The following is a 55,732-nucleotide window of genomic DNA, read 5'->3' on the forward strand; positions in this document are numbered from 1 at the left end:
GCCGTGCCGTAGGCGGGGCCTGCGGCGGGTTGGTCGGGGGACGAGGGCGGGGTGTTCTCCGGCGGGAGAGGTGTGCTCATCGCGCGAGTATCGCAGAGCGGCGACGGCCTGCCGCGACATCGAGACGTCCCGTCTCAACACGTCCCTCCCCCTCCCGCGGGATGCCGTTCGGGCACGCCGGACACAGCGTGTCGCGGACCGGAGCGGCACCTCGCGGAGGGAGGACGGTGCGCCTCAGCGCAGCGACTCGAGCACGGCCTCCAGCTCGTCGACGGCGAAGTCGATCTCGGCGGCGGTGACCACCAGCGGCGGCGCCAGGCGGATCGTCGAGCCGTGCGTGTCCTTGGCCAGCACTCCGCGGGCCATCAGGGCCTCGCAGACGGCGCGACCCGAGGCGAGCCGCGGGTCGATGTCGATGCCGGCCCAGAGTCCGGCGCCGCGGACGGCGACCACTCCGCGGCCGATCAACGCCTCGAGGCGGGCGTGCAGCTGGGCGCCGCGCTCGCGGGCGAGGGCCTGGTACTCGCCGCTCGCGAGCATCTCGACGACGGCGAGGCCGACGGCCGCGGCGAGCGGGTTGCCGCCGAAGGTGGAGCCGTGCTGGCCCGGCTGCAGGACGCCGAGCACATCGGCGTCCGCGACCACGGCCGAGACGGGGACGATGCCGCCGCCGAGCGCCTTGCCGAGCAGGTAGACGTCGGGGACGACTCCGACCAGGTCGCAGGCGAAGGTGGCGCCGGTGCGGCCGAGGCCGGACTGGATCTCATCGGCGATGAAGAGGACGTTGCGGCGCGCGGTGATCTCGCGGACGGCCGGGAGGTAGTCGGCCGGCGGCACGACGATGCCCGCCTCGCCCTGGATCGGCTCGATCAGCACCGCCACGGTGTCGTCGTCGATCGCGGCCTCGAGGGCTTCCGCGTCCCCGAACGGGACCATGCGGAATCCGGGCGTGAACGGGGCGAAGCCGTCGCGCGCCTCCGCGTCGTCGCTGAACGAGATGATCGTGGTCGTGCGGCCGTGGAAGTTGCCCGCCGCGACGATGATGTTCGCCCGGCCCGGAGCGACGCCCTTGACCCGGTAGCCCCAGGCGCGGGCGACCTTGATGCCCGACTCGACCGCCTCCGCGCCCGTGTTCATCGGCAGGACCATGTCCTTGCCGGCGAGCGCGGCGAGCGCCGTGACGAACGGGCCGAGGCGGTCGTTGTGGAACGCGCGGCTGGTCAGGGTGACGCGGCCGAGCTGCTCGCGGGCCGCCTCCAGCAGCACCGGGTGCGAGTGGCCGAAGTTCACGGCGGAGTAGGCGGCGAGGCAGTCGAGGTAGCGGACGCCCTCGACGTCGGTGATCCAGGCGCCCTCGCCGGTGGCCGCGACGACGGGCAGCGGGTGGTAGTTGTGGGCGGCGTGCTCCTCCTCCGCGGCGATGAGGGCGGCGGAGCGGGCGGTGTCGGTGTCGGTGATGCTCATGTCGTTCCTCCTGAGGGGACGATCGACTCTCCAGGAGTCGTCGCACTCGGCGTCGAGTGCGACGAATCGTGGACAGTGGAGGGTGGGTCGGCGCTGCTGATCGCCGACCACGGGGAGTGGGTCAGCGGCGCAGCTCGAGCGTGCAGCACTTCACGCCGCCGCCGCCGAGCAGCAGCTCCGACAGGTCGACGCCGATCGGGTTGTAGCCGCGCTCGCGCAGCTGGCGCTCGAAGCCCGTCGCGCGGGACGCGATGACGACGTTGAGGCCGTCGGAGAAGGAGTTGAGCCCGAGCACGGACGCGTCCTCCTCCGAGACGAGGATCGCGTCGGGGTAGAGCTCGCGGAGGGTGCGGTTGCCCTCCTCGCTGAACGCGCTCGGAAGGTAGGCGATGTTCGTGTCGTCGAGCACGGCGATCGCGGTGTCGAGGTGGTAGAACGACGGGTTCACGAGCTCGAGCGTGACGACCTCGCGGCCGAAGACGCGGGCGACCTCGGCGTGCGAGTCGGAGGCGGAGCGGAAGCCCGTGCCGGCGAGGATCCGCTCGCCGACGAGGAGGAAGTCGCCCTCGCCCTCGTTGACCTCCTCGGGGACGCGGACGTCGAAGCCGGCCGAGCGGAACCAGTCCATGTACGCCGGGCCCTCGGGCTGGCGCTCGGGGTAGGTGAAGGAGGCACCGTAGGCGATGCCGTCGATCACGAATCCGCCGTTGGCCGCGTAGACCATGTCCGGCAGTCCGGCCTCGGGCTCGATCAGCTCGATCGTGAAGCCGAGATCGGCGTAGGTGTCGTAGAGGGTCTGCCACTGCCGGACGGCGAGGGAGGTGTCGGTGGGGACCTGCGGGTCCATCCACGGATTGATGCGGTAGACGACGGTGAAGTGCTCGGGACGGCACATCAGGATCGTCTTCGCGACGGCGGTTCGGGCGGGCGCCTCGGCGAGCACGGCGGTATCGGTCATTCGAGTCCTCCTGCGAAAGGATGCGGATGAGCGGACCGGGTCCAGTGGCTCCGTGCCCCGCGCATGACGCAACGGGATGGAGCACGCTCGCGCCCAGTCTTGCACGCGCCGATCGTGCGGTTCTCACCGTGGGGCGCACGGAATGCGCGTGAACGGTGGGTGCGGCGCGGGAAAACACCACCGGTCTTCCGCGGGGCGCTGTGATGCCGCCGCGACTCTCGCCTTGAGGCGGCTTTCGGAGGGATGACGCGGCGCCTCTCGGAGGAAGAGCCTTATTCCTCTCTCTTGTCATCGCGCTGATGACATCTGTGGAATCCATCGAATTCCGCCCTGAATGGGGGACTTAGGGCAGCGATAAGCGGCATGGGACGATCCCTCCGGCCCGACAGTCGTCGGCCTTCTCGCTCCGACGAATCCGGATGCCCTCCTCCATGCGAACGAAGACCCTCAGCGTCTCCCTTTTCCTCGCCCTGCTCCTCTCCCTCTTCGTCGCGACCCCGGCCCAGGCCGCGGGCTCGCCGGCCGCGCCGACGAACGTCGTCGCCGTGCAGAACGGATGCACGGACGCCGTCACGGTCTCTTGGAGCGCCCCTCAGCAAGCAGTCGCGGGCTATCGCATCCACGTGTACGAGAAGTACTACTTCTACCCGGGGTATTACTTCTACCAGATGTTCACCACTGCCCTCACCGAGGTCAGCGGGGCCACCTCGGCGACGATCTCCGTCCCGCACTCCACCGATCCCCTGGGCGTCGAGGTCGTCAGCGTCACCGACTTCTCCGCGCCGTTCTCCGGCGGCTCCGAGGGCGCTCCGTTGGAGCCCTCGGACTTCCAGAGCCCTGTCGCAGCGGCAGACGTCCACCGTCAATCCGGAGCGCCCGGACCGTCGGACCTCACTGTCACTGTCGACCCCACGACCACTCTTGCCACCGCGAGCTGGGACGCGCCCTCGCTCGATGGACGGCAGTGCGGGTTCGACGAGTACCACGCGACCACCGACTTCGTATTTGGCCCGAGCGGTGACCCGGAGGGATACCCCGGATACGATGCGGTCTACGCCGCGGATTCCACCTCTCAGACCCTTTCTCTGGACCGACCCGGGTTTCACCAGTTCTGCATTTGGTCCGCATCCGCGAGCGACGGATTCAAGAATCGCCGCACTTACACCGACTCCTTGAAGACGTGCGCCGGTTTCAGCACCGACTTCTCCATGCCGTCGGCACCGGAACAGGTCCATGCCGAATCCTCGGGCAGCTCCATCACTGTGTCGTGGAGCGAGCCGTCCAACGACGGCGGCAGTCCCGTCACCGGCTACCGAGTGGCCCGCGACGGCACCGATGCCGCAGGTGGCGGCCCCTGGTCGACCGTCGTCTCCGCCGACCGCCGCTCGCAGACGTTCACGAACCTCCGCCCGAACACCTCGTACACCTTCACGGTGAGGGCGATCAACGAGATCGGTGCGGGCGAGACCGCGTCCGTCACCCGCACCGCCGACCCCTACGTCGCCCCGTCCGTCCCCACGCGCGTCGCCGGCACCACGAACGACAGCGTGCGATCCGCGACGATCTCCTGGGCGCCTCCGGAGTCGGCCGGCAACCCGGCGATCGCCGGCTACCGCGTCTCGCGCAACGGCGTCGACAACGCGGGCGCCGGTCCGTGGTCGACGACGGTCGCCGCCACCGCCCGCTCCTTCACGTTCACGCACCTGGCGGCGGGCGCCACCTACACGATGAGCGTCAGCGCGATCAACGCCGGAGGCGACAGCGGGGCGGCATCGACGGTCGTGCGCATCGGCGGCACCGCCCTCACCGCCGCGACCCCGACCGTCACCGGCACCGCCGCGGTCGGCTCGACGCTCACGGCGAGCGCCGGCACCTGGGGCCCCTCCCCCGTGGCCCTCGCGTACCAGTGGCGCGCGAACGGCACCGCGATCAGCGGGGCGACCGGCACCACGTACCGTCCGGTCGCGGCTGACGCGGGCAGGGTGATCACCGTCGCCGTCACGGGCTCGAAGTCGGGCTACGTCTCGACGACACGCGTCTCCTCCCGGACCGCTGCCGTGACCGGCGGCGCGATCACCGCCGCGACGCCGACCATCGGCGGCACCGCGAAGGTCGGCTCGACCCTCACCGCGAAGCCCGGCACCTGGGGCCCCTCCCCCGTCGCCCTCGCCTACCAGTGGAAGGCGAACGGCACCGCTCTGAGCGGGGCGACGTCTGCGACGTACACGCCGACCGGCGCCACTCTCGGCAAGACGATCACCGTGACGGTCACAGGGTCGAAGTCCGGATTCACCGCCGTGACGAAGACCTCCGCGAAGACGAGCGCCGTGGTGGCGGGCACCCTCTCCGCCGCGACCCCGGCGATCACCGGCACCGCGAAGGTCGGCTCCACCCTGACCGCCAAGCCGGGCACCTGGGGTCCCTCGCCGGTGGCCCTCACCTACCAGTGGAAGGCGAACGGCACCGCGATCTCCGGGGCGACCTCCGCCACCTACAAGCCGACCAGCGCCACGGTGGGGAAGAAGATCACGGTGACCGTCACCGGCAAGAAGGCCGACTACACGACGGCGACGCGCACCTCCGCCGCCACCGCAGCGGTCGTCAAGTAGGGGATCCGACCCGGGTCGCCGGGGGAGCCTGCTCGCGCGGACTCCTCCGGCGGCCCCGGGAATCCACCACCATCGTCCCCCGGACGGGGGCCCATCCCGACGACACCCGCCCTCGCCCTGAGGCGGGCGGCGGCTAGCATTCAGACACCGTGTCCGCCGCGGCCTCCCGCGGATCCTGCCGAAAGGCCCGCCGTGCCCGCACGCTCCCTCGCCGCGATCGGCGTCTCCGCTCTCCTGCTGGCCGGCCTCGCGGCCGGTCCGGCCGTCGCCGCCCCCGATCTCCCGGGCGCGAGCGCCGCGCAGGAGGCGGCCGCCGAGGTCGTCCTCTCCGGCACCATCGCGCTCCGCGACGTCGACGAGGAGCACCCCGCCCCCGCGAACCCGTACTTCTACGTCCAGGTCCAGAACGCCGAGGGGGACGTGGTCGCCGAGGTGAACACGGGCGCCGACTTCTCCCTCCCCGTTCCCGGCGGCGAGCCCCTCACTGTCCGCGCGAACCTGATCGGCAGCGACGACTGGTACCCGACCTGGTTCGGCGACACCCCGGTCGCCGAGGCCGCGAGGACGACCCGGGGGACCGACGAGTCCGTCGCCATCTCCCTCCTGCGCACCGCCGAGCTGTCCGGATCGATCACCGCCGACGCGGTCCCGGGCGTCTCCTCCCCCTCCTTCGACGTGCAGGCCTGGTGGGTCGACGGAGGGACGTACTCGCTGCTCGACACCGTCCCCGTCACCGGAGCCCCCGGCGCCGCCCGCGCGTGGGACACGAGCGACCTCGCCCTGCCCGCCGGCGACTACCTCCTGCGCCTCGTGGAGCCGGGGTACCCCGCCTACGACGACCAGTACTTCTCCCGCCTGGCCCGCCTCGACGAGCGCGCGGTCGTCTCCGTGCCGCCGGGCGGCCGCAGCGGCATCGACTTCTTCCCGTCGGCCTACTCCTCCGACGTCGCCCGCCTCGCCGGGACCGACCGGTACGCGACCGCCGTCGCGGTGACCGCCTCCGGATTCGCCGACGGCGCCCCCGTCGTCTACCTCGCCAGCGGAGCGAACTGGCCGGACGCGCTCAGCGCCGGCCCCGCCGCCGCGAAGCAGGGCGGCGCCCTCCTGCTCACCGACCCGAGCGTCCTGCCCGCCGTGGTGGCGGACGAGCTGCGCCGCCTCGCCCCGCAGCGGATCGTCGTGGTCGGCAGCGCCCTCTCCGTGAGCGACTCGGTGCTCCAGCAGGTGAGGGCCCTCGGGATCCCGACCGAGCGCATCGAGGGCGTCGACCGTTACGACACCTCGCGCCGGATCGTCGAGGACGCTTTCCCGGACGGCAGCTACGAGAACGTCTTCGTCGCGACCGGCACCAACTTCCCGGACGCCCTCTCGGTGGCGCCGATCGCCGGCCGCCGCGCCGAGCCCGTCCTCCTCGTCGACGGCGCCCGCTCGCGCCTCGACCAGCCGACCCGCGACACCCTCGCCGGACTCGACCCCTCCTCCGTGCAGCTGCTCGGCGGTGCGCCGTCGATCTCGACCGCCGTCGAGGCCGACCTGCGCGCCGCGAAGATCGCCGACACCGTGTCGCGCATCGCCGGGACGGACCGCCACGACACCAGCCGACGCCTCAACGACGTCTTCCCGCCCTCCGAGCTGGGCGACACCGTCTACCTCGCGACCGCCACCGGCTTCGCCGACGCGCTGGCCGTGGGCCCGGTCGCCGCGAAGCAGGGCGCCCCGCTCTACCTCAGCGAGCCGACCTGCCTGCCGCGCAGCACCCGTGTGAAGATGCAGGGCCACGACCTCGATCAGGTGCTGCTCCTCGGCAGCCCCCTGACCCTGTCGGCGCAGGTGCGCTCGCTGTCCGCCTGCTGAGACCCGAGACGCACCGCACCAGCCCTGGAGATCCATGAGCGCCACCGCCGACCGTCCCCTCCTCGTCGGCATCGAGACCGGGGGCACGAAGGTCGTCGCGGCGGTCGCCGACGCCGCTGATCCCGAGCAGATCCTCGCGACGACGACCCTGCCGACCCGCGGGCCCGCCGAGACTCTCGCCGATCTGGCCGGCTTCGTCAGCGGCCACGGAGTCGACGGCACCGTCGCCGCGGTCGGCGTCGCCTCCTTCGGCCCGCTCGACATCGACCCCGGCTCCCCGACCTACGGGCACCTCACCTCCACGCCGAAGCTCGGCTGGGAGGGCACCGACGTCCTCGGCCCGATCGGCGCGGCCGCACCGGGCGCCCGGCTCGCGCTGGTCACCGACGTCAACGGAGCCGCCCTGGGCGAGGCCCGCTGGGGCGCCGGAGCCGGAGTCGACGACTTCGTCTACCTGACGGTCGGCACCGGAGTCGGCGGCGGCGTGATCGCGGGCGGACGGCTCCTCGCCGGCAGCGGCTGGCCCGAGGTCGCGCACCTGCTGCCCCGCCGCCACCCCGAGGACGGCTTCGCCGGCACCTGCCCGTTCCACGGCGACTGCCTCGAGGGCCTGGTCGCCGGTCCCGCGATCTCGGCGCGCTGGGGCGTCGACGGCTCCCGCCTCGGCCCCGAGGAGGCGGCCGCCAACCTCCGCTTCAGCTCCTACTACCTCGCGCAGCTCGTCACGACGCTCGCCTACGTCGCGGGCGTGCGGCTCGCGGTCGTCGGCGGAGGCGTGTCGAAGACGCCGGGGCTCGTCCCCGCGGTCGAGGCCGAGGTCGAGCGGCTGATGGGCGCGCCCGGAGCGACGGGGACGGGCGGCGGGCGGATCCGCATCGTGCGCCCGGCCCTCGGCGACGAGTCCGGGGTGCGCGGGGCGATCTCGCTGGCGGAGTCCCTGCTCGCCTGAGCTCTACCCTCGTCCCATGAGCGACCGACCCGTCGACCCCTCCGCCCCCGACTCCGGTCGCGACGAGACGGTGGAGGAGCGATCCGACCGCAACTGGAACGAGATCCTGCAGGAGCTGCGGGTCGTGCAGACCGGCACGCAGATCCTGGGCGGCTTCCTGCTGACGCTGTGCTTCCAGCAGCGCTTCGCCGACCTCGCGCCGCCGGACGTGGCGCTCTACCTCGTGCTCGTCCTGCTCGCCGCGTGCGTCACGATCCTGGCGCTGGCGCCCGTCATCGCCCACCGGCTGCTGTTCCAGCGGCGGAGGAAGGCCGAGCTGGTGCGGTTCGGCAACCGGGTGGTCACGGTGTGCCTCGCGGCGGGATCGCTGCTGTTCGTCGGAGTCGTGGGCTTCGTGTTCGACGTCGTGCTGGGCGGGCCGGCGGGCCTCTGGGCGGGCGGAGGCGTGCTGCTGCTGCTCGCCGTGGTCTGGGCGACCGCGCCGATCCTCCTGCGGAGGCGCTGAGGGCGGCGGAGTCTGCCCGCCCCTCCCCCGCGAGGTCAACGGGGTACCCGGGTCCGCCGCGCTCTTCCTACCGTGGCCGCGAGGCGCGCACCGCGCCGACGCGAGAGGAGCACCATGACCGACCGGACCGAGCAGCCGCAGGAGAACCCGCAGAACCACGACCACGTCGACGACGCGGGCGTCGACAAGCCCTCGCAAGCCGAGGGCGACGACACCGAGGGATCGGCCGGCTGATCGCCGCCTCGATCCCCGTCCTCCCCGCGATCGACAGCAGCGCGGCCGTCCTCGCCGACGGCTACCTCTTCGGGACGCGGCGCTTCGACGACGTGGGCGCGGACGCGTTCCGCACCCGGATCCTCGGACGGCCCGTGATCATGGGGCGCGGCATCGAGGCGGCGCGCTTCTTCTACGAGGGCGGGCGCTTCGACCGCGAGGGCGCGCTGCCCGGCTCCGTGCTGCACCTCCTGCAGGACGAGGGCAGCGTGCAGACCCTCGAGGACGAGCCGCACCGGAGGCGGAAGCGGATGTTCCTGGATCTGGTGGAGACGCCCGAGCAGCGGTCGAGGCTGGTCTCGGCCTTCGCGCGGGAGTGGCAGGCGTCCGCCGCCCGGCTGACCGGCGAGCGGGTCCGCCTCCAGGACGTCGCCGCCGAGGTCCTGGGCCGCGCGGTCCTGTCGTGGGCCGGCATCGAGGCCGACGAGGAGGAGGTGCTGCGGCGCACGGACGAGCTCCGGGCGATGATCGACAACGCCGGGCGCTTCGGCCCGCCCAACTGGGCCGCGCGACTCCGCCGCCGCTCGACCGAGCGGTGGGCGCGCGGCCTGATCGAGGCGAGCCGGACGGCCGGACCCTCCCCGACTCCCCTGCACCGGATCGCGCACGAGAAGGAGGACGGCGGCCTCCTGCCCGTCGAGGTCGCCGCGGTGGAGCTGATCAACGTGCTGCGGCCCACGGTCGCGGTGGGGCGCTTCGTGGTCCTGGCGGCGCTCGCGCTGCACCGGCATCCGGAGTGGCGGGAGCGGCTCGCCGACCAGGAGGAGCGCGTCGCGTTCGCGAACGAGGTGCGGCGCTTCTACCCGTTCTTCCCGATGGTCGGAGGAAGGGCCCGCCGGGAGCTGGACTTCCGCGGCGAGACGCTTCCCGCGGGGCAGTGGATGCTGCTCGACCTCTACGCGACGGACCACGGCTCGCACTGGGAGGCGCCGGGCCGCTTCGATCCGGAGCGGTTCCGGTCGCCGGTCGACCGCAACGGCTTCATCGCCCAGGGCGGCGGGCACTACGGAGGCGACCACCGGTGCCCGGGCGAGCCGGCGACCGTCGACCTGCTGTCCGCGGCGCTGGAGCTCCTGGCCGCGGGGCACCCGTACGACGTCGAGGACGGGCAGGATCTGCGCGTGAGCCTGCAGAGCTTCCCGACCGGGCCGGAGGACGGCTTCGTGGTGAGGTTCCGCTAGGGGCGGGCGGCCTCGGCGGGGGCGGTCCTCCTCCACAGGCCGCGGTTCCGCGCGCTCTCCCCGGATCCGCTCGGGCACTCCCCGCCCGCCTCGCCCGACGAGCACGCTCGGGGGATGCAGAAGCCGAGTCAGTCCTCCGGAGCGTCGAGCTCCTCGAGCGCCCGCAGCGCCTCGCGGGCGCGCTCGAGCCGATCGGCCTCGGGCTCGTCCCACCATGCCGGTCCGCGCTCGCCCAGCCCGTGCTTGGCGAGCCCGACCCTCCTGCGCGCCAGCGCCTCCGCCTCCGCGTCCTCGTGCATCCTGGCCGAGCGCACTCCCGAGCGCCCGCGCCCGAGGTGCGAGGTGAGGACGGCGACCACGTCCTCCGGCAGCGAGGGGTCGGTGCGCCGCCATCGGCGGCCCTTCACCACGAGCCAGCGCTCGTCGTCCTCGTCGCTCACCCCGTCACCGCCGCCTCGGGTTGAGCCGGTCACCGGTGCTCGTGAGGTCCACCTGATCCGGCAGGAGGAGCGCCTCGATGCGCCCCGCGGCGGAGAGCCGCAGCAGGTCGTCGACGAGGGCGCGCGAGCCGCCGATCAGCGTCGAGTCGAAGTCGACCTCGCTCGCGAGGTACCAGGCCTGGTCCTCCGGCCAGAGCGCGAGCGGAGTCTGCACGACGAGCCCGGAGGCGTCGACGAAGCCCGCCGCGCGCGCCCACGCGGTGTCCTCGAGCACCCTGACGTCGAGCGAGAGCAGAGGCCCCTCCCGCCCCGGCAGCTCGACCGTCGCCGCGGCGGCGGTCTCGGGGTGCTCCCAGCCGGTCGGCCGGGTGTCGCTCATCCACTCGGGCAGCTCGTCCGAGGCGTCCGCGCGGGAGATCAGGATCCGCGACCCGCCGCTCAGCACGCCGAACCCCTCCCAGAACACGGCGAGGCAGTCGTCGGGGGTGCTCGTGTGCTCCGCGAGCACGGCGGCGACGGCCGCGAGCTCGTCGATCGGGAGCACTCCGAGGCGGGGCTCCGCGTACTCGTCGGGATGCTCGCCGGTGAGCGAGTACCACTGCGCGAGCGGATGCAGGAGCGTCCCCTCCCGCTCGGCGACCTCGCGCCAGCGCCGGGGCGGGTCGTCGGAGGGGTGCAGGATCCGCACGGCCGCCTCGAACAGCGGAGGGACGATCCCCTCGAAGCGCCCGAACGCGCCGAGAGCGCCCAGCATCGGCTCCGCCCGCCCAGCGTCCCGCTCGGCGCGCAGGGGCGCGTCCCGGGGTGTCGGCTCGACCATCGGCCCAGGCTAGCGCTGGACGGTCGCTCCGCTCAGGGCGGAGAGGGCCCGTTGCGGCCCCGTCTCGCGGGCGAGGGCCTCGGCGAGCGCCGTCAGCCGTTCCCGGGCGGGAGCGTCGAGTGCGAGCATCCGCCGCGCAGCCTCCGCGAGCTCTCCCCCGGAGGCCGCATTGGGGTCGAGCACGGCGGCGAACCCGGCGTCCTCGAGCGCGGCCGCCCCCGCGAACTGGTCCGTCGAGAACGGCAGGACGACGAGCGGCACGCCCGCCGTCATCGCCTCCGTGACGCTGTTGTTGCCGCCGTGGCTGACCGCGAGCGCGGCCCGGCGCAGGAGCGCGACCTGCGGCAGGAAGCCGCGGACCAGCCAGCCCTCGGGGATCTCGCCCAGGGCCGAGCGCTCGGTCGCGCCGGAGGCGAGAGCCACCCGGACGGGCCTGCCCCCGGCCTCGACGCCGGCCAGGGCCTCGACGACCCGGGCGAGCACGTCGTCGCGCACCGAGAGGAAGCTGCCGAAGCTCACGTAGACGACCGGATCCTCGGACGCGGCGAGCCACTCCTCGATCTCCGCGTCGTCGGGCTCCTCGCGGACGGCGGAGCCGAGGAACGCGTGCGGCGGCAGCTGAGCGGTGCGGGCCGAGTCGTGGAGCTCGCCCGGGTAGTTGAGCAGCAGGACGTCGCCGCTCTCGGCGAAGGCGTCGGCGCTGGGCGCCGCCCCGGGGTCGAGGGTGGTGAGGGCGGCGTTCCACTCCGCGGTGAAGGAGTCGCGCACACGCTCGCAGAGGGCGCGGAGCGCATCGAGGTCGTCCGGCTCCGGAGCGAAGGCGTCCGGCCAGACCGGGGGGAAGCCGTAGACCTCGCCGGGCACCGTGAGCGCGCTGGGGTGGCCGAGCACGACGTCGCCGTAGGGCACGCGGAGTGCCTTCAGCGCCACGCGCGCGGTGAAGGCGAGGTGGTCGACCACGATCGCGTCGGGCTGCGCCTCATCGAGGATCACGCGCAGGCGCGCGGCGACGCCGGACGGATCCCAGAGCAGGTCGGTGAGCCGTTCCCGCGCCTGGTAGGCGAGGGTCGGGACCATCCCGCGCCGGGTGGCGTCGAAGAAGCCGCGGAGGGACGCGCCCTCGTCGGGCGCCTGCTCCTCCGCGCGGATCGTGCCCGGGTTGGAGCCGCGCCCCAGCCGGAGCGCGGTGTGCTCGAATCCGAAGCCGTCGACGATGGAGCGCGTCGCGTCGCCGGTGGCCACGACGACGCGCTCGCCCGCCTCCTGCCACGCCGTGCCGAGGGTCGCCAGCGGCAGCAGGTGCGACGCGTAGTCGGGGCTGATGATCAGCAGGGTCACGAGGCCCCCAGCACGAGCGGCGAGCGGAGAGGACGCTCCTGGTCCGCGGTCGCGTGCGCGTAGACGCCCGAGAGGGCATGAGCCATGGCCTGCACCGTGTAGCGCTCGGCGACCATCGCACGCCCGCGGGCCGCGGCGTGCTCGCCGAGAGGCCCTCCTGCGAGATCCAGTGCGGCGGCGGCGCCGGCGGCGAGTGCCACGGGGTCGGCGGTGTCGACCAGGAAGCCGGTCTCCCCCTCATCGACGTACGTCGCGGGCCCGCCTGTCGCCGGAGCGACGACGACCAGTCCCGCGGAGAGCGCCTCGAGGAGGGCGATGCCGAACTCCTCCTTGACGCTCGCGCAGACGTACGCGCCTCCCGGAGCCGAGAGCCCCGGTCGGCCGTGCCGGATCGCGCCGAGCCAGCGGGCCACGGTCCCGTTCGGGCGGTGGCCGGCCAGGAGCAGCCCGTCGGACGCGAAGGCCTGGATGCGGTCGAGCTGCTCGCGCTCGTCGGGACTCGGGTCGGCGAGGTCCCCGCCGACCAGGAGCAGGTTGGCGCGCTCCCGGAGCGAGGGGTCGGACGCCCAGGCCTCGGCGAGCGCCGCCATCCCCTTCACCCGGTGCAGGCGGCCCACGCTGAGCAGCAGCGGGAGGCCGCGGCGGTGCTCGGGCAGCTCCTCCAGCAGGAGGTCGAGCGAGGCCAGGTCGCCGCCCTCGTCCAGCGCGACCGGCTCACCGGCGGCGGAGGCGCGTGCGGCCGCCTCGCCGCGCTCGACCAGGCCGACGTCGATCCCCTCCGGGACGATCGTGTGCCGCTCCGGGTGCGCGGTGATGTCGACGCCGATCAGCTCGCGGATGGTCGCCGCCAGCTCCTCCCGCGGGAACAGGACGGTGTGCGCGGCGTCGGCGGCCAGGCGCTGCACCAGGCGCACGCGGAACCAGAAGTGCTCGGCGGCGTCGCGCTCGCCGAAGTCCGCGCGGGTGAGGGCGCCGGAGGCGTCCAGGCCCGCGATCAGGGCGTGCGGGTCCGGAGCGAGGGTGAACACGACGGGGATCTCGAGCTCCCGGGCGACCGCGGCCGCCGCGAGGGATCCGACGTCCGCCATGCGCAGGTGCAGCACGTCGACCCGGCCGGCCGTGCGCAGGATCCGGCGGATGCCGCGCTCGGCGGCGATGCGTCGGCTCCACGCCTGGGGCATGGCCACGGGCGGCCCCACGAACGGGACCGGAGCGAAGCCGTGGCCGGAGTCGGGCAGCTCGCCGAGCGCGCGCTCGGCCTCGGCCGGGGTCCCGCGCGAGAGCGTGAGCACCCGGTCGATGCCCTCCTGCTCGACGAGCGAGTCGCCCAGGCGCACCAGCAGGGTCGCGATTCCGCCGTTGTCGCCGGCGCCCACGCGCGTCAGGGTGCCGTCGATGTCGGCGTGGACGAAGAGCTGGGCGACCGTCGGTCCGGCCTCCACGGCCGGTGCGGGGGCGAGGTCGCCCAGGGCGAGCCGGGCGAGGGGCCCGATCGGCGCCGCCTCCTCGGCCAGGCCGGTGAGCAGGAGCTCGGCGTCGTCGGAGCCGCGCTCGCCGAGCGCGTCCGTCGCGGCGGCCCGCGCCTCCAGCCCTTCCGCGCGATCGGCGGCCACGTGCAGGAGGGTGCGCTCGGCGATCGTGCCGGGCACGAGGCCCAGGGTCTCGACGAGCCGTGCCCGGGCCGCCGCTTCGCGCTCGCCGAGCAGCGCGCCCTCGAGCGCGACGGCGACGAGGTCGGGGGTCGAGGAGGCCCAGAGCAGGACGGTGCGCTGCGCGAGCATGCCGGAGAAGCCGCCGTCGCGGACCAGGCGCAGCAGCGGTCCGAGCGCAGCGGGGCGGGGCAGGCGCCCGCCGAAGGCCCAGGCGGCGTGCTCGCGGAGGTACGGGCGCTCGTCCTCGAGCAGCATCAGCAGCGCGAGGTCGGCCTCCTCGTCGAAGACCTGCGCGAGCGAGTGCACGGCCGCGATCGCGGTGAGCTGGTCCGAGGGGTCCAGAGCGGCGCGGGTGAGCAGGCGCACCGCGCGGCCGCCGCCGTCGCTCACCGCGGCGACCGTCAGCTCATCGGCCATCCGGACGGCCTCGAGCAGAGTGGGAGCGGCGCGCACGGCGTCGAGAGCGGTCTGCGTGGCCATGGTTCACCTGGTCTGTCGGAGTGGAGAGTGCGACGGAGCGCGACTCCCGACCGCTGGAGCGGCCCAGGAGGAGCGGGCCGGTACCGAGCATGCCGCGTGGGCGGCTGGGATTTCGCCACTTGCGTCGGATCTCCTCCCGCGGTACGGCCTCCTGTCAAGGGGGTGATGGCCGCAGTTCGTTTGCGCAACGCGCGAGGATCCTCAGCCGCGGGTCCACTCCAGGAGCCGCTCGACCGGCCAGGTGGTCACGATCCGCTCCTCCGGGACGCCGAGCCGCTCCGCCCGCTCGGCCCCGTAGTCGAGCAGGCCCAGCTGGCCCGGAGCGTGCGCGTCGCTGTCGATCGAGAACAGGCAGCCCTCCTCGAGCGCGACCGCGATCAGCTCGTCCGGCGGGTCCTCGCGCTCGGGGCGGGCGTTGATCTCGACCGCGGTGGAGTGGTCGGCGCACGCCCGGAACACGGCCCGGGCGTCGAAGGTCGACGGCGGGCGGGTGCCGCGCTCGCCCGACACCAGCCGCCCCGTGACATGGCCGAGGACGTCGGTCCGCGGATCCGAGGCCGCCGCGACCAGCCGGGCCGTCATCTCGCGGGAGGGCAGCCGCAGCTTCGAGTGGGCGCTCGCGACGACCACGTCGAGGCGGTCCAGCAGCTCGTCCGTCTGGTCGAGCGCGCCGTCCTCGAGGACGTCCACCTCGATCCCGCTGAGCAGCCGCAGGGGCCCGGTGTCGAGGCCCGCGAGATGGGCGAGCTGCTCCTCCAGCCGCTCCGCGCTGAGACCGTGGGCGACCCGGAGCCGCGGCGAGTGGTCGGTGAGCGCCAGGTACTCGTGGCCGAGCGCGCGGGCCGCGTCCGCCATCGCGAGGACGGGCGTCGCCCCGTCGGACCACTCGCTGTGGCTGTGGAGATCGCCGCGCAGCCGTCCCCGCAAGGCGCTCGCGGGCGGAGGAGCCGAGCCGCGCAGCTCCGCGAGGTAGTCGGGCACCCGGCCCGACCGCGCCTGCTCGATCACCGTGAAGGTCGTGTCGCCGATCCCGGAGGCCCGCCGCACGAGGGCGAGGTCGTCCCGCTCGGCGGACGCCATCTCCTCCAGCACCGCGGCCGCCCGGCGGAACGCCTTCGCCCGGTAGCGGGAGGCCCGCTCCCGCTCGAGCAGTGCTGCGATCTCCTCGAGTGCCGCTATCGGGTCCATGCGCCCGGTCTACCACGGCGCCCGCCGCGGCCTCACCCCCTCGACGGCGGCCTCGGCTTCGGCCCCCGGCCTCGCCGCGCCGCGGCCCCGCCCCCGGTCCCTGCCGCTCGACGCTGGGAACCGGCCGAGCCCCGTTGCCGACCGCAGCGATCGAGATATATCGTGACTCTCGTCCACTCGCGATGTATCGCGTTTCAGAAAGGCACCCCGGTGCAGGAGGAGGAGCTCATGTCCCTCGAGAAATGGCTCGTACAGGCGGGCGAGACGAAGGTCATCGACCTCGACGTCGTCCGCTCGGTCAAGGTCGCCCTCGTCGGCGGCCAGATCGACGTCATCGCCCACGACGAGCCGACCGCTCGCGTGGAGGTCCACAGCGTCGACGGCCGCCCGCTCAAGGTCTCGATGGACGGCGACCGCCTCGAGATCGACCACGTCCAGCTCCGCTGGGACACCATCGTCGACGTCGTGAAGGGCCTCGGCCGCCGCGGCGACCGCGCCGACATCAGCCTCCTCGTCCCCCGCGGCGTCGACCTGAAGTTCGACACCGTCTCGGCCGACGGCCTGGTCTCGGGCCTGCACAGCGACGCCCGCGTCTCGACGGTCGGCGGCGACATCGTCGTCGACGGCCTGCACGGCGACATCGAGGTGAACACCGTCCACGGCGAGCTCTCGGTCCGCAGCCACACCGGCCGCGTCACCGCGCGCACCGTCTCCGGCGACGTCACCGCGACCGGCGAGCTCACCCGCTTCACCGTCGACGGCGTCTCGGGCAGCGTTTTCGTCGACGCCGAGGGCACCCCCGACCGGATCCAGGCCAACACCGTCAGCGGCGACCTCACGATCCGCGTCGACGAGGGCCTCGGCGCCCGCTACCGCATCAACACCGTCTCGGGCACGCTCCAGCTCGACGGCTCCGTCGTCAAGGGCACCTTCGGCCGGGGCTTCACCTCGACCACGGGCTCGCTCGACTCGAAGTGGGTCGACGTCGCCGCCAACTCCGTCTCGGGAGACGTGGTCGTCGTCCGCCGGTCCGTCGCCGCGTCCTCCGCCTCGGTGGGCGAGGGCTGGGGCTCTCCCGGCACCGGCCCCGCCGACGACCGCCGCCCGATGGACGGGAGCTCGCTGTGAGCCCCGTCTTCGCGCACGGCCGCCTGCGCCTCTACCTGCTCAACCTCCTCGCCGAGTCGCCGCGCCACGGCTACGAGCTGATCCAGGCGCTCAGCGAGCGCTTCGGCGGCACCTACGCGCCCAGCGCCGGCACGGTCTACCCGCGCCTCGCGAAGCTCGAGGAGGAGGGACTCGTCACGAAGGAGGCCGACGGCCGCAAGACCGTCTACTCCATCACCGACGCCGGCCGCGCCGAGCTCGCGAACCGCGCGACCGACCTGGGCGACATCGAGGAGGAGCTCACCGACTCCGTCCGCCGGCTCGCCGACGAGGTCCGCCTCGGCGTCGCGGAGGCGATGAAGAGCCTCCGCGCCGACCTGGCCAGCGCCGCCCGCGACTCGCGGGAGCCCGGACGCCGACCGGAGCACTCCGCCGAGGAGCCGCGTCCGCAGGACACGTCCGACACCCCCTCCGAGCAGCCCGCGCCGGAGCCGGCCGCACCGGCCTCGCCCGACGCGCGCACCGCCTCGCGGATCGCCCTGCGCGACGCCGAGGTGCTGCTCACCGAGTTCCGCGACGAGCTGCGCGCGGAGCTGCGCACCGCCGCCTCCTCGGGATCCGTGACGACCGCGAGCGTCGACGCCCTGCGCGCCGCGCTCGACGAGGCCCGCGCCTCGGTCCGTTCCACCCTGGACTGAGCCCGGACACCGCACCGCCCGGAGGGCGGGGATCCCGCCCGGGGTCCCCGCCCTCCCGGCGCTACTGCCGTCCGACCGCCAGCGCTTCCTCCTCCACGTCGAGGAACGCCAGAGCGCTCACCACCGCCGGCTCCTGGTACCGCCCCTCGGAGCGCGCGCGGAGCACCGCCTCCCGCTCGGCCGCGATCATCACGCGCCGGAGCCGGTTGTAGGCCTGCGGGAGCGGCTCCACGCCCTCGCCCTCCGGAGGGTTCTCCAGGGCGTCGGCGAGGAACGTCGCGTTCCGCCGCAGCCGGTCGAGAACGCGGTCCTCCACTCCGTCCTGCGGCTCCGCGTCGAGCCGGGCGAGGCCGGCGGCCTGCGCCTCCGCGAGCAGCATCTGCTTCTCGACGTGCTCCTGCATCTCGTTCGGGGCCGGCAGCTTCAGGGCGCGGACGAGCCGCGGGAGCGCGAGCCCCTCGACGAGCGTCCCCGCCACCACGATGAAGGCGAGGAACTGCAGGAACGCGCGCTGCGGCGTCTCCGCGGGCAGGAGGAACGCGGCGGCGAGGGTGACCACGCCGCGGATGCCCGCGAACGACACCCCGATCGCGGTCGGCCAGGTCCACCCGCGCTGCTGCAGCCGGCGCGGACCGTGCCGGAACAGCAGCGTCGTCATGCACATCCAGGCCACGCGGCTCCCGACCAGCGCCGCGAGCACGGCCGCGCCGATGCCGACCGTCTGCCAGACCCCGATGCCCGAGTCGGCCGTCGCCTCCACCACCGACGACAGGCTCAGCCCGATGAAGAGGAACACCGCGTTCTCGAGCAGGAACTGGATCGTCCGCCAGTTGAGCGACTCCGCGATCCGCGCCTGCGCGGACTGGATGACCGGCGCCCGGTAGCCCAGGTAGAGCCCCGCGACCACGACCGCCAGCACCCCGGAGCCGTGCAGCAGCTGCGCCGGGATGAACGCGACGTAGGGCGTCACCAGCGAGAGGCTCGTGTCCAGGACGGACGACTGCACCTGCTTGCGCACGAACCCGAGCAGCACGGCGATGCCGATCCCGACCCCGCCGCCCACCGCCACGGCCAGCACGAAGTCGAGCGCGATGCGCCCGGGAGTGACCGTGCTGACGATCGCCAGGAGGGAGGCGTTCAGCGCCACCAGCGCGGTCGCGTCGTTGAGGAGGCTCTCGCCCTCGAGCACCGTGAGCATGCGCCGCGGCAGGCGGAGCCGCCCCGCGATCGCCGTGACCGCCACCGCGTCCGTGGGCGCCACGATCGCGCCGAACGCGAGGGCCGCGGCGACCGTGATCGCCGGGACGACCATCCAGGCCACCGCGCCGACCACCGCGACCGTGAAGACGACGAGCCCGACCGACAGCAGGAGGATGCTGTCGCCGCGGGCGCGGACGTCGAGGACGGAGGTGCGGATCGCCGCCGCGTAGAGCAGCGGCGGCAGGATCCCGAACAGCACCACGTCCGGCTCGACCACCACCTCCGGGATCCCGGGGACGAAGGAGGCGAGGGCTCCGACGGCGACGAGCGCCACGGGAGCGGACCAGTTCACCCGCCCCGACAGCCCGGTGACCAGGACGGTCACCACCACGAACGAGACGATCCAGACGATCGCGACGACGGGCTCCTCCATCGCGTCACTCCTCCCGGGCGTCCGCGCGCCACGGCCCCATTGTGGCCGCCCGGAGAGCAGCCCGGACAGCCGCCGGGAGGGTGCGGCTAGCGGCCGGCCTCGTGGATGTCGCGCGCCTTGGTGACCTTCGCCGGGTCCACCGGGTTCATGCCGAGGACGATCTTGCCGCGCGAGTGCCGCTTCTCGAGGTCGTCGAAGGCGTCCTGCACCTGGTCGAAGGGGTAGAAGCCCGAGACGAGCACCCGCAGCTTCTGCTCGCCGACGAGGCCGACCAGCTCGCCGAGGATCTCGGTGTCGCGCTGGGCGGTCTCGGCGTCGGGCCAGACGGCGCGCAGCTCGATCTCCTTGCGGTCGTCGCTGGAGTGGAAGCGGCCCGCCGCGATGCCGAGCTCGTCGGCGAGGGCGTCGTTCTCCCCGCCGAAGTTGTCGAGGAACACCGTGACCCCGCCGGGCGCCGCGGCCCGGATGCGGTCGGCGATCCCGTCGCCGTAGACCACCGGCTTCACGCCGATCTGGCGGAGGTAGTCGAAGTTGCGCTCGCCGCAGGTGCCGATCACCGTCGCGCCGCGGAGCTTCGCCAGCTGGATCTCGAGGCTGCCCACTCCTCCGGCCGCGGCGGAGACGAGGACGGTGTCGTCCGGCCCGACGTGCGTGGCCTCGAGCGCACGCCACGCGGTCACTCCGGCGAGGAACAGCGCGCCGCCGACCTCCCAGCTCACGGAGGCGGGCTTGGCGACGAGGTTGCGGCGCGGCACCACGACGTGGGTCGCGTGCGAGCCGACGAGCGCGTGGCCGACCACGTCGCTGCGGAGCTTGATGTCGGTGACGCCCTCGCCGAGGGCGACGACGACGCCCGAGAAGTCGGTGCCCTGGCGCATCGGGAAGGCCGCGGAGTGGTCGGAGTCGAACTGGCCCTGCCGGATGAACGCCTCCATGTGGTTCACCCCGGCGGAGAGCACCTCGACCAGCACCTCGCCCGCCCCGGGCTTCGGCCGCTCGACCTCGGCGATCTCGAGGACGTCCGCGTCGCCGAATCGGCTGTACTGGACGACGCGGGCGGCGGTGGGGCTCAGACGGGACATGCGCTCATCATCCGCCCCCGCCGCCCGAAGCCCCTGACCCCCGAACGGGGGCGTGCGACTCAGGAGGGGTCGCTCGGGCAGTACAGCTGGGTGCGCGGACCGGAGCGGTCGATGACGTGCTCGGACATCGGCCGGCCGCAGAGCGGGCACGCCTGCCCCGCCGGCGCCTCCTGCTCGGGCTGGTCGTACGGGCCGAGCGGCGGCGGGCCGATCCAGGGGAACAGCCGCGCGTTGAAGCGCTGGTAGAGGGAGCCGGTCTTCTTCCGCGTCATATCCTTAGTGTACTAACCATCAGGGCACGATGAGAGGATGACGCCGTGGAAACCGACCCGCTCGCCCTCCAGAACCAGGTCTGCTTCTCCCTCGCCGTCGCGGCGCGCACCGTCATCGGGCTGTACCGCCCCGTGCTCGAACCGCTCGGACTCACGCACCCGCAGTACCTCGTGATGCTCGCGCTCTGGGAGCGCAGCCCCCGCTCGCTCGCCGACCTCGGCTCCGCCCTCCGCCTCGAGCCGGCCACGCTCAGCCCGCTCGTGAAGCGCCTGGAGGCGAGCGGCCACGTCACGCGGGCCCGGAGCAGCGACGACGAGCGCCGCCTCGACGTCGCGCTGACCCCCTCCGGAGCGGCCCTCCGCGAGCAGGCCCTGCAGGTTCCTCCGCAGATCGTGGAGCGGCTCGACGTCCCCCTCGAGGAGCTCACCGCGCTCCGCGACAGCCTCACCGGCCTGATCGGAGCCGCGACCCGCGACGGCCGCTGACCCCCCGCTCGGGGCGCCGGCCGCGAGGACGCCGGCCGTCGCTCCCCGCCGCACCGGGAAACTCCCGGTCACAGCGCGAGATCAGCCTCCGCTCGGTCCGCTCCCGGCCGTCTTGACTGCCCCCTCGCACGGAGTAGTGTCATCGCTCGTGACACACGAGGGCCCCCCGTCCGCCGCGGACGGATCATCGGCCGACGCGACCGAGCTGCGCACCGCCAAGCACTTCTTCATCGGCGAGCCGCTCCCCAGCGACAAGCTCGAGGGACAGCTGCTGCAGAAGCGGCTCGCGCTCCCCATCTTCGCCAGCGACCCGCTCTCCTCCGTGGCCTACGCGCCGCAGGAGCTGCTGATGATCCTGCTGCTCGGCGGGCTCTCCTTCCTCACCTTCGCCCCCTGGGTGGCCGCGTGCGTGGTCGTCCTCCTCGTCGTGGTGGTGCTGAGCTACCGCCAGCTGATCCGGGCCTACCCGTCCGGCGGCGGCGACTACGAGGTCGCCCGCACCAACCTGGGCGAGACGGCGGGCCTCACGGTCGCCGCCGCCCTCCTCGTGGACTACGTGCTCACCGTGGCCGTGTCGGTCGCCTCCGGAGTCGACAACATCATCTCCGCGGTGCCCGAGCTGGCGCCGCTGCGGGTCGAGCTGGCCATCCTCTTCGTGGTGCTGCTGGCGGCCGTGAACCTCCGCGGCGTCTCGGAGTCGAGCCGCGCCTTCGCCGTCCCGACGTACCTCTTCGTCGCGAGCGTCTTCGTCATGGTCGTCGTCGGCCTGGTCCGCACCGCCTTCGGCGACACCCCGGTCGCGGAGTCGGCGGGCTTCACCGTGCAGGGCGAGCAGCTCACTCAGGCGGCCGTCGTCCTCCTGCTGCTGCGCTCCTTCGCGAGCGGCTGCGCGGCGCTCACGGGCGTCGAGGCCATCTCGAACGGTGTGCCCGCGTTCCGCGCCCCGAAGGTCAAGAACGCCCAGCGCACCCTCGTCGCGATGGGCACGATCGCGATCGTGCTCTTCGTCGGCCTGACCGCCCTCGCCCTGCTCTCGAACGTGCACTACGCCGAGAACGCCTGCCATCTGGTGGGCTTCGCCGACTGCGCCACGACCCCGCAGCGCTCGGTGATCGCGCAGGTCGCCGCCGCCACGTTCGGCAACAACACGATCCTGTTCTTCATCATCCAGGCCGCGACGGCCGCCGTCCTGCTCCTCGCGGCGAACACCGCGTTCAACGGCTTCCCGCTGCTGGGCTCCGTGCTGGCCCGCGACGGCTACGCGCCCAAGTCGCTGAACACCCGCGGCGACCGCCTCATCTACTCCAACGGAGTGATCATCCTGGCGCTCGTCGCCGCGATCATCCTGCTCGTCTACCAGGCCTCGCTCACGAGCCTCGTGCAGCTGTACATCATCGGCGTCTTCGTCTCGTTCACGCTCGGGCAGTCGGGCATGGTCAAGCACTGGGTGCGGATGATCCGCAACGGCGAGGGCTCGCGCACCGTCTACACGAGCCTGGCCATCAACCTGTTCGGCGCGACGCTGACGTTCGCGGTGCTCGTCGTCGTCACGATCACGAAGTTCACCCACGGCGCCTGGCTCGTCTACCTGGTGATGCCGATCCTCGGCGTCCTGATGGCCGGCGTCTACCGCTACTACCGCGACGTCGAGAAGGAGATCGAGGTCGACCCGACCACGACCTTCGGCGCCAACGGCGACCACGCGATCGTGCTGGTGGGCCGGATGAACAAGCCCACGCTGAAGGCGCTCGACTACGCCATCGCGGCGCGGCACGAGACGCTGGAGGCGGTGCACTCCTCCATCGACGACGCGCAGACCGCGCAGCTCAAGGCCGACTGGGCGCAGATGGACATCGAGGTGCCGCTGCGCTGCGTGGCCTCTCCCTACCGCGACATCTCGTACCCGCTGATCAAGTACATCAAGGCCCACCGCCTCGAGCACGGCTCCGAGATCACCACGGTCTACATGCCGCAGTACATCGTCGGGCACTGGTGGGAGGCGTTCCTCCACAACCACAAGTCGCGGCGGATCCGCCAGAAGCTCCTGCTGGTGCACGGAGTGACGGTGGCGCTGGTGCCGTGGCTGCTGGACTCGTCCGAGCTGATCTACGGACGCCGCTCGCGGCCGATCCCCGGCCAGACGCGCCGCGGCGAGCCGGTGCGCCCGGTGACCCGCCGCCCGATCCCGCCCGCGTCCTCGCTCCCCCAGGGTGCCGCCGGCGAGGGCGCCCCGCGCATCCCGCAGCGCCCGGCCGCGCAGAACCGGCCGCGCTCGAAGCGGCGCTGAGGCGGCGGGGGCCCGGAAACGGGTAGAGGGCCCGCGGCGTGTGCCGCGAGCCCCCGATTTCCCCTTAGTGCCTTCCCCCGAAGGCGGCCCGCCCCAACGGGCCGTGTCCGACGCTATCGGTGGGCTATGCACCGGCGCATCCTCCTCGCGACGGATGCCCGTGCTCCCTTGAGACGACAGGCTCGTCCTCCGTCGTCTCAGATGACGGCCCCGCGCACCCCTCGGCCGGTGAGCCACCAGACCGCCGCGACGGCGACCGCGGCCGCAGCGCCGCCGCCCACGAGCAGGATCGCCGCCCGCACCACGTGCGCCCGGTAGGCGGCGTCGAGCGGATCGATGCCCGCCCCCGCCAGCACGATCCCGGCGGGAACCACCGCGGCCGCGAGCACCACGGCCGCGGCCGCGATGCGCACCGGCTGCCGGCCGTCGGAGCGGAGCTTCCGGGGACGGCGGCCGACGTACCAGACCACCGCGCCGATCCCGAGCCCGAGCAGCCCGAGCACGCCGCTCGCGTACTGCGCCCATCGGAAGCCGGGGAAGGGCCCGAGCTCCTGCTGCAGCAGCGGGATCGCCGAGACGAAGAGGCCGCCCCTGTGGGTGAAGCCGTCCCACATCACGTGGCTGGCGGCTCCGATGGCGATGCCGGCGGCCGCGAAGACGAGCACGCGGATCCACTCGGCGGCCCCGCGGGGCGGCGAGCGCCGGGGACGCAGCCGCGAGCGGACCAGCGCGGGCGCGAGGTCGCGCCAGGCCGGAGCGACGACCGCGCTCCACAGCGCGAGGCCGAGCATTCCGAGCAGCAGGTCGACGGTGACGACGCCGAGGAGGGAGTGGGTGGACTCGCGGGCGACGGCGATCGGGAGGTACATGCCGATGTCCGGGACCATCGCGCCGATGGCCACGGCCGCGGCGGGGATCCGGCCGTTCGAGAACGCGAGCGCGACGACGGCGTGGCTCGGCGTGAAGGGCATGACACGCACGCTATCCCGGCAACGCGACCGGCGAGTGTCCGCGTCGCGAAGCGCGCGTCACCGATCGCGATCCGGCTCCTGGGCTCCGCTCCGGCTCGTCGGCCTCCCGGGGCCGGCGGTCAGCCCGAGGAACGTGATCCCCAGGACGAGGAACACCGGCCAGACCGGATTCCCGAGGACCGCGAAGACCGCTCCCGCCGCGAGGAACAGCGGACCCGTGACCGCGTTCCAGCGCCGGGACGCCTCCTCCGACGACATCCGACCCGAACCCTTCCCGTCCTGTGCGCGCGCCATCACTCCACGCTAGATCGCCTCCGCGGGGCCCGCCTCCCCCGTCCGGCGGAGCCGCGCGCTCGGGGAGCTCCGAGCGCGGCGACCGTAGAATCGTCCGGAAGTCCGGCCCTCCGGGCCCAGCGGCGACGGATCGGAGCGGGTGTGCGGAAGGCGTTCGCGATCCTCCGCCTGGCCCTCGCCGGGCTGGGCGCGGTCGGACTCGTCGGCGACTTCTTCTACACACTGGGCTTCCGCGCGTTCCAGATCGACAACTTCTTCGCCTACTTCACGACGCAGTCGAACATGGCCGGGGTCGTGGTGCTGGGCCTGTCCGGCCTGGTCGCCCTCGCGCGCGAGCGGGAGCCGCGCTGGCTCAGCACGGTGCGGGCGCTCGTGCTCACCTACATGGTCGTGTCGGGGATCGTCTTCGGGCTGATCGCGGTCGAGGCCAACAACCGCGGCGTGCGGGTCGACGTGCCCTGGTCGAGCGCGCTCCTGCACTTCGTGATCCCGACGCTCGCGATCCTCGACTGGATCCTCGGACCCGGCCGCCGCCCGGTCGCCTGGCGCGGGGCGCTGACCGTGCTCGGCTTCCCGATCGTCTGGGGCGTCATCACCCTGGTCCGCGGGGCCCTCATCGGCTGGTACCCGTACTTCTTCCTCGACCCCGGCCAGGTCGACGGACCCGTGATGTTCGTGCTCTACGACGTGATCGTGCTGAGCCTGATCTCCGGCATCGCCGCGTTCGTCCTCGCGCTCAGCCGGGTGCGGCCGCTCGGGGCGGCGCACGCGTCGGAGTGGCGGGGGCCGCTGGCGCGGCTCCGCGAGCTCGTCAGCCGGGGACGACGGCGAACGGCTCGAGCGCCGTCTGCGCGAGGGTGACCAGCTCGTCGTCGCTGAGGTCCTGCAGCGAGAGGGCCTGATCCGCTCCGACCAGCCCGACGAGCACCGCCTCGCCGGTCGACGGCTGGAGGTTGAGCCACTCGGTGATGCCCGCCTCGGAGCCGACGAGCGACCAGCGCGCGGGGGCGTCGGCCTCCCAGAACGCCTCGTCGAAGCGCAGCCACAGCGTCTCGACGACACCGGAGCCGAGGGCCGCGACGGCCGCGCGCTGCGCGAACGGGAGCGGCGGGTCGAAGGCGATCGCGTCCGTCTGGAGCACCCCGATCGGCACGGTGACCAGCACCCGGTCGGCTGTGAACGACTCGCCGGTGCCCAGGCGGATGCTGACGCCGGTCTCCGTGTAGCCGATGCCGCTCACCACGGCGCGCAGCGAGACCTCGACGTCGGCGAGCAAGGTGTCGACCAGGGGCGCGAGCCCGTCGGTCAGCAGCGCGTCGCCGGAGTCGTCGCTCAGCTCCTCCGCGGTCGTGGCGGCGGAGGCGTCGCCCAGTCCGTACCAGGAGGAGAGCTCCTCGGGAGCGGCGCCGGTGCGCAGCGCGGTCGTCCCGGCGAGGTGCGCCGCCACGCGGGCGGCGTCGGCGTCGCCGGAGCCCGGCTCGGCCTCGGCGGGATCGGGCGCTCCGGAGCCGGCGAACGACTCGGCGAGCGCCAGGTCCTCCGGCTGCTCCGCTCCCCACTCGAGAGCACGGGTCAGGGCGTCGGCACCCGTGGTGCCGGTGTCGAGAGCCGCGCCGTCGGCGTCGCTCGAGCGGACGTCGGCGAGGTCGACTGCGGTCGTGACCACGCCCGCGTCCGCGATGCTCTCGCGCAGGGCGGCTCCCGCGCCGGTGAGGGCCCAGGCTCCGGTCTCGACGGCGATCGGCCAGCCGTCCGGAGTCGCGGTGGCGATGCGGCCGCCGGTGCGCTCGCGCGCCTCGACCACGGTGACGTCGAAGCCCGCGTCGGACAGGCGCCGCGCGGCGACCGCTCCGGCGAGGCCGGCCCCGACGATCGCGATCCGCTCGCCCTCGTCGGCGACGGCGCTGATCTCGGCGGCCGCGCGGACCCCGGAGCTCCAGGCGCCCTGGAGCGTGCCGGGCGCCTCCGTGTCGGTGGCCTCGCCCGCGAGGAAGACGCGGTCGAGGACCGCGGTGCCCAGGTCGGTGCGGTGCTGCGGCGTCGCGCCGACGGGCAGGTAGGAGACGGAGCCGAGCGCGTACGGATCCTCGGCCCAGGCGGAGCGCACGAAGGCAGCCGGCGCGGGGACGGCGGTGGTGCTCGGCGTGGGCACGGGGGCCTTCGTGACGGAGCGGGTCGGCGTCGGACGCGACGGCGTGCAGCCCGCGAGGGCCAGGAGCCCGACTCCCGTGGCGGCTCCCGAGAGGAAGAGGCGGCGTCCGATCGTCATCCCGGACATCCTACGTTCTCGGCGTTCGGCCGGGGCGGCGCGGGCGGCGCGGCTGACGCCACCGGGCACGCGGCCCGCTCGGAGGTGCGGGGTGACGGCGGGACGGCGAGCGGATAGCGTCGGGGCAGCGCGGACCGGTCCGCGGTGACGGGGGACGCGGCATGGACACGACACGGACGCGGACCGCGACGACGACGGCCGGGGCCCCTCCCCGCAGTCACCTCCACGCGGTGCTGCTCGGCGCGCTGGGCATGATCGTGGTCCCGCTGCTCATCGTCCTCGCGACCACGGCCTGGTCCTCCCCCGGTCCCGAGGAGTACGTCCGCATGGCGCTCGGCTCGGTGGTCGCGGCGTGCGTCTCGGTGGTCGGCGCCTGGTGGCTCGCCTTCGAGCGGCGCAGCGCCGGGGCACCCGGTCGCACCTGGTTCTGGGGCGTCGCGTGCCTCTTCACGGTCAGCGCGGTCTCGACCGTCGGAGCCGCCGCCGACCGCCTCACCGGCCTGATCACGGGCTGAGCAGGTGGACGTCCAGGCGCGGTCACCGCGCTCGCCTCACTCCTCGGCGACCGCCCCGATGGTCGCGAGTCCCTCCTCGAGCGAGCGGCAGCAGCATCGGTGCCGGTGATCGCCCCGACGAGACGACCGAGCGGCTCCGGCTGTTCCGTCCCGCCGAGAGCGATCTGGACGAGCTGTGGCGGCTGTACTCCGACGAGCGGATCGCGGCGGGCGACCCCCTCCTCCGACACGGCTCCGTCGAGCAGACCCGGGCGGTGCTCGCCCGCCGGACGGCGCAGTGGGCACGGGACGACCTCAGCAGCTGGGTCGTCCGGCTGCGGAGTCCCGAAGGCGGCGCGGACGGCGCGATCGGGATCGGCGGATGCACCCTCCTCGCCGACACGGCCTGGAACGTCGCGTTCACCGTCCATCCGGACCACTGGGGCAGGGGGTACGCCCAGGAGGTCGCCTCCGCAGGCATCGCTCGGGCGCGGCGGCTCCGGCCGGAGCTCCCCGTGACCGCGGTCGTCGCGGAACGGAACGAGCGATCGCACCGCACGGTCGCTCGACTCGGTCTCGAACGGAGGTGGGCGGGCCCCGATGCGCACAGCCCCGACCCCGCGGCTCGCATCGTGCTCTACTCCGACCGCCTCCTCTCCGAGGACGAGATCGGCCGCCTCACGAGCTGAGGGCGCCGCGTGGTGCGGGTCGCCGCCGGCAGCAGCGGAGCCGAGACGCCTGCACGAGACCGCGACGTCACGTTCCGGTGCGCCTCCCGGCCCCATCTTTCTTCCCGGCGGGCGGCGCTGCGCACGAGTGGGTGGGTGGGCGGCGCGGCACTCGCGCCGACCCCTCTCGCGATCGCGCTCAGCGGTCGGCTGGCGAAACCGGGCGGGAAGGGCGCGTAGGCCCTCACCCCGCGGTGCATCCGCGGCCCGTCACCGCGAGGCGCATTAGCGTCGTCGGATGGCGAGCATCACGTACCCCGCACCCCTCCGCGTCGGAAGCAGGGTGGAGGTGCCCGCGCCCTCGATGGGAGTCCCCGCGCACCTGCACGACCGGCTGCAGGACGCCGCGCGCCGACTCGGCTCGGCGGGATACGACGTCCGGGTCCGGCCGCACGCCCTCCTCGGCGGACTCGCTCCGGCGTCCGCCGCGGATCGGGCGGCCGACCTGCACGACGCCTTCCGGAGCGGGGACGCGGTCCTTCCTCCATGGGGCGGCGAGCTCGCCGTCGAGCTGCTGGAGAGGCTCGACTGGCACGCCCTCGCGGAGGCCCGGCCCTGGTTCGTCGGCTGGTCGGACGTCTCGACGCTGCTCCTGCCCCTGACGACGACGACCGGGCTCGCGACGATCCACGGCGCCAACCTGATGGACGAGCCGTGGGAGCTGCCGGTCGGGTTCCACCGCTGGACGGAGGTCGCCGGTCTCGAGCCCGGAGCCGCGTTCACGCAGCACGCCGCGCCGCGACGCCGGAGCCGTCCGTGGGGTGCGTGGGCGGACGAGCCGCTCGACCGCGATCGGGCCTACGAGGAGCCGACCCGCTGGCGCTCGCTCGACGGGGCAGCGGACGCGGCGATGTCCGGCCGCTTGATCGGCGGATGCCTCGAGACGGTGTCCCTGCTCGCGGGCACGCCCTACGGCGACGTTCCGGGCTTCGCTCGCCGGCACGCGCCGGAGGGCACCGTCGTCTACCTGGAGGCGGCCGGGTCCGACTCCGTCTCGGTGCTCCGGATGCTCACCTCCCTCCGCCTCGCGGGCTGGTTCGAGCAGGCGACCGGCGTCCTGATCGGCCGGACCGCGGGCGCGTCCCTGCCCGAGCTGAGCCAGGAGGACGCGGTGCGGCGCGCTCTCGGCGATCTCGGCGTGCCGGTGATCCTCGACGTCGACACCGGGCACCAGCCGCCGCAGATGCCCCTGGTCAACGGCGCGCTCGCCGAGATCGCGCTGAGCGGGCCGACGGCCTCGATCACGCAGCGGCTCGTGCCCTGACGGGTCGTCGAAGTACCGCGCCGCCACCCAGATACACAACGCTACTTGCACAATGTTTCTTGTGCTTTAGGCTGAGCGCATGGTCGACCGATCGAATCTGCACGACGCAGCTCACATGCGCGTCCTTGCTCACCCCACCCGCCTACGCCTGCTCGGGCTGCTCCGAGAGCTCGGCCCACGAACCGCCGCGCAGCTCTCGGAGCACATCGACGAGGCGCCGGGGACGCTGAGCTACCACCTGACGAAGCTGGCGGGAGCCGGGCTGATCGAGGAGGCGCCGGAGTCGGGCCGGGATCGGCGGGAGCGCTGGTGGAGGGCGAAGCACCTCGAGACCGTGTGGGACGAGAGCGAGGTCGCACGCGACCCGGAGAAGCTCGGAGCCCTCCGCGAGATGGCGGCGGCGATCTCCCGCGTCTACGCGCAGCAGTACGACGAGTACCTCGCGTCGACGCCGACGCTGCCGGAGGAGTGGGTGAGCGCCGGCACGAGCAGCGACCGCCGCTGGCGCCTGAGCGCGGATCAGCTGTGGGAGCTGCGCGACGAGCTCGCGCAGCTCGACCGGAAGTGGGCGCGGATCAGCGACGACCACCGGACCGACGACGGGTCGGAAGAGGTGTTCTTCCTCGTCCAGGCCTACCGCCGGCCGCGATGAGCGCGGCGGAGCGCTCCTCGCGGCCCCTCGCCGCACTCCTCGTCGGGCACGTCCTCTCCAGAACCGGCAACGTCGTCACCCTGTTCGCCGTGCCGTTCCTGGTGCTGAGCGCGGGCGGAGGACCGGTGGAGGTAGGGACAGCGGCCGCCGCGGCGACCGCACCCGTCCTCCTCGGCGGGCCGCTCGGCGGCGCACTCGTCGATCGTGTCGGCCTCGTGCGGTCGTCCGTGCTCTCCGACGCGGTGAGCGGCACGAGTCTCGCGCTCATCCCGCTCCTGACCGCGCTCGACGCGCTGCCGTTCCCGGTCCTCCTGACGATCGTCTTCGTCAGCGGCCTCCTCGACGTCCCCGGGGAGACCGCCCGACGCGTCCTCCTCCCCCGCCTCTCCCAGACGGCGGGCATCCCGCTGGAGCGCTCGGTCGGCTTCCTCGACGCCACCACCCGCCTCTCCACCATGCTCGGCGCGCCGCTCGCGGGGGTGATGGTCAGCACTCTCGGCGCCGATGCGGCCCTCCTCGCGACCGCAGTGTCCTTCGCCGCGTCCGCGATCCTCACGGCGGCACTCGTCCGGGCACCGTCGACCACCCCCGAGGGGCCGGAGGAGAGCTCGACGGGCTACTGGTCGGACCTCCGGGAGGGTCTGCGCTTCATCCGCCGGGATCCCCTCCTGCGCTGCATCATCGCCCTCGTCCTCGTCACCAACACCCTCGACGCCGCCCGGTCGAGCACGCTCCTCCCCCTCTACGCCGAGCGGCACCTCGAGGGCGCGTCGTCCCTCGGCCTCGTCTCCGGCGTGTTCGGCGCGGCCGCCCTGACCGGAACGCTCGCCTTCGGCCTCGTCGCGCACCGCCTGCCGCGCCGGATCCCCTTCGCCGCCTGCTTCCTCGTCGCCGCCACCTACGGAGCCGCGCCAGCTCTCGGTCTCGGTGTCGTGGGGCTGGCCGCCTCGGCCGCCGTCTGCGGGCTCGCCGCCGGAGCCCTGAACCCGATCCTCGGCGCGGTCTTCCTCGATCGCATCCCGACCGCCCTCCAGGCGCGCGTGCTCGGACTCGTGTCCGCCGGGACCTGGGCAGGGATGCCGCTCGGCGGAGTCCTCGGAGGGCTCGCCGCCGACACGCTCGGCCTCCGCCTCACCTTCGCCGTCACCGCCGTGGTCTACGTGGTCGCCGCCGGCACTCCGCTGCTCGGCGGAGCCTGGCGCCGGATGGAACGGTCGGCCTCCTGACCCCGGCCGCGGAGCCGAGAACGACCGGCGTGAGGAATGCGGCGCCCCGGCCCTCCTCCGCCCGCCGAGCGCAAGGCCGAGCGGCGGGGAGGCGCCGAGTGGTAGACCTGGGGGCATGAGCAACGACATCCGCGCACTCGCCGAGGGCGAGAGCTACCTCGCCTTCTTCCAGGGCGGGCCGTTCGACGGCCAGACCGAGAACCGCGTCAGCACCGAGGGGGGCTACGAGAAGGAGGTCGACGTCTACGCCGCCGTCGACGGCCAGGAGACGCACCTCGTCTACAACGCCGTCTCCGCCAAGGAGGTCGGCGAGGCGGTCCACGTGACCTACTCGATCGACACTCCCGACTCCGACCCGATCGAGGACCCGGAGGACCGCGGCGGCGGATTCCAGTAGTCCGCACCACCCTTCGGATGCCGCTCCGGCGTCGCGCTCAGCGCGGCCGGGGCGGCATCGGCATCTGAGGACGCGCCACTCCGGGGACGACGCCTCCCGCCGCTCCTAGGATGATGGTTCCTCACTGTCTCGGCCGATTCAGGTCCGCGTTCCTCGGGAGCCGCCGTGTCCGATCCGCTGATCCGCCCGATGCCCCTCCGCGGCGACTCCGCCCGGCACTGGCTGCGGGCCCGCCACGCCGAGGCCGGGCCCGACCCCGCTTTCGCCGTCACCGGTCAGGAGGCGGCCGCCGAGGGCGTGCTCCTCCGGCGGATCTGGCACACGGCCGGCACGATCGACTTCCGCCCGAGCCCCCGCGCCGACCCGGGGTCGGTGGTGCTCCTGCTCCCGCTCGAGGGCGCGTTCACCGTCGCCAGTCGGGAGGAGCGCGAGTTCGTCGGCCGCGGCACCCTCGCGGTGCTGCCCGCCCGATCGGGAGCGACGATCAGCACGAGCGCTCCCAGCTCCCGGCTCGTCCTGGTCGTGCGGCCCTCGGGCGACGCGGATCCGCCCGCCGGCCTCACCGTGGTCTCCTCCCCCGCGGCACCGGTGCTGGTCGCCGCCGCGAACGCGGTGCTCGACGCCGGGCTGCCCATGAGCCCCGGGCTGCACACCGCGCTGCGGGGCCTCGCCGCGGCCGTCGTCGCGGAGTGACGGGAGCTGTCAACCCTCCCCGCCCCGGCCATCCGCTCGCAGGGACGTCCTCGAACATCGAGTGACGCCGATCGTCGGCGCCGGAAGGAGCACTCCCCATGGCCGAGATCACCGCCCACCACGGACTCTTCAAGGACACGGACCTGCACGTCGACGACACCGGCGGATCGGGCCGCCCCGTGGTCCTCATCCACGGCTGGCCCCTCTCGGGCGAGTCGTGGAAGGAGCAGGTCCCCGCGTTCGCCGAGGCCGGCTACCGCGTCGTCACCTACGACCGCCGCGGCTTCGGGCGCAGCGACAAGCCGCTCACCGGCTACAGCTACGACACGCTCACCGAGGACCTGCACACCCTCCTCACCGAGCTCGACCTGCAGGACGTCACCCTGGTCGGCTTCTCGATGGGCGGCGGCGAGGTCGCCCGCTACTTCACGAAGTACGGCGCCGAGCGCCTGCACAGCGTCGTCTTCGCCTCGGCCGTCCCGCCGTACCTGATGAAGACGGACGACAACCCGGACGGCCCGCTCGAGAAGGCGCAGGCCGCGCAGATGACCGCGGGCCTCACGAAGAGCGAGGACGACTTCTACGACCAGTTCACCACCGACTTCTTCTCGGTCGACGGCGTGCTGAAGGTGACGGAGGAGCAGCGCCAGGAGGCGATCGCCCTGGCGAAGCAGTCGGCCAAGCACGCGGCCCTCGCCTGCATGACGGCGTTCGCGACCACCGACTTCCGCGAGGACCTGCCCAACGTGTCGGTGCCCGCGCTCGTCATCCACGGCGACGGCGACGGCACGGTTCCGTTCGAGGGCTCCGGCGCCCGCACCCACGCGGCGATCCCCGGCTCCGAGCTGCACGTCGTCCACGGCGCCCCGCACGGAGTGACCGTGAGCCACCCGGAGGAGTGGAACCGCGTCGTCCTGGAGTTCCTCGCGAAGTAGCGGCGGCACTCCCGCATGCTGGTCGAGCAGCCCCGCAGGGGCGTATCGAGGCCCGTCGCACGGACACGGATCTCGATACGCGCCCTGTGCGCTGCTCGATCAGCAGGAACCGGTCACCCACGCGCGATGCTCGCTCAGCAGGAGCCGGAGCCCCCGCGTCAGCCCTTCTCCGCGCCCTCGGTCGTGTTCATGATCCGCCGCTGGAAGACGAAGAACAGCACGGCCACCGGGATCGACATCAGCACCGCGGCCGCGAGCTGCAGCGGGTACTGGTTGCCGGTGCCCAGCTGCCCCGACACGAGCGACGCGACTCCGGTCGTCAGCGTGTTCAGCTCCGGCGACTGCCGAGACACCACGAAGTGCGAGAACTCGTTCCACGAGCCCTGGAACGACAGGATGAACAGCGTCACGATCGCCGGACGCGCCATCGGCACCACGATCGAGCGGAAGGTCCGGAACACTCCGGCCCCGTCGATCCGCGCGGCCTCCTCGATGGAGAGCGGGATCGAGTCGAAGAACTGCTTCATGATGAAGATCCCCGCCGCGTCCACGATCAGCGGGACGATCATCCCCGCGTAGCTGTCGTAGAGGCCGAGCTGCTTGAGGATCAGGAACCGCGGGATCAGCAGCACCACCGCGGGCACGCTCATCACTCCGATGAACAGCGCGAACAGCAGGCCCCGTCCGCGGAAGCGCAGCCGCGACAGCGCGTAGCCGGCCAGCGAGTCGAAGAAGACCCGGCCGACGGTGACGAACACGGTGACGATCACCGAGTTGAGCGTCCACAGCGGCAGCGGGACGTCGGTGAACAGCCGCTCGTAGGAGGCGAACGACCAGGTCGCGGGCAGCAGCGACAGCGGGTTCGCGGTGGCGTCGGCGTCCGACTTGAACGACGACGCGACCGAGATCAGGAACGGGTAGATGTACACCAGCGCCAGCGCGATCAGCAGCAGGTAGCCGCCGATCAGCGACGCGCGGCCGCGGGCGCCGAGGCGGATGCGGCGGTGCGGCACCGGTGCGGCGGGCTCGGGGCTCTCGGGGGCGCGGGTGCCGGGCTCGGTCAGCGTGCTCATCGGATGCCTCCCGTGGTGAGGGTCGTCGCGGCGTCGGCGCGGGCGGCGCGGCGGGGGCGCCGGCGCGGCTCCCCCTTCTCGCGGAGGAGCGCCCTCTGCAGGAGCGTCAGCACGACGATGATGAAGAAGAGGATGAAGGCGATCGCGGCGCCCTGACCCCAGCGGAGATCCGTGAACGAGGACTCGTAGGCGAGGTACGCCGGGGTGAGCAGCGTCTTGCCCGGCGCCCCTCCTCCGGTGAGGTAGATCTGGTCGAACACCTGCCAGGTGCCGATCAGTCCGAGGGTCAGCACGGTGAAGAGCGTGGGCTTGAGCATCGGCAGGGTGACCGAGAAGAACTTCCGGAGCGGGCCGGCGCCGTCCATGAGCGCCGCCTCGTCGATCTCGGCGCCGATGTTCTGCAGCGCCGCGAGGAACAGCAGCATGAACGTGCCCGAGGTGGTGAAGATCGCCATCGTGATCAGCACGCACATCGCGACGGACGGGCCGGACAGCCAGTCCCACCAGGTGAGTCCGAGCGGGGCGCCCGCGGCCAGCGGCCCGGAGCCGTCGACGCCGACGGCGCCCAGGAGCGAGTGCAGGACACCGGTCGGGTCGGCCATCCAGGTCGGCCCGTCGGCGCCGAACCAGCCGAGCACCGCGTTGACGACGCCCGAGGCGGAGAAGAGGAACAGGAAGATCACGGTGATCGCGATCGAGGAGGTGACGGAGGGGAAGTAGAAGGCGGTGCGGAAGAAGCCCCGGCCCCGCAGGATCCGCCGGTTCACCTGCACGGCGAGGAAGAGCGCGAGCGCGGTCTGCAGCGGCACCACGAGCAGCACGTAGTAGACGTTGTTGCGGATCGCGGTGCCGAAGTCCTTCTGCGCCAGGCCGGAGTCGGTGAGCACCGCGCGGTAGTTGTCGGCTCCGACGAACTGCGCGGTCGGCCCGAGGGGCGAGCCGAGCCCGTTCCAGTTGCTCACGCTGACCCAGAGGGCGAGGCCGATCGGGACGACGAGGAACACGCCGATCACGACGATCGCCGGGAGGGTGAAGAGCCAGCCGTAGCGGGCCTCGTGCCCGCGGATGCCGGAGCGGCGGCTCCGGGGGGCGGCGGTGGTGCTCATCGATGCGTCTCCTTCGACTCACGTGCGCGGGGTGGGGCGTGCCGGTCGGGCACGGGGAGGCGGCGGTCGGGTCCGCCGCCTCCCGGCCGGGCTACTTCGCGTTCGCGGTGTCGAGCGCGTCCTGCAGGTTGGTCTGCAGGTCGCCGAGGATCGACTCCGGGTCGCCGGTCGCGAGGCCCTCGAGCGCCGAGTTGAAGTCGGTGATGACGGTCGCCGCGCCGGCGAAGGCCACCGGGCTCACCGCGTAGTCGTTGCCGGAGACGAAGGCGGCGTTCTCGGGGTACTTCGTCGCGTACTCGGCGGCTCCGGTCTCGGTGGAGGGGATGACTCCGAAGGCGTCCGAGAAGGCGAGCTGCTGCTCGTCCGAGGTCAGGGCCGACACGAGCGACTCCGTCTTCTCGGCCGTGGCGCTGCCGACGGGGATGCCCCAGCAGTTGCTGAAGGTGAAGGTCGACTTCCCGCCGGGGCCGGCGGGGAGCTCGGCGACGCGGTAGTTCACGTCGGGGTAGTCGGCCGCGAGCGCTCCGTTGATCCACGGGCCCTCGATGACCATCGCCGCCGCGCCCTTGCCGAACGCCTCGCCGGACCAGCCGGAGTCGAGCGCGGCCGGGAACTTCAGCACGCCGTCGGTGAGCAGCGTCTTCACCTCGGTCAGGCCCGCGACGTTCTCGGGGGTGTCCGCGGTGACGGTGGTGCCGTCCTCCGAGAGGAGCGATCCGCCGGCCTGGTTCATGAAGGTGCCGATGCGCGCGTACTCGGCGCCGAAGGAGAGCCCGGTAACTCCGTTCGCGGTCAGCTTCGTCGCCGCCGACTCGAGCGAGGCCCAGTCGGTGGGGACGTCCGCGTCGGTGAGGCCGGCCGCCGCCCAGAGGTCCGTGTTGATCACGAGGCCGAGCGTGGAGAAGTCCTTGGGCTCGCAGTAGAACCGGTCGTCGTAGCTGAACGCGTCGCGCAGCGCCGGGTAGAAGGCGTCGGCGTTCCCGGCGTCCTGGGCGTACGGCTCCAGGTAGCGGTTGCTCGCGTAGGTCTGGAACTGGTCCCAGCTCATGTAGAAGAGGTCGGGCGGGTTGCCGCCGGAGAAGCCCTGGCCGAGCTGCTGCGTCAGGTCGCTGGCGGCGACCACGTCGACCGTCGTGCTGTTCTGCTCGCCCCAGGCGTTCACGGCGTCGGTGACGGCGGTCGTCTCGGCGTCGCCGGACGAGCCGATCATCACGGTGAGGGCGGAGTCGCCGCCCGCGTCACCGGAGTCGGAGCCGCTCGAGCAGGCGGCGAGCGGGAGCAGCAGGCCTCCGGCGAGGATCGCGGCACCCCAGCGTGCCGCGCGGTGGGTGGGGGTCATGGTCTGGCCTTTCGTGGGGAGGGGCGCCGGTCGGAGTGACGGCGCCTCAGTCGGCGGGGTGGTGGAGGGGGGTGCGGAGCACGAGGTGGGGCTCGATCAGGCGGTGGGCCTCGCCCGGCGCGAGCGAGCGGTGGACGACGTCGTCGCCGCGCTCGCCCAGCAGGAGCTCGAGCGCGCCCGCGGCCACCGCGTCGAGGTCCTGCTCGATGCTCGGCAGGCCGACGGCCGCGGCGACGGGGGTGTTGTCGAAGCCGACGATCGGGAGGGAGGGCCGGCCGACGGCCACGGCGGCCATCGAGGCGCCGAGCGCGAGCGAGTCGGAGACGCAGACCAGCCCGTCGAGCTCCGGGGTCGATCGGAGGAACTCGATGGCCGCGATCCGGGCCTGCTGGACGTCGTCCTCGGAGGAGGCGGCGAGCAGTGGCGCGTCGGGGAACCGCTCGCGGTGCACCCGCTCCCAGCCGCTGCGGCGGTCGTCGCCGGTCGCGGATCCGCTCGGCCAGCCGAGGAAGCCGATGCGGGAGCAGCCGCTGTCGGCGAGGTGCGCCGTGGCCTGGGCGAGCCCGGCGGCGCCGTCGACGTCGACCCAGAGGTGCTGCGGGTCGTTGCGGTCGTCGACGCCCCAGGGGCGGCCGAAGGTGACGAAGGGCACGGCCTGCTCGATCAGCCAGGCGGTCCGGGGGTCGCCGTAGAAGGTGGAGGTGAGCACGAAGGCGTCGACGTCGGCTCCGTCGCGGAGGCGCCCGATCCGCTCGATCTCCTCCTCCGGGCTCTTCGCCGTGTAGAGGAGGATGCGCATGCCGCGCGCATCGGCCTGCTCGGTGACGGCGTGGAGGAAGCGGTCGAGCAGGCTGCCGGAGATGCCGTCGAGCACGCGGTCCATCCGGACACCGATGGTGCCGGACTTGCGGGTGCGGAGGCGGCGGGCGGAGGCGTGCGGCCGGTAGTTGAGGTCGCCGATCGCCTTCTCGACGCGCTCGCGGGTGCTGTCGCGGACGATGTGCGGGCTGTTGAGCACGTTCGACACGGTCTGGCGCGAGACGCCGGCGGCACGGGCGACGTCCTCGACGGTCGGCAGTGCCATGCGTCCTCCTCGACGTGCTCTTGATCGTTCCAACCTGGCGGGATCCACCGGTTTGATCGATCAAATCCTTCGGTAAGGTTACCTCCGACGACGCCGCTGTCAACCGTCCGCCACGCTCCGGCACTCCCGGAGCCGGCGGAGGACGATCGGCGGCACGCCCCCAGCACCGACGATCCAGTGAGGAGTCGACCGTGACGACCGAGCGCGACGACCGACAGACCCCGCCCCGCCAGCCCCTCCTCCACGACTCCCTCGTCCTGCTCCGCGCACCCGTGCAGCTGTGGTCGGACGAGGCGGGCGAGGTCGGCTCCCGCCCCGTGCACGGGCTCTACCTCGGCGACGTGCGCGTGCTCGCGGGCGCCTCGCTCCGCGTGGGCGGCGCGGCGCTCGAGGCGATCGCGACCGGCCGCGACGGCGCCTCCTCCGCCCGCTTCACCGCGCTCGCCCGCCATCTCGACGACGCCGCCGCGGACCCTCGGATCCGCATGGTCCGCTCGCGGGAGGTCTCCGCCGGCGGCGTCCGCGAGAGCATCCGCCTCGAGTCGGCGCTCCCCGACGAGGTCGCGACCACCGTCGAGCTGACCCTCGACCCCGACTTCTCGCTCGTGCACGTGGTGAAGGCGGGGCTCCGCGACGAGCCCTCCTTCGCGACCGCTCCGGTGGACGGCGGCCTCGACTGGACCCACGGCCCGGTCCGCGCCGAGCTGCGCGCGCCCGGCGCCTCGATCTCGGGCACGGTGCTCACCTGGAGCGTCGTGGTCCCGGCCCGCGGGAGCGTCGAGGTCGTGTGGAGCGTCGCCGCGGAGGACGCCTCCGCCGTGGTCGCCGCCGCGTCCGGACCGGCCGAATGGGCGGGGACCGCGCTCGAGACCGGCGACTCCCGCCTCGCCTCCTGGTGCCGCGCCGCGCTCGACGACCTCGACGCCCTGCGCATGGTCACCGTGGAGCGCCCCGGCGAGCCGTTCCTCGCCGCGGGAGCGCCGTGGTTCTTCACCCTCTTCGGCCGCGACTCGATCTGGGCGGCGCGGATGCTCCTCCCCCTCGGGACGGGGATCGCCGCCTCCACCCTCCGCGTCCTGGCCGGCCTGCAGGGCACCCGCCACGTCGCAGACACCGCCGAGCAGCCGGGCAGGATCATGCACGAGCTGCGCGCCACGACCCTCGAGATCCCCGGCGAGGGCGTCTCGCTGCCCCCGCTCTACTTCGGCACGGTCGACGCCACCGCGCTCTGGGTCTGCCTCCTCCACGACGCCTGGCGCTGGGGGCTCCCGGACGACGAGGTCGAGGAGCTGCTGCCCGCTCTGGAGGCGGCGCTGCGCTGGCTCCGCGACGACGGCGACTCGGACGGCGACGGGTTCCTCGAGTACGTCGACACCACGGGGCACGGCCTCGCCAACCAGGGCTGGAAGGACTCGGGCGACTCGATCCAGTGGCGCGACGGCACGCTCGCGGAGGGTCCGATCGCGCTCTGCGAGGTGCAGGCCTACGCCCACGAGGCCATGGTCGGCGGAGCGGCGCTGCTCGAGCACCTCGGCCGTGACGGCTCGGAGTGGCGCGAGGCGGCGTCGACGCTGAAGGCGCGCTTCGCGGAGGCGTTCTGGATCGACGACGCCGACGGCGGCTACCCGGCGATCGCGCTCGACGCGGCCGGGCGCCCGGTCGACACGATCACCAGCAACCTCGGCCACCTCCTCGGCACCGGCATCCTCTCCCCCGAGCACGCCGCCCGGGTCGCCGAGCTGCTGGTCTCCCCCGGGCTCGACTCGGGCTTCGGCCTGCGCACCCTGGACAGCGGCTCGGGCGGCTACTGGCCGCTGTCGTACCACGGCGGCTCCGTCTGGGCCCACGACACCGCGATCGCCGTCACCGGGCTCGCCCGGGAGGGCTTCGGGGCGGAGGCGACGACCCTCTCGCGCGGACTGATCGCCGCGGCCGAGGGCTTCGGCTACCGGATGCCCGAGCTGCACTCGGGCGACCCCGCCGCCGAGGTGCACGCGCCGGTGCCGTACCCGGCGGCCTGCCGACCGCAGGCCTGGTCGGCGGCCGCCTCCGTCGCCGTGCTGTCGGCGGCGCTGGGGCTCGCTCCCGGAGGCGACACCCTGGTCGTCGCGCCGCTCTCGCCCGCGCTCGCCGGGCCGATCCGCGTGGACGGGATCCGCTACCGCGGCTCCGTGGTGCCGGTGGACTGGGACGGCAGGATCTGAGGCGCCGCGCCGCTCAGGGCGGACCGGCTCAGATCAGGCCGGCTCAGGGCAGGCGCGTTCAGGGCAGGCGCGCCACGACCGCGCGCGCGATGCGCCGGCCCGAGCGGTTCGCCCCGATGGTCGAGGCCGTCGGGCCGTAGCCGGCGAAGAAGACGCGCGGATCCATCAGCGAGGCTCCGTCGGCGACCGCGATGCCGCCCTCGCGCTCGCGCAGCCCGAGCGGAGCGAGGTGGCGCAGCTCCGGCCGGAAGCCCGTCGCCCAGATGATCGCGTCGGCGCGCGTGAAGGAGCCGTCGGGCCAGCGCACGCCCTCCTCCTCGATCGACGAGAACATCCCCCGCTCGTGCAGGAGCCCGCGCTCGATCCCGGCGACCACCCGGCGGGTGCGCTGCACGCCCGTGCCGCCGACGATGCTCGGGAGGGGCAGCCCGGCGCGGGCGGCGCGGTCCTGCTCGGCCACCGCCTCCACCGCCGACTCCATCGCCAGCTGCTCGCCGTCGTGGTAGACGACCGGTCGCCGCGTCGCCCACGTCAGCGAGCGCGCCACCCGCTCGAGCTCCAGCAGGAAGCCGATCGCCGAGGTGCCGCCGCCGACCACGAGCACCTGCTTCCCGGCGAAGTCCTCGGCGCGGACGTACTCGGTCGGGTCGATCTGCACGCCGCGGAAGCGGTCGCGCCCGGGGTAGTGCGGGACGAAGGGCGATCCCCAGGTGCCGGTCGCGTTGACGAGCAGGCTCGCGCGCTCGACCGCGCGGTCGGACTCGACGACGAGCGGCGACCCCGTGTCGTGCGGCGTCGCACTCGTGACGCGCCGCACCGACTCCGGACGGCGGATCTCGAGACCGAGCTCCTCCTCGTAGCGCCCGTAGTACTCGCGGACCACGTCCCGTGCCGGTCGCCGGTGATCGGCCGTGCGGAACGAGAGCCCCATCCGCTCCATGCCCGGGAGATCGTGCACGCGGTGCGCGGAGCCGAGCCGCAGGGCCTCCCAGCGGAACTGCCAGGCCCCGCCGGGCTCCGGACCGCGGTCGAGGACGATCAGGTCGCGCCCGGGGACGAGGCCGAGACGGCGCAGGTAGTAGGCCACGGACAGACCCGCCTGACCCGCGCCGATCACCACGACGGGACGCGGTGGGGCGACGCTGTCCACGGTGCTCCTGACGCGGTCGAGGATGGGCGGCCGTCCGGCAGATCGAGGCCCGGGGTGGCGTGTCCCCCGTCTGCTAAACTACCGCGTAGATTTCAACTTTCCCTGTCTGCTCTTTTCCCCAGCCGGCTCACTGCCCGTCTGGCCTGTCATCGTGAGGGGGTCACCCATGGGGCGCGGCCGTCAGAAGGCGAAGAACACCAAGATCGCCCGTGAGCTGAAGTCGTTCAGCCCGGCGGTCGATTACAGCGCGCTCGAGCGCGAGCTCAGCCACCCGGACGAGCCGGACTACTCGAAGTGGATCGACGCCGAGGACGACGGCGACGACACGGACCTCGTCGAGGAGCCGCACCAGAAGCGTGCGTGACTCCTCCCGTGAATCGGGGCCGCTCCCTCGGGGCGGCCCCGATTCGCGTGCGGACGGGGATCCGGCGGGTGAGGGACCCGAGGTCGAGGAGCCGCTCCGCGCAGCCCCCGCCGACGTCGCCGTCCGGCAGCTGTCGACGCGGGTCGCCTACGAGACCCCGTGGATCCGCGTCCGCGAGGACGAGGTGCTCTGGCCGGGCGGGACGCGCGGCGTCTACTCGGTCGTCGAGCGCGACGACTACGCCCTCGTGCTTCCGCGGGAGCGCGGCGGGTTCTGGCTGGTCGAGCAGTACCGGTACCCGATCGGCCGCCGCGCGTGGGAGTTCCCCGCCGGCGGCTGGCCGCACGGCTCGGCCGGCGGCGACCCCGAGGCTCTCGCCCGTGCCGAGCTGCGCGAGGAGACGGGCCTCCGGGCCGAGCGCCTGACGCACCTGGGCAGGCTCGCGGAGGCGTACGGCTTCGTCGCGCAGTCCGTGGACGTCTTCCTCGCCGAGGGTCTCGAGCACGGCGAGCACGAGCGCGAGGACACCGAGCAGGACATGCGGCAGCAGTGGTTCCCCGATGCGGAGATCGCGGAGATGGTCCGCTCCGGGGCGATCGTCGAGACGGCCGCGGTGGCCGCGCTCGCCCTCTTCCACCTGGAGCGCGGGTCGCTCGGCTGAGCACGTTCTCCCGCTTTCCGCCACTGAGTGCAGAATGTCGGTGCCCCCTGGGACACTGACCGGATGAGCACTTCCCCGCCCGCACGGCTGCCCGTGTGGCAGTCGGAGCGTCGCGGGAACGACCTCGACGAGGCGCGCGACTTCTACGCCGGCTCGTACAACGGCTCCGGCTTCCGGGCCGAGCGCTCGGTCGTGCCGTTCGCGTTCCGCTACACGACGACCGGGCCCGGGCCCGTGAGCCTCCACTCCGCCTCCTTCCTCGGCCGGGTGCGCGGCACGGTGGCCCCGAGCGACGTCTACGTCGCCCTCTGGCTGACCGCGGGGCGCGCCTCCCTCGACCTGGGACGCGACGAGCACCGCCTCGTCGTCGGCCGCCCGGCCATGTTCCCGAGCGGCCGGCCCTTCGGCTTCGAGGCCCTCGAGTACCGCGACGCGCTCGTGCACTTCGAGGCCGCCCACCTCGAGGCGATCGCCGCCGAGCTGCACGGCACCGAGCCCGGCCCGCTGCGGTTCGCCCCCGTGGCGCGCGACACGACCGCCTGGTGGGCCGCGATCCGGCTCCTGCGCGACACCCTCGCCTCCCCGCACACGCCCACCGTGCTGCAGCGCGACGGCGTCGCCCGCATCGCCGCGCTCGCCGCCCTGCAGACCTTCGCCCACCGCATCGCCCCGCTGCCGGCCGTGCCGCCCTCGGTCAGCGCTCGGCGCCTCCGACGGGCCGTGGAGTTCGTGCAGGCCAACGCCGATCTGCCCCTCGGAGTGGCCGACATCGCCGACGCGGCCGGGCTCACGGTCCGCGGCGTGCAGCTGGCGTTCCAGCGCGCCTTCGGCGAGACCCCGCGGCACTACCTGCGCGACGTCCGCCTCGAGCGCGCGCACGAGGAGCTCTCGGCCGGATCGATCGGCTCGCTGGTGGTCGGCGACGTCGCCGCACGCTGGGGGTTCATCAGCGGCGGCCGCTTCGCCCAGCACTACGCGACGCGGTTCGGCGAGCTCCCGAGCGAGACCCTCCGGCGCTAGTCCCGCCGATCCCCGACGGCGGTTCCGCCGAGGGGCGTTCGGGCGTACTGTCCGAGGACCGCCCGCTGCCCCGCGGGCCGCGTCGATGGAGCCGCGAATGTTCGAACCCGGAGGATCCGCGCGGCCTGTCGCGCGGGTCGGCTACGTCACCGCCGCCCTGCTGGTCGGCGCCATCCTGGTGGGTGGCGCAGTCGGCGCCGCCGTCGCCCTGGTCCTCTACCTGCCCGGCGTCCTCGCCGCCGACGGCCCGCCCGGGCTGGTGAGCTTCGGCCTGCTCATGGGAGCGGCCTCCGGCGCGGGCATCGGAGTCGTCGGAGGCGCGGGAGCGGTCGCCGGCATGGTCGCGGTGCGCGTCGCGAGCCGCCGCGACGGCCCGTTCGTGCTCGGCACCAGCGCGGGCGCCGGTCTCGGCGTGCTTGCCGCCTCCGCGAACCTGCTCGTCAGCCGCGACGCCCCGACCTGGGCGACCGCCCTGCTCGCCACCGCGGCCGCCTGCGCCCTCTGCGCGGCGGGCTCGTGGCTGCTCACCCGGCACGAGCACTCCTGGGAGCGCGCGCACGCCGCACCGCACTGATCCGCGGCGCCTCCGGGGATCAGCCCGCGTAGGATCCGACCAGGCGGACCGCTCCGCCGTCGACGCCCTTCGCGCCCTGCTCGAAGCCCTCGAACCCGCGCGCGGCCGTCGAGACGCGGCCCGCGACCCACGACGGGACGCCCGAGCGCTCGAGGCGTGCGATCACGCCGTCGGCCGCCTCCGCCGCGACCACGGCGAACATGCCGATGCCGAGGTTCCAGGTGCCCTCGGTGCTCTCGAGCGTCGCGCCGGACATCCCGGCGAGCGCGCGGAACACGTCGGACGGGCTCCAGCTCGCCCGCTCGACCTCGACCCAGGAGCCGCGCGGCAGCACCCGGGCGAGGTTCGCCGCGATCCCGCCGCCGGTGACGTGGCTGATGGAGTGGACGGCCGGGCCGAGCTCGGCGTCGTCGAGCAGATCGAGGAGGGGCCGGGTGTAGAGGCGGGTCGGCTCCAGCAGCACCTCGCCGACTACTCCGCCCAGCTCCTCGGAGCGGTCGGTGAAGCCGATGCCGCGCTCGGCGAGGATGTGGCGCACGAGCGAGTAGCCGTTCGAGTGCAGTCCGGAGGAGGCCATCGCCACCACGACGTCGCCGTCGCGCACGCGGTCGGCGCCGCGCACCTGGTCGGCCTCGATCGCGCCGACCGCCGCGCCCGCCACGTCGTAGTCGTCGGGTCCGAGCAGGCCCGGGTGCTCGGCCGTCTCGCCGCCGACGAGCGCGGTGCCCGTCTCGGAGCAGGCGCGCGCGATGCCGGCGACGATGTCGGCGATGCGGGCCGGGACCACCTTGCCGCACGCGATGTAGTCGGTCATGAAGAACGGGCGGGCGCCGACCACGACGATGTCGTCGACGACCATGCCGACGAGGTCCTGCCCGATGGTGTCGTGCTTGTCGATCGCCTGGGCGAGCGCGACCTTGGTGCCGACGCCGTCGGTCGAGGTCGCAAGGAGGGGGGCTCGGAAGTCGCGGAGGAAGGAGACGTCGTACAGGCCCGCGAAGCCGCCGACCCCGCCGAGGACCCGGCTGTCGTGCGTCGCCGACACCGCCGACTTCATCAGCTCGACGGCGAGGTCCCCCGCCGCCGTGTCGACTCCTGCGCGGGCGTAGCTGCTCGTCTCATCACTCACGCGACGACCCTACCGACTGCCCTCTCCCGCCGCGGCGCGGATCCGGGTCCGCCGCACCGGCGGCTCCCGCTCCGCGCCCGCGGTCACGCGTCCCAGGCCACGTAGTGCAGCTCGGCGCGGTCGCGGCTGCGGTGGAGGTCGAGGTAGGACCGGGCGATGACCTCGGCCGCCGCGTTCGGGTGCCCGCCGTCGATGAGTGCGGTGATCGCCACATGGGCGGCGTAGACGCCCCGGGGCTCGAGCGCGGAGTGGAGGTTGAGGACCCAGTTCCGCAGGCCCGCGGCGGCGATGTTGATGTTCGCCAGCGCCGCGTGCGGGGAGACGGAGCCGCCGCCGGTGGTGACGAGGATCGTCCCGCTGCCGGCGGCGATCATGTCCGGAACCACCTCGCCGACGGCGCGGAGCGCGCCGCCGAGGTAGAAGTCGATCTGCGGCTGCAGGTTCCCGGGCGTGACGTCCAGGACGCCGACCGGGGTGAGAGCGGAGTCGGCGGGGGAGAACTCGAGGACATCGATCGGACCGAGGTCGGCACGGATCGCCCGCAGCGCGGCGGTCAGGGTCTCGGGCTGCGCGATGTCGGCGGCGAACCCCGTCGCCTCGATGCCCTCCTCGGCGAGGCGGGCGGCCAGGCCGTCCAGCTTCTCCTGGTTCCGCGAGACGAGGGCGACGGTGAAGCCGGCCCGGCCGAAGACGCGGGCGATCTCGAGGCCGAGGCCGGGGCCCGCGCCGATGACGGTGAGAAGGGGCATGGGAGGTCCTGTCGTCGTGCGCCCCGGGGCGCGATGAGCGGGGCTGCTAAGTTGAGGTCAGCCTCAACACTCATTGGAGCATAAGTTGAGTGGCACCTCAAGATCATCGGGAGGATCACGTGGACGAGCAGAAGGCCCTGCGCCGGGACGCGCAGCGGAACGTCGAGAAGCTGCACGCCGCCGCCCTCGAGGTCTTCGGCTCCCGCGGCCTGGCCGCCCCCCTCGAGGACATCGCCCGTCACGCCGGCGTGAGCATCGGCACCCTCTACAACCGCGTCGGCTCCCGTGAGGAGCTCATCGACGCCGTCGTCCCGGCCGTCGCCGGCGAGAAGCTGAAGGGCCTGACCGAGCGCGCTCTCGCCGAGCGGTCCTCCCGCGGACGCCTGGAGCGCTTCGTCTCCGGGATGATCGACCTCCAGCTGGAGGACCCCGCCCTCAACGACGCGATGCTGCGCCGCTTCCCCGACGCGGTCGCCCTCATCGAGGCCTGCGACCGCTCGATCGAACTCGGCCGGGATCTCGTCGAGGCCGCCCACCGCGACGGATCCCTCTCCCCCGACTTCACCCACGACGACCTGATGGCCCTGCTCTGGATGGCGGGCACGACCAGCCGCGAGTCCGCGGCTCCACAGGGCTGGCGCCGTGTCCTGGACCGCAGCCTCGCCGGAGCCTGGACGGCTCCGAGCAGCTGAGCGGCCGCGCGGCTCCCCGACCGACCGCCCGGCCGATCCGCCGGTCGACGCCGCCCTGAGCACCCCCGCGACCACGGATCCGCCCACGGCGAACCATTAGGGGATGAGTCCCCCGCGTGCCAGGATGGACCGTCAAACCCCCCTGCTATCCCCTTGGGAGCCCCTCCGGCATGTGCGGAATCGTTGGGATCGTGTCCTCCGGACCGGTCAACCAGTCCATCTACGACAGCCTCTCCCTCCTGCAGCACCGCGGCCAGGACTCGACCGGCATCGCGACCGCCGACGGCAGCACCCTGCACATCAAGAAGGCCGCGGGACAGGTCCGCGAGGCGTTCCGCACCCGCGACATGCGCTCGCTGCTCGGATCCATGGGCCTCGGCCACGTGCGCTACGCGACGAAGGGCAACGCCGAGCGCGAGGAGGAGGCCCAGCCGTTCTACGTGAACGCGCCGTACGGCATCATCCTCGTCCACAACGGCAACCTCACGAACACGCGCGAGCTCACCGAGGAGCTCTTCCGCATCGACCGCCGCCACCTCAACACCACCTCCGACACGGAGCTGCTGGTCAACGTGCTGGCGAACGAGCTGCAGGCCTCGATGTCGGGCCGCGACCTCGACGCCGACGAGGTGTTCGACGCCGTCGCCCGCGTGCACGAGCGCGTCGAGGGCTCCTACGCCACCATCGCGCTGATCGCCGGCGTCGGGCTGCTGGCGTTCCGCGACCCCTTCGGCATCCGCCCGCTCATCGTCGGCCGCCGCAGCAACACCGGCGCGCCGGACGACTGGGTCGTCGCCTCCGAGTCGCTCGTGCTCGAGGCGCAGGGCTTCGAGATCGTCCGCGACGTCGCCCCCGGCGAGGCGGTCTTCATCACCCCCGACGGCCGGATGGCCAGCCGCCAGTGCGCGAAGGATCCGCGACTCATCCCGTGCTCGTTCGAGTACGTCTACCTCGCCCGCCCCGACTCCGTGATGTCGGGCATCTCGGTCTACGAGGCGCGCCTGCGCCTGGGCGACCGCCTCGCCGACACCATCGCGCAGTACACCCCGGGCGGAGCGATCGACGTCGTCATGCCGATCCCCGACTCCTCCCGCCCCGCCGCGATGCAGGTCGCGCAGAAGCTCGGGATCGAGTACCGCGAGGGCTTCTACAAGAACCGCTACGTCGGCCGGACGTTCATCATGCCCGGGCAGGCGGTCCGCAAGAAGTCGGTGCGGCAGAAGCTCAACGCGATGTCGAGCGAGTTCAAGGGCAAGAACGTCCTGATCGTCGACGACTCGATCGTCCGCGGCACCACCTCCAAGGAGATCGTCGACATGGCCCGCGCGGCCGGCGCGAACACGGTCACCTTCGCGTCCGCAGCGCCCCCCGTGCGCTACCCGCACGTGTACGGGATCAACATGCCCTCGCGCCAGGAGCTCGTCGCCCACAACCGCCGCATCCCCGAGATCTCGGAGGCGATCGGCGCCGACCAGCTGATCTACCAGGAGGTCGCCGACATGAAGGCGGCGATCCTCGAGGGCTCGGACGTCACCGACCTCGAGACCAGCTGCTTCACCGGAGAGTACGTCACGGGCACCGTCACCCCGGAGTACCTCGACTGGGTGGAGCGCACGCAGCTGAGCTGAGCTCTGCACAGCGCCGGGCGCGGCGCAACGGGTGCCGCGGATCCGTGCGCCGCTCCATGATCGGAGGGTGCGCGGCCCCGCGCGCATGCACCCGAGGAGTCCCCCGTGATCTACCGAATCCTTCCGTTCCTGCTCACCTTCGTGGCCAAGAAGATCTCGAAGTCGCAGAAGGCCAAGCGCGCCGCCGCCAAGCGCCCGACGTCCACCCCGAGCAGCAGCCGCCGCTCCTCATCGCGCCGGGGACGCTGACGCCGCGGTCCCGTCCGCGAGCGCGAGCCGCGGGCGGGACCCTCAGCGCAGGGCGGAGTGCAGCGGCCGCAGGGCGGCCCGCCTCCGCCGGCTAGACCCGGTCGGAGCCCGTCTGCGGGTCGTCCTCGTCGGACGTCGTCCGCACGTCGGGCAGAGCCTCCTCGGCCACGGGCTCCTCGGCCGCGTCCTCGCGCTCGACGATCCGCTCGGCGGTGGTCCGGACGATCTTCCGGCCGACGACCCGGTCGAGCAGCACCACGACGAGCCCCGCGAGAGCGCCGAACAGCGTCACGAAGAGCAGCAGGCTGAAGCCGAAGACCTGCCCGCGGGAGAAGCCCTGCGTCTCGGGCAGCGCGAAGGTCAGCACGAAGGCCGCGATCGCTCCGAGCCCGACGCCGAGGGTCAGGATGCGCCAGACGCGCGGGGAGCGGCGGACGTCGACCTCTTCGCGGGTGACCTCGGGGCGGGCGGGATCGCTCATGCCTCCATTCTCCCCCGCGCGGGCGAGGGCACGGCACCGTGATCGCTCAGAGCGCGTGCACGAGCCGGCCCGCCTGCGCGCGCAGCTCGCGGACGACGGTGCGGACCGAGAGCCGCTCCGCCCGGTCCGGCCGCATCAGCGCGACGATGTGCCGCACGGAGTTCACCCCGCGGAGCGGCTTCACCACCACTCCCGCGCCGCCCGCCGTGTAGCGCGGGAGCACCGCGATGCCCAGGCCCGCCGCGACGAACGCCTCCGTCACGCGGGTCGACGCGAAGCGCTGCTCCACCCTCACCGCCTCGCCGGACGCGGTCTCGATGTCCTGCATCACGCGCTCGAACGGGAACCCGTCCGGGACGCCGATCCAGGTCTCGCCGACCAGATCCGCCGCCGAGACCGTCGCCCGGTCCGCGAGGCGGTGCCCGGCCGGCAGGCCGATGTCGAGGGGCTCGACCATCAGCTCCGCCATCGCGAGGCCGCGACCGGCCCAGGCGCTTCTGCCGGTGGGCGAGTGGGCGAGCACGATGTCGAAGTCGGCGGTCAGGTCGGCGAACTCGTCGGTGCCGGGGTCCGCGTCCTCGCACTGCACGACGAGTCCCTCGACGCTGCGGAGCGCGACCAGCGCGTTCGGGAGGAGCATCTGGCCCGCAGTGGGGAAGGTCGCGATGGTGACCTCGCCGATCGGGTTGTTCTTGAACGTCTGCCAGACGGCGTCGGCCCGCTCGAGCGCGATCGCGATCTCGGTGGCGCTCCGGGCGAGCTCGCGTCCCGCCGCCGTGAGCACCACGCCGCGGCCGGAGCGCTCGATCAGCGGCACGCCGGCCTCGCGCTCGAGCACCTTGAGCTGCTGCGAGACCGCGGAGGGCGTGCGGTGCGTCGCCTCCGCCACGGCCGTGATCGAGCGGCGCATCGAGAGCTCGCGGAGCAGTTCCAGCCGTCGCACGTCCATGTAGAGAAACTACACGTCAGGGCAAGAACAGTTCGATTGTCCTACGGAACACGCGGCCGGACACTGGACGTTGTACACAGCATCCCGGCGGATCGATCAGAAGCCGCCGCAACGAAAGGCAGAACACTCATGAGCATCGCAATCCTCGTCGTCCTCAGTGGCCTCGCCGCATGGGGCACGGTGTCGACGGTGCTCGTCGCCAGCCGCGACGGCTACCGTCAGGTCCCCGCGCAGCACTGAGCCCCGCCGCTCCGCGACAGCACCTCATCGCGTTCCGACGCCGTCTCCCGACCGGGAGGCGGCGTTCTCGCGTCTCCGGGGGCTGGTGCCGCTCCTCGGGGAGCGCCTCCCCGCCGCGGCTCCCGGGGGTCGACCATCGGCTCGCCCCGCACACGACGACGGGCCCCCGACCGGAGTCGAGGGCCCGTCGTGCGCGCGGTGCGGCTACTTCGCGGCGGTGCGGCGGCGCAGGCGCGCGACCGTCATGCCCAGACCGAGCAGCAGAGCGGCGATCCCGGCGGCGAACGCGGGGGTCGCGTCCACTCCGGTCTCGGCGAGGTGGTGCGAGCCGGCGACCGGAGCAGTGGTCGGCGTCGGCGCGGGGCCCGTGGTGGGCGGCGTGGTCGGCGCGGGCGTCGGCTCCGTGGTCGGTCCGGGAGTCGGGGTGCCCGCTCCGGCACCGGCCGCGACGGCGAAGCCGACGCTGATCTCGGTGCCGGTGGTGTCGAGCGCGAACGTCGCGGTGTGCGCGCCGCCCGCCAGACTCTCGTCGATCGGGACCGAGAACGAGGCGCGACCGGTCGAGTCGTCGGTAACGGCCCGGGTCGGATCGATCGTCGCGGTGCCGACGACGGTGCCGTCGACGCTCGCGGTCACGGTGGTGTCGGCCGCGGCTCCGGTGCTGAACAGGAGCGAGGAGAGGTCGACGGTCATGGTGTCGCCGACCGCGTACTCGCCCGAGTCCGGGACGTTGTCGGTCAGGCCGATCGTGCGCTGCACGGGGTCGGGGCTGACGGTGCCGAGGTCCTGGATGTAGCCGACGAAGGCGTCCAGGTCGATGCGGCCGGAGTCGGCCGTGCCGGTGCCCTCGGTGAAGGTGCTGAAGCCGTCGCCGCCGCTCGCGAGGAAGCTGCTGGTCACGACGGTGAAGGTCGCGGCCGGGTCGATCGGCTCGTTCTGGAAGAACACCTGCGAGATGCGCGAGCCCTCGGGCGCCGTCGCGTCGAAGACGTAGGTGAGGTCCTTCGAGGTGGAGAGGTTCAGCTGCGGGTGGCTGGAGCTGCCCACCCACTGCTCCTCGAGCAGGTCGGAGATCTGCTCGCCGGTCAGCTGCAGGGTCACCAGGGTGTTCGCGAAGGGCTGGGCGTCGGAGGCCTCGGCGTAGGTGACCACGCCGTCCGCGTCGCCGGGCTGGTCCGGAGTCGCGGTGTAGGACAGGTCGTCGCGCAGGCCGCCCGCGTTCGAGAAGGCGATCTGCGTGCCGAGCTCACGGGTGGCCCACAGCTGGGCGTCCGAGACGAGGTTGCCGAGGGTCGACTCCGAGCCGCGGTTGGTCGTGGTGCCGTCCGGGCGGTAGGCGCGCGAGATGTCCTCGGTGATGGTGCCGACCTTCACGCTGCCCTCGCGGACGGCGACGGCCTGGGCGTCGGCGACGATGGTCTCGACCTCGGGGTCGGGCTCGAAGGCGCCGACGACGATCGTCTTGGCCGGGTCGTCGGAGGTCGGGTCGTCGACGACCTTCGTCAGCGGCACGACCTCGCTGGTGAGCGAGGTGAGCTGCTTGGTCGCCGGGTCGACGGTCAGGGACATGCGGCCGATGTTCTCGGCGTAGCTGCCGGTCTGCGACACGACGGTCGGGAAGGCCCGGCCCGCGTCGATGCCCGCGTCGTACTCCTGGTGGCTGTGGCCCGAGACGATCGCGTCGACGTTCGGGGCGACCGCGTTGACGATCGCGCCGAACTTGGGGTCCGCCTCCGGAGTGTTCAGCTCGGCCGCGTCGGCGTCGGCTCCCTCGTGCAGGAGCAGGACGACCACGTCGGCCTCGTCGTTGGCGGCGTCGCCGTCCTGGAGCTGCGCGGCGACCTCGTTGACGTTCTCGGCGATCGGCTCGACGGAGAGCGTCGAGATCGTGGCGGGGCTGACGAGCTTGCCGAGGTCCTCGGTGATCGCGCCGATGAAGGCGACGGAGACGCCGTCCTGCTCGGTGATCACGTACGGGGAGTAGGCGCGCTCGCCGGTCACGGTGTCGTAGAGGTTCGCGTTCACGTAGGGGAACGCCGAGGCGTCCACGACGCGGCCGTCGACGTCGGCGCGGCCCTGGTCGAACTCGTGGTTGCCCAGCGTGCTGACGTCGAGGCCCATCGCGTTGAGCGAGTCGAGCGTGGGGATGTCGCCCTGCACCTTCGACACGAAGGTCGAGGCGCCGATGTTGTCGCCGGCCGAGACGAACAGCGTGTTCGGGTTGGCGGCGCGGTAGGAGTCGACGGCACCGGCGAGCACGGCGGCTCCGGCGACGGCGCGGTCGGCGGCGAGCCGCCCGTGGAAGTCGTTGATCGAGAGGATGTCGATGGCGACATCGCCCTCGGCCGCCGCGGCGGGCGTGGCGCCGAGGAGGGCCGCTCCGGCGACGGCGCCGACGGCGGTCGCGGAGAGGAGTCGGGTGAGGCCGCGTCGGCCCGGGGAAGTACTGCGCATCGTGAAGGGGACTCCAAGCATCGAGCGGTGGATCCGGAGAGGATTCGTGCCGCGTGAGGGGGTTATTCCCAGACAACCCGACGGCGGACCGCAGGTCAAACGTTCGGACGACGGCTCGCCGCCGCGTTTACGAGAAGTTAATTCGCCGACGCTCAGCCGACGCGCAGGATGGGGAGGAACGGCGTGAGGTCCGCGCGCACTCCGGAGGCGTGGATCCGCCCGCTCGCGAGGCCCTCGCTCCACGGCAGGGAGCCGGTCGCGAGCGGCAGCCAGGTCGCCGCGTCCATCTCGATCACGTTCGGCGGCGTCCCGCGGGTGTGGCCCGGGCCCTCGACGCACTGGGCCGCGCCGAACGGCGGAACGCGCACCTCGACGCTGCGCCCGGGGACGTTCGTCTCGATGATCTGCAGGAGGAACCGCACCGCCGTCGCCGTCGTGTTCCGGTCCGCTCCTCCGGCGAGCGCCGCCCGCACCGCGGACTGCCCGCTCGCCTCGTCGATCCTGCCCTTGGCCATCCACCCATCCTGCCGCCGCCGCTCGCTCCCGGAGGCCTCCCGCGGGGCTCCGCCCGGCGTGTCGGCGTCCGCAGCGCCGCCCTGCGGAGGAGGACGTCACAGGGACCAGCCCCGGCGCGGGGCGCCCTATCCTGTCAGGGTGAAGATCCTCGTCCTCGGTTCGGGTGCCCGTGAGCACGCCATCATCACGGCTCTCCTCGCGGAGGAGGAGCACCACGAGATCATCGCGGCGCCCGGCAACGCCGGCATCGCGCGCGACGTCGAGGTCATCCACTTCGACACGAACAGCCCCCGGCTGGTCAGCGACTTCGCGGTGGAGCAGGGCATCGAGCTCGTCGTCATCGGCCCCGAGGCGCCCCTGGTCGCCGGAGTCGCCGACGCGCTCCGCAAGCGCCGCATCCCCACCTTCGGCCCCGACCGGGCCGCCGCCGCACTCGAGGGCTCGAAGACCTTCGCGAAGCGCGTGATGGACATGGCCCGCGTGCCCACCGGCCGCGCGACCCGCGTCTCCACCCTGGTCGACGCCACCCGCGCCATCGACGAGTACGGACTCCCCTCGGTCGTCAAGGCCGACGGCCTCGCCGCGGGCAAGGGAGTCCTGGTGACGGAGTCGCGCAGCGCGGCTATCGCGCACGCCGAGTTCTGGCTGCAGTCCGGCGACGTCCTCATCGAGGAGTTCCTCGCCGGCCAGGAGGTCTCCCTCTTCCTCCTCTCCGACGGCCACGACGTCGTCCCCCTCTCCCCCGCGCAGGACTTCAAGCGCCTGGGCGACGGCGACGAGGGGCCGAACACCGGCGGCATGGGCGCCTACTCCCCGCTCCCCTGGCTCGCCGACCGCTGGGAGAGCGAGCGCGCCTTCGTCGACGAGGTGATCGACACGGTCGCCATCCCGACCATCCGCCAGCTCGAGCGCGAGCGCACCCCCTTCGTCGGACTGCTCTACTGCGGCCTCATCGTGACCGACGCGGGCCTGCGCGTGATCGAGTTCAACGCCCGCTTCGGAGACCCCGAGACCCAGGTCGTCCTCCCCCGCCTCGCCTCCCCGCTGTCCGCGCTGCTGCACGCGGCGGCCACCGGCGCGCTCGCCTCCGTCCCGTGGCCCGCGTTCAAGGACGAGGTCGCCGTCACCGTCGTCCTCGCGAGCGAGGGCTACCCCGAGAACGCCGTCACCGGACGGACCATCACCGGACTCGACGCGGCGGCGGACGTCCCCGGCGTCACCATCGCCCACGCGGCGACCCAGCTGGTCGACGGGAGCTTCGTCGCCACCGGCGGCCGCGTGCTCAACGTCGTCGCACGCGGCGCCGACTTCGCCGAGGCGCGGGAGCGGGCGTACCGCGCGCTCGACCTGATCCACCTCGACGGCGGGCTGTATCGGAGCGACATCGCGGCGAAGGTCGCGAAGTAGCGCGACCTTCGCCGTGATGTCGGCCACGCCGCTCCCCGCGCGGCGTGGCGCAGTCGGCTCAGAGGGCGGCCGGGTCTCGGAGAGCGGGGAGCGATCGGCGCATCCGAAACGCTCGGCACGCGTCTCGGTCGACGCCTCGAGGGTGGCCGGGGTGGGGTGGATCCGCACTCGGACTCGGACCTCCGCGACACGGGCTCGCGGCGGAGGTCGGTCGCCTCGCGGGGGGCGGGTCAGGCCAGGGTGCGGAGGGCCTCGGCGAGGTGGGGGTGCGCGAAGGTGAAGCCGGCGTCCTCGAGGCGGGCGGGCACGACCCAGCGGGACTTGAGCAGGAGCTCGGACTCGGTGCGGAGCAGGAGCGTCGCGGGCTCGAGGACGAAGCGCGGAGCCGGCACGCCGATCCGGCGGCCGACGGCGGCGCGGAGCAGCCGGGAGAGCTCGGTGTTGTCGCTCGGATTCGGCGACGCGAGGTTCACCGGCCCGTCGAGGGTCGACTCCTCGAGGAAGCGGATCGACCGGTGGACGTCCTCCACGTGGATCCAGCTGAAGTGCTGACGGCCGCGGGTGCGCCGGTGCTCGTGGTGCACGCCGGCCTCCCGGCGGGCGCGCGTCGAGGGCCACGGCCCGTCGAACTGCGGACCGCCGAGGCCGAGCCGCGCCAGCCGCAGCAGGATCGCCGTCGCCGGACCGTCTCCGAGCACGATGGACATCCGCAGCGCCACGCGCCGCACGCCCGGCGTCTCCCCGGCGAAGAACTCCGACTCCCACGCCCGCGCCACATCGACCGAGAAGCCCTCGCCGAGCACGCCCTCGTCCTCGGTGTTCGCCCGCTCCTCCTCGTGCCGGTAGATCGTGGCCGTGCTCGCGTTCATCCAGACCGGCGGAGGAGTCGCGGCCGCCGCGACCGCCCGGTGCAGCTCCGCGGTGGTCGCCACGCGCGAGCGGAGGATCTCGGCGCGGTTCGCCGCGGTGTACCGGCAGTCGACGCTCTTGCCGGCCAGGTTCACCAGGAGGCGCGCACCGTCGAGGACCCGGGTGATGCCGGCGGTGTCGCCCCAGCGCGCGTCCGGCCCGGAGCGGCCGATCCTCCGCACCGTCCAGCCGTCGGCCGTGAAGCGGCGGGTGAGGTCCGTCCCGAGGAATCCGCTCGCACCGGCGAGGACGACGACGGGGTCAGCGGTGCTGCTCATCGCCCCATCGTGCCGCACGGCGCCGGAGTCACGGGGAGGACTCGTCGCAGGCGCGCTGCCGGGACGCGGAGTGGGTGGAGGCGGGCCTCGATCAGCCGCCGAGCGACCCCGCACCGCGGAGGAGACGCGCCGCGGCGAGCGCCCCGGCCAGCCGCTCGGCGAACCCCGGCGGCACCTCGGCGGGCAGCGCGTCGACGGGCCACCAGGCCACGTCGTCGCTCTCGTCGCTGACGCTCACCGGAGCGTCCGGATCGGCGATCGCACCGTAGCCCACGTC

General features: G+C 73.4%; 53 protein-coding genes (1 of these 53 cut by a window edge). 27 read left to right on the top strand and 26 right to left on the bottom strand.

Annotated features, from left to right (window positions below):
- Positions 1-234 precede the first annotated feature (234 nt).
- Positions 235-1,464 carry an ornithine--oxo-acid transaminase gene (gene rocD, locus C5C10_RS08040; protein WP_181073418.1) on the bottom strand — a complete coding sequence of 410 codons (1,230 nt, stop codon included), beginning with the start codon at positions 1,462-1,464 and terminating at the stop codon, positions 235-237.
- 121 nt (positions 1,465-1,585) lie between these two features.
- On the bottom strand, positions 1,586-2,422 hold the full coding sequence (gene ddaH, locus C5C10_RS08045) for a dimethylargininase (RefSeq protein ID WP_104256072.1): 837 nt from the start codon (positions 2,420-2,422) through the stop codon (positions 1,586-1,588).
- Positions 2,423-2,853: 431 nt separating this feature from the next.
- Between ddaH and C5C10_RS08050 the strand changes: the two genes are divergently transcribed.
- The 5 genes from C5C10_RS08050 (at position 2,854) to C5C10_RS08070 (ending at position 9,793) form a co-directional block, all read left to right on the top strand.
- On the top strand, positions 2,854-5,031 hold the full coding sequence (locus tag C5C10_RS08050) for a fibronectin type III domain-containing protein (protein ID WP_181073419.1): 2,178 nt from the start codon (positions 2,854-2,856) through the stop codon (positions 5,029-5,031).
- A gap of 192 nt (positions 5,032-5,223) precedes the next feature.
- On the top strand, positions 5,224-6,885 hold the full coding sequence (locus C5C10_RS08055; RefSeq protein ID WP_104328981.1) for a cell wall-binding repeat-containing protein: 1,662 nt from the start codon (positions 5,224-5,226) through the stop codon (positions 6,883-6,885).
- A gap of 34 nt (positions 6,886-6,919) precedes the next feature.
- Positions 6,920-7,834 carry an ROK family protein gene (locus C5C10_RS08060; protein ID WP_104328982.1) on the top strand — a complete coding sequence of 305 codons (915 nt, stop codon included), beginning with the start codon at positions 6,920-6,922 and terminating at the stop codon, positions 7,832-7,834.
- A gap of 16 nt (positions 7,835-7,850) precedes the next feature.
- Complete coding sequence (locus C5C10_RS08065; protein ID WP_104226834.1) at positions 7,851-8,339, top strand: DUF6328 family protein; 489 nt, start codon at positions 7,851-7,853, stop codon at positions 8,337-8,339.
- 326 nt (positions 8,340-8,665) lie between these two features.
- Entirely contained in the window at positions 8,666-9,793 is a 1,128-nt protein-coding gene (locus C5C10_RS08070; protein ID WP_104328983.1) for a cytochrome P450, read from the top strand.
- Between the two features lie 128 nt (positions 9,794-9,921).
- Here C5C10_RS08070 and C5C10_RS08075 read toward each other — a convergent pair whose 3' ends face one another.
- The 5 genes from C5C10_RS08075 to C5C10_RS08095 form a co-directional block, all read right to left on the bottom strand.
- Positions 9,922-10,233 carry a biopolymer transporter Tol gene (locus C5C10_RS08075; RefSeq protein ID WP_104273215.1) on the bottom strand — a complete coding sequence of 104 codons (312 nt, stop codon included), beginning with the start codon at positions 10,231-10,233 and terminating at the stop codon, positions 9,922-9,924.
- A 4-nt stretch (positions 10,234-10,237) separates the two neighbouring features.
- The gene (locus C5C10_RS08080; RefSeq protein ID WP_146082125.1) at positions 10,238-11,053 is read right to left on the bottom strand and encodes a hypothetical protein; all 816 of its coding nucleotides are present in this window, start codon (positions 11,051-11,053) and stop codon (positions 10,238-10,240) included.
- Between the two features lie 9 nt (positions 11,054-11,062).
- On the bottom strand, positions 11,063-12,391 hold the full coding sequence (locus C5C10_RS08085; protein ID WP_104328985.1) for a glycosyltransferase: 1,329 nt from the start codon (positions 12,389-12,391) through the stop codon (positions 11,063-11,065).
- Entirely contained in the window at positions 12,388-14,523 is a 2,136-nt protein-coding gene (locus C5C10_RS08090; RefSeq protein ID WP_104328986.1) for a glycosyltransferase, read from the bottom strand. Before C5C10_RS08090 ends, C5C10_RS08085 begins: the two co-directional genes overlap by 4 nt.
- A gap of 201 nt (positions 14,524-14,724) precedes the next feature.
- Entirely contained in the window at positions 14,725-15,711 is a 987-nt protein-coding gene (locus tag C5C10_RS08095) for a PHP domain-containing protein (protein ID WP_104328987.1), read from the bottom strand.
- Positions 15,712-15,939: 228 nt separating this feature from the next.
- On the opposite strand from C5C10_RS08095, the gene C5C10_RS08100 reads away from it, so the two are divergent.
- The gene (locus C5C10_RS08100; protein WP_244230533.1) at positions 15,940-16,839 is read left to right on the top strand and encodes a hypothetical protein; all 900 of its coding nucleotides are present in this window, start codon (positions 15,940-15,942) and stop codon (positions 16,837-16,839) included.
- Positions 16,836-17,516 carry a PadR family transcriptional regulator gene (locus C5C10_RS08105; protein ID WP_104328988.1) on the top strand — a complete coding sequence of 227 codons (681 nt, stop codon included), beginning with the start codon at positions 16,836-16,838 and terminating at the stop codon, positions 17,514-17,516. Before C5C10_RS08100 ends, C5C10_RS08105 begins: the two co-directional genes overlap by 4 nt.
- 61 nt (positions 17,517-17,577) lie before the next feature.
- On the opposite strand, the gene C5C10_RS08110 is transcribed toward C5C10_RS08105, so the two are convergent.
- The 3 genes from C5C10_RS08110 to C5C10_RS08120 form a co-directional block, all read right to left on the bottom strand.
- Positions 17,578-19,149: a sodium:proton antiporter gene (locus C5C10_RS08110; protein ID WP_104223748.1), complete on the bottom strand. Its 1,572-nt coding sequence runs from the start codon at positions 19,147-19,149 to the stop codon at positions 17,578-17,580.
- An 86-nt stretch (positions 19,150-19,235) separates the two neighbouring features.
- On the bottom strand, positions 19,236-20,231 hold the full coding sequence (locus tag C5C10_RS08115; RefSeq protein ID WP_104238704.1) for an NADP-dependent oxidoreductase: 996 nt from the start codon (positions 20,229-20,231) through the stop codon (positions 19,236-19,238).
- A 59-nt stretch (positions 20,232-20,290) separates the two neighbouring features.
- Positions 20,291-20,503, bottom strand: a complete 213-nt coding sequence (locus tag C5C10_RS08120; RefSeq protein WP_104223750.1) for a hypothetical protein — start codon at positions 20,501-20,503, stop codon at positions 20,291-20,293.
- Between the two features lie 45 nt (positions 20,504-20,548).
- Between C5C10_RS08120 and C5C10_RS08125 the strand changes: the two genes are divergently transcribed.
- Both C5C10_RS08125 and C5C10_RS08130 read left to right on the top strand, forming a co-directional pair.
- Positions 20,549-20,989, top strand: coding sequence for a MarR family winged helix-turn-helix transcriptional regulator (locus C5C10_RS08125; protein ID WP_104223751.1), 441 nt, complete (start codon positions 20,549-20,551; stop codon positions 20,987-20,989).
- Positions 20,990-21,137: 148 nt separating this feature from the next.
- Positions 21,138-23,276 (top strand): APC family permease, encoded by a 2,139-nt coding sequence (locus C5C10_RS08130; protein WP_374952928.1) that lies wholly within the window; start codon positions 21,138-21,140, stop codon positions 23,274-23,276.
- A gap of 197 nt (positions 23,277-23,473) precedes the next feature.
- Here the strand turns inward: C5C10_RS08130 and C5C10_RS08135 are convergent, their stop codons facing one another.
- The gene (locus C5C10_RS08135) at positions 23,474-24,247 is read right to left on the bottom strand and encodes a DUF4184 family protein (protein WP_104328989.1); all 774 of its coding nucleotides are present in this window, start codon (positions 24,245-24,247) and stop codon (positions 23,474-23,476) included.
- A gap of 57 nt (positions 24,248-24,304) precedes the next feature.
- Positions 24,305-24,541 carry a hypothetical protein gene (locus tag C5C10_RS08140; protein WP_146076574.1) on the bottom strand — a complete coding sequence of 79 codons (237 nt, stop codon included), beginning with the start codon at positions 24,539-24,541 and terminating at the stop codon, positions 24,305-24,307.
- 141 nt (positions 24,542-24,682) lie between these two features.
- On the opposite strand from C5C10_RS08140, the gene C5C10_RS08145 reads away from it, so the two are divergent.
- A complete protein-coding gene (locus C5C10_RS08145) occupies positions 24,683-25,402 on the top strand; it encodes a Pr6Pr family membrane protein (RefSeq protein ID WP_104233845.1) in 720 nt (239 codons plus the stop codon).
- Here C5C10_RS08145 and C5C10_RS08150 read toward each other — a convergent pair.
- Positions 25,353-26,810: an NAD(P)/FAD-dependent oxidoreductase gene (locus C5C10_RS08150; protein ID WP_181073420.1), complete on the bottom strand. Its 1,458-nt coding sequence runs from the start codon at positions 26,808-26,810 to the stop codon at positions 25,353-25,355. The two genes, C5C10_RS08145 and C5C10_RS08150, sit on opposite strands and share 50 nt — an antisense overlap.
- 161 nt (positions 26,811-26,971) lie before the next feature.
- On the opposite strand from C5C10_RS08150, the gene C5C10_RS17790 reads away from it, so the two are divergent.
- The 8 genes from C5C10_RS17790 (at position 26,972) to C5C10_RS08185 (ending at position 33,199) form a co-directional block, all read left to right on the top strand.
- Positions 26,972-27,325: a hypothetical protein gene (locus C5C10_RS17790; RefSeq protein WP_181073421.1), complete on the top strand. Its 354-nt coding sequence runs from the start codon at positions 26,972-26,974 to the stop codon at positions 27,323-27,325.
- Positions 27,250-27,993 carry a GNAT family N-acetyltransferase gene (locus C5C10_RS08155; protein WP_181073422.1) on the top strand — a complete coding sequence of 248 codons (744 nt, stop codon included), beginning with the start codon at positions 27,250-27,252 and terminating at the stop codon, positions 27,991-27,993. The genes C5C10_RS17790 and C5C10_RS08155 overlap by 76 nt, the downstream gene beginning before the upstream one ends.
- Positions 27,994-28,270: 277 nt before the next feature.
- Positions 28,271-29,296 (top strand): S66 peptidase family protein, encoded by a 1,026-nt coding sequence (locus C5C10_RS08160; protein ID WP_104328992.1) that lies wholly within the window; start codon positions 28,271-28,273, stop codon positions 29,294-29,296.
- A gap of 79 nt (positions 29,297-29,375) precedes the next feature.
- On the top strand, positions 29,376-29,948 hold the full coding sequence (locus C5C10_RS08165) for a winged helix-turn-helix domain-containing protein (RefSeq protein ID WP_104295673.1): 573 nt from the start codon (positions 29,376-29,378) through the stop codon (positions 29,946-29,948).
- Positions 29,945-31,174 (top strand): MFS transporter, encoded by a 1,230-nt coding sequence (locus C5C10_RS08170; RefSeq protein WP_181028792.1) that lies wholly within the window; start codon positions 29,945-29,947, stop codon positions 31,172-31,174. The genes C5C10_RS08165 and C5C10_RS08170 overlap by 4 nt, the downstream gene beginning before the upstream one ends.
- Before the next feature lie 115 nt (positions 31,175-31,289).
- Positions 31,290-31,571: an oligoribonuclease gene (locus C5C10_RS08175; RefSeq protein ID WP_104223758.1), complete on the top strand. Its 282-nt coding sequence runs from the start codon at positions 31,290-31,292 to the stop codon at positions 31,569-31,571.
- Positions 31,572-31,736: 165 nt separating this feature from the next.
- The gene (locus tag C5C10_RS08180; protein WP_104256055.1) at positions 31,737-32,264 is read left to right on the top strand and encodes a hypothetical protein; all 528 of its coding nucleotides are present in this window, start codon (positions 31,737-31,739) and stop codon (positions 32,262-32,264) included.
- Between the two features lie 98 nt (positions 32,265-32,362).
- Positions 32,363-33,199 (top strand): alpha/beta fold hydrolase, encoded by an 837-nt coding sequence (locus tag C5C10_RS08185; protein WP_104257891.1) that lies wholly within the window; start codon positions 32,363-32,365, stop codon positions 33,197-33,199.
- Between the two features lie 158 nt (positions 33,200-33,357).
- On the opposite strand, the gene C5C10_RS08190 is transcribed toward C5C10_RS08185, so the two are convergent.
- The 4 genes from C5C10_RS08190 to C5C10_RS08205 form a co-directional block, all read right to left on the bottom strand.
- Complete coding sequence (locus tag C5C10_RS08190; protein ID WP_104238713.1) at positions 33,358-34,272, bottom strand: carbohydrate ABC transporter permease; 915 nt, start codon at positions 34,270-34,272, stop codon at positions 33,358-33,360.
- Positions 34,269-35,378, bottom strand: coding sequence for a carbohydrate ABC transporter permease (locus C5C10_RS08195; protein WP_104238714.1), 1,110 nt, complete (start codon positions 35,376-35,378; stop codon positions 34,269-34,271). The genes C5C10_RS08190 and C5C10_RS08195 overlap by 4 nt, the downstream gene beginning before the upstream one ends.
- 91 nt (positions 35,379-35,469) lie before the next feature.
- Positions 35,470-36,717: an extracellular solute-binding protein gene (locus tag C5C10_RS08200; RefSeq protein ID WP_104282650.1), complete on the bottom strand. Its 1,248-nt coding sequence runs from the start codon at positions 36,715-36,717 to the stop codon at positions 35,470-35,472.
- Between the two features lie 46 nt (positions 36,718-36,763).
- Positions 36,764-37,801 carry a LacI family DNA-binding transcriptional regulator gene (locus C5C10_RS08205; protein ID WP_104250795.1) on the bottom strand — a complete coding sequence of 346 codons (1,038 nt, stop codon included), beginning with the start codon at positions 37,799-37,801 and terminating at the stop codon, positions 36,764-36,766.
- Between the two features lie 191 nt (positions 37,802-37,992).
- Here C5C10_RS08205 and C5C10_RS08210 point away from each other — a divergent pair, with 191 nt between their 5' ends.
- A complete protein-coding gene (locus C5C10_RS08210) occupies positions 37,993-40,005 on the top strand; it encodes a glycogen debranching N-terminal domain-containing protein (RefSeq protein ID WP_104328993.1) in 2,013 nt (670 codons plus the stop codon).
- 58 nt (positions 40,006-40,063) lie between these two features.
- Here C5C10_RS08210 and C5C10_RS08215 read toward each other — a convergent pair whose 3' ends face one another.
- Positions 40,064-41,155: an FAD-dependent oxidoreductase gene (locus C5C10_RS08215; protein ID WP_104328994.1), complete on the bottom strand. Its 1,092-nt coding sequence runs from the start codon at positions 41,153-41,155 to the stop codon at positions 40,064-40,066.
- 166 nt (positions 41,156-41,321) lie between these two features.
- Here C5C10_RS08215 and C5C10_RS08220 point away from each other — a divergent pair, with 166 nt between their 5' ends.
- The 4 genes from C5C10_RS08220 to C5C10_RS08235 all read left to right on the top strand — a co-directional run bounded on the left by C5C10_RS08220 (position 41,322) and on the right by C5C10_RS08235 (position 43,774).
- On the top strand, positions 41,322-41,519 hold the full coding sequence (locus C5C10_RS08220; RefSeq protein ID WP_097167615.1) for a DUF3073 domain-containing protein: 198 nt from the start codon (positions 41,322-41,324) through the stop codon (positions 41,517-41,519).
- Entirely contained in the window at positions 41,512-42,180 is a 669-nt protein-coding gene (locus tag C5C10_RS08225) for an NUDIX hydrolase (RefSeq protein WP_258060492.1), read from the top strand. Before C5C10_RS08220 ends, C5C10_RS08225 begins: the two co-directional genes overlap by 8 nt.
- A 63-nt stretch (positions 42,181-42,243) precedes the next feature.
- Positions 42,244-43,200 (top strand): AraC family transcriptional regulator, encoded by a 957-nt coding sequence (locus C5C10_RS08230; RefSeq protein ID WP_104328995.1) that lies wholly within the window; start codon positions 42,244-42,246, stop codon positions 43,198-43,200.
- 97 nt (positions 43,201-43,297) lie between these two features.
- Positions 43,298-43,774, top strand: coding sequence for a hypothetical protein (locus C5C10_RS08235; protein ID WP_104328996.1), 477 nt, complete (start codon positions 43,298-43,300; stop codon positions 43,772-43,774).
- Positions 43,775-43,793: 19 nt separating this feature from the next.
- Here C5C10_RS08235 and purM read toward each other — a convergent pair whose 3' ends face one another.
- Positions 43,794-44,903, bottom strand: coding sequence for a phosphoribosylformylglycinamidine cyclo-ligase (gene purM / locus C5C10_RS08240; protein ID WP_104223764.1), 1,110 nt, complete (start codon positions 44,901-44,903; stop codon positions 43,794-43,796).
- An 83-nt stretch (positions 44,904-44,986) separates the two neighbouring features.
- Positions 44,987-45,652 carry an SDR family NAD(P)-dependent oxidoreductase gene (locus C5C10_RS08245; RefSeq protein WP_104328997.1) on the bottom strand — a complete coding sequence of 222 codons (666 nt, stop codon included), beginning with the start codon at positions 45,650-45,652 and terminating at the stop codon, positions 44,987-44,989.
- A gap of 119 nt (positions 45,653-45,771) precedes the next feature.
- Here C5C10_RS08245 and C5C10_RS08250 point away from each other — a divergent pair, with 119 nt between their 5' ends.
- From C5C10_RS08250 to C5C10_RS17795, 3 genes are all read left to right on the top strand, one after another.
- On the top strand, positions 45,772-46,344 hold the full coding sequence (locus tag C5C10_RS08250; RefSeq protein ID WP_104282655.1) for a TetR/AcrR family transcriptional regulator: 573 nt from the start codon (positions 45,772-45,774) through the stop codon (positions 46,342-46,344).
- 170 nt (positions 46,345-46,514) lie between these two features.
- Complete coding sequence (purF, locus tag C5C10_RS08255) at positions 46,515-47,972, top strand: amidophosphoribosyltransferase (protein WP_104223766.1); 1,458 nt, start codon at positions 46,515-46,517, stop codon at positions 47,970-47,972.
- A gap of 105 nt (positions 47,973-48,077) precedes the next feature.
- A complete protein-coding gene (locus C5C10_RS17795) occupies positions 48,078-48,221 on the top strand; it encodes a hypothetical protein (protein ID WP_159940146.1) in 144 nt (47 codons plus the stop codon).
- 91 nt (positions 48,222-48,312) lie between these two features.
- On the opposite strand, the gene C5C10_RS08260 is transcribed toward C5C10_RS17795, so the two are convergent.
- From C5C10_RS08260 to C5C10_RS08275, 4 genes are all read right to left on the bottom strand, one after another.
- On the bottom strand, positions 48,313-48,702 hold the full coding sequence (locus tag C5C10_RS08260) for a hypothetical protein (RefSeq protein ID WP_104328998.1): 390 nt from the start codon (positions 48,700-48,702) through the stop codon (positions 48,313-48,315).
- A 46-nt stretch (positions 48,703-48,748) separates the two neighbouring features.
- Complete coding sequence (locus C5C10_RS08265; protein WP_104238722.1) at positions 48,749-49,651, bottom strand: LysR family transcriptional regulator; 903 nt, start codon at positions 49,649-49,651, stop codon at positions 48,749-48,751.
- A gap of 444 nt (positions 49,652-50,095) precedes the next feature.
- A complete protein-coding gene (locus tag C5C10_RS08270) occupies positions 50,096-52,345 on the bottom strand; it encodes a bifunctional UDP-sugar hydrolase/5'-nucleotidase (protein WP_104328999.1) in 2,250 nt (749 codons plus the stop codon).
- A 152-nt stretch (positions 52,346-52,497) separates the two neighbouring features.
- Positions 52,498-52,860, bottom strand: a complete 363-nt coding sequence (locus tag C5C10_RS08275) for a sterol carrier family protein (RefSeq protein WP_104223770.1) — start codon at positions 52,858-52,860, stop codon at positions 52,498-52,500.
- Positions 52,861-52,999: 139 nt separating this feature from the next.
- Between C5C10_RS08275 and purD the strand changes: the two genes are divergently transcribed.
- Positions 53,000-54,268: a phosphoribosylamine--glycine ligase gene (gene purD / locus C5C10_RS08280; RefSeq protein ID WP_104329000.1), complete on the top strand. Its 1,269-nt coding sequence runs from the start codon at positions 53,000-53,002 to the stop codon at positions 54,266-54,268.
- A gap of 230 nt (positions 54,269-54,498) precedes the next feature.
- Here the strand turns inward: purD and C5C10_RS08285 are convergent, their stop codons facing one another.
- Both C5C10_RS08285 and C5C10_RS08290 read right to left on the bottom strand, forming a co-directional pair.
- Complete coding sequence (locus tag C5C10_RS08285) at positions 54,499-55,455, bottom strand: epimerase (RefSeq protein ID WP_104269334.1); 957 nt, start codon at positions 55,453-55,455, stop codon at positions 54,499-54,501.
- 91 nt (positions 55,456-55,546) lie between these two features.
- Positions 55,547-55,732, bottom strand: the end of a protein-coding gene (locus C5C10_RS08290) for an NUDIX hydrolase (protein ID WP_258060493.1). Its footprint extends 393 nt past the window's final position; the window shows 186 of its 579 coding nt (coding positions 394-579); its start codon lies off the right edge, out of view; the stop codon is at positions 55,547-55,549.

Source organism: Rathayibacter sp. AY1A3 (assembly GCF_002930975.1).
Classification (GTDB): Bacteria; Actinomycetota; Actinomycetes; order Actinomycetales; family Microbacteriaceae; genus Rathayibacter.

What these genes read in the sequence shown, in the direction of transcription:
- rocD (WP_181073418.1), bottom strand. Translation starts at nt 1,464, where the DNA reads ATGAGCATCACCGACACCGACACCGCCCGCTCCGCCGCCCTCATCGCC.
- ddaH (WP_104256072.1), bottom strand. Translation starts at nt 2,422, where the DNA reads ATGACCGATACCGCCGTGCTCGCCGAGGCGCCCGCCCGAACCGCCGTC.
- C5C10_RS08050 (WP_181073419.1), top strand. Translation starts at nt 2,854, where the DNA reads ATGCGAACGAAGACCCTCAGCGTCTCCCTTTTCCTCGCCCTGCTCCTC.
- C5C10_RS08060 (WP_104328982.1), top strand. Translation starts at nt 6,920, where the DNA reads ATGAGCGCCACCGCCGACCGTCCCCTCCTCGTCGGCATCGAGACCGGG.
- C5C10_RS08065 (WP_104226834.1), top strand. Translation starts at nt 7,851, where the DNA reads ATGAGCGACCGACCCGTCGACCCCTCCGCCCCCGACTCCGGTCGCGAC.
- C5C10_RS08080 (WP_146082125.1), bottom strand. Translation starts at nt 11,053, where the DNA reads ATGGTCGAGCCGACACCCCGGGACGCGCCCCTGCGCGCCGAGCGGGAC.
- C5C10_RS08090 (WP_104328986.1), bottom strand. Translation starts at nt 14,523, where the DNA reads ATGGCCACGCAGACCGCTCTCGACGCCGTGCGCGCCGCTCCCACTCTG.
- C5C10_RS08095 (WP_104328987.1), bottom strand. Translation starts at nt 15,711, where the DNA reads ATGGACCCGATAGCGGCACTCGAGGAGATCGCAGCACTGCTCGAGCGG.
- C5C10_RS08100 (WP_244230533.1), top strand. Translation starts at nt 15,940, where the DNA reads ATGTCCCTCGAGAAATGGCTCGTACAGGCGGGCGAGACGAAGGTCATC.
- C5C10_RS08110 (WP_104223748.1), bottom strand. Translation starts at nt 19,149, where the DNA reads ATGGAGGAGCCCGTCGTCGCGATCGTCTGGATCGTCTCGTTCGTGGTG.
- C5C10_RS08115 (WP_104238704.1), bottom strand. Translation starts at nt 20,231, where the DNA reads ATGTCCCGTCTGAGCCCCACCGCCGCCCGCGTCGTCCAGTACAGCCGA.
- C5C10_RS08120 (WP_104223750.1), bottom strand. Translation starts at nt 20,503, where the DNA reads ATGACGCGGAAGAAGACCGGCTCCCTCTACCAGCGCTTCAACGCGCGG.
- C5C10_RS08135 (WP_104328989.1), bottom strand. Translation starts at nt 24,247, where the DNA reads ATGCCCTTCACGCCGAGCCACGCCGTCGTCGCGCTCGCGTTCTCGAAC.
- C5C10_RS08140 (WP_146076574.1), bottom strand. Translation starts at nt 24,541, where the DNA reads ATGGCGCGCGCACAGGACGGGAAGGGTTCGGGTCGGATGTCGTCGGAG.
- C5C10_RS08150 (WP_181073420.1), bottom strand. Translation starts at nt 26,810, where the DNA reads ATGACGATCGGACGCCGCCTCTTCCTCTCGGGAGCCGCCACGGGAGTC.
- C5C10_RS17790 (WP_181073421.1), top strand. Translation starts at nt 26,972, where the DNA reads ATGGACACGACACGGACGCGGACCGCGACGACGACGGCCGGGGCCCCT.
- C5C10_RS08160 (WP_104328992.1), top strand. Translation starts at nt 28,271, where the DNA reads ATGGCGAGCATCACGTACCCCGCACCCCTCCGCGTCGGAAGCAGGGTG.
- C5C10_RS08165 (WP_104295673.1), top strand. Translation starts at nt 29,376, where the DNA reads ATGGTCGACCGATCGAATCTGCACGACGCAGCTCACATGCGCGTCCTT.
- C5C10_RS08170 (WP_181028792.1), top strand. Translation starts at nt 29,945, where the DNA reads ATGAGCGCGGCGGAGCGCTCCTCGCGGCCCCTCGCCGCACTCCTCGTC.
- C5C10_RS08175 (WP_104223758.1), top strand. Translation starts at nt 31,290, where the DNA reads ATGAGCAACGACATCCGCGCACTCGCCGAGGGCGAGAGCTACCTCGCC.
- C5C10_RS08185 (WP_104257891.1), top strand. Translation starts at nt 32,363, where the DNA reads ATGGCCGAGATCACCGCCCACCACGGACTCTTCAAGGACACGGACCTG.
- C5C10_RS08190 (WP_104238713.1), bottom strand. Translation starts at nt 34,272, where the DNA reads ATGAGCACGCTGACCGAGCCCGGCACCCGCGCCCCCGAGAGCCCCGAG.
- C5C10_RS08195 (WP_104238714.1), bottom strand. Translation starts at nt 35,378, where the DNA reads ATGAGCACCACCGCCGCCCCCCGGAGCCGCCGCTCCGGCATCCGCGGG.
- C5C10_RS08200 (WP_104282650.1), bottom strand. Translation starts at nt 36,717, where the DNA reads ATGACCCCCACCCACCGCGCGGCACGCTGGGGTGCCGCGATCCTCGCC.
- C5C10_RS08205 (WP_104250795.1), bottom strand. Translation starts at nt 37,801, where the DNA reads ATGGCACTGCCGACCGTCGAGGACGTCGCCCGTGCCGCCGGCGTCTCG.
- C5C10_RS08220 (WP_097167615.1), top strand. Translation starts at nt 41,322, where the DNA reads ATGGGGCGCGGCCGTCAGAAGGCGAAGAACACCAAGATCGCCCGTGAG.
- C5C10_RS08230 (WP_104328995.1), top strand. Translation starts at nt 42,244, where the DNA reads ATGAGCACTTCCCCGCCCGCACGGCTGCCCGTGTGGCAGTCGGAGCGT.
- C5C10_RS08235 (WP_104328996.1), top strand. Translation starts at nt 43,298, where the DNA reads ATGTTCGAACCCGGAGGATCCGCGCGGCCTGTCGCGCGGGTCGGCTAC.
- C5C10_RS08245 (WP_104328997.1), bottom strand. Translation starts at nt 45,652, where the DNA reads ATGCCCCTTCTCACCGTCATCGGCGCGGGCCCCGGCCTCGGCCTCGAG.
- purF (WP_104223766.1), top strand. Translation starts at nt 46,515, where the DNA reads ATGTGCGGAATCGTTGGGATCGTGTCCTCCGGACCGGTCAACCAGTCC.
- C5C10_RS08260 (WP_104328998.1), bottom strand. Translation starts at nt 48,702, where the DNA reads ATGAGCGATCCCGCCCGCCCCGAGGTCACCCGCGAAGAGGTCGACGTC.
- C5C10_RS08265 (WP_104238722.1), bottom strand. Translation starts at nt 49,651, where the DNA reads ATGGACGTGCGACGGCTGGAACTGCTCCGCGAGCTCTCGATGCGCCGC.
- C5C10_RS08270 (WP_104328999.1), bottom strand. Translation starts at nt 52,345, where the DNA reads ATGCGCAGTACTTCCCCGGGCCGACGCGGCCTCACCCGACTCCTCTCC.
- C5C10_RS08275 (WP_104223770.1), bottom strand. Translation starts at nt 52,860, where the DNA reads ATGGCCAAGGGCAGGATCGACGAGGCGAGCGGGCAGTCCGCGGTGCGG.
- C5C10_RS08285 (WP_104269334.1), bottom strand. Translation starts at nt 55,455, where the DNA reads ATGAGCAGCACCGCTGACCCCGTCGTCGTCCTCGCCGGTGCGAGCGGA.